This window comes from Magnetospirillum sp. SS-4 (assembly GCF_902729425.1).
In the GTDB taxonomy this organism is placed as follows: domain Bacteria; phylum Pseudomonadota; class Alphaproteobacteria; order Rhodospirillales; family Magnetospirillaceae; genus Phaeospirillum.
In genome coordinates this window covers 1-45,143 of sequence record NZ_CACVCH010000060.1, presented here as the reverse complement: position 1 = coordinate 45,143, position 45,143 = coordinate 1, and the positions used below count along the sequence as shown (strand labels likewise).

General features: G+C 65.2%; 43 protein-coding genes and 3 tRNA genes. 6 read left to right on the top strand and 40 right to left on the bottom strand.

Annotation, left to right across the window (positions count from 1 at the left end; all coding sequences use genetic code 11):
* Positions 1 to 304: 304 nt before the first annotated feature.
* The 13 genes from MTBSS4_RS10980 to MTBSS4_RS10920 all read right to left on the bottom strand — a co-directional run bounded on the left by MTBSS4_RS10980 (position 305) and on the right by MTBSS4_RS10920 (position 13,619).
* On the bottom strand, positions 305 to 595 hold the full coding sequence (locus tag MTBSS4_RS10980) for a hypothetical protein (RefSeq protein WP_173983444.1): 291 nt from the start codon (positions 593 to 595) through the stop codon (positions 305 to 307).
* Between the two features lie 80 nt (positions 596 to 675).
* Positions 676 to 751: transfer RNA gene (locus tag MTBSS4_RS10975), tRNA-Glu, on the bottom strand.
* Between the two features lie 98 nt (positions 752 to 849).
* The gene (locus MTBSS4_RS10970) at positions 850 to 1,614 is read right to left on the bottom strand and encodes an inositol monophosphatase (RefSeq protein ID WP_173983443.1); all 765 of its coding nucleotides are present in this window, start codon (positions 1,612 to 1,614) and stop codon (positions 850 to 852) included.
* Entirely contained in the window at positions 1,611 to 2,879 is a 1,269-nt protein-coding gene (gene hflX, locus MTBSS4_RS10965) for a GTPase HflX (protein WP_173983449.1), read from the bottom strand. Before hflX ends, MTBSS4_RS10970 begins: the two co-directional genes overlap by 4 nt.
* 48 nt (positions 2,880 to 2,927) lie before the next feature.
* Positions 2,928 to 3,182, bottom strand: a complete 255-nt coding sequence (hfq, locus tag MTBSS4_RS10960; protein ID WP_173983442.1) for an RNA chaperone Hfq — start codon at positions 3,180 to 3,182, stop codon at positions 2,928 to 2,930.
* 104 nt (positions 3,183 to 3,286) lie between these two features.
* A complete protein-coding gene (locus MTBSS4_RS10955) occupies positions 3,287 to 3,943 on the bottom strand; it encodes an HAD family hydrolase (RefSeq protein ID WP_173983441.1) in 657 nt (218 codons plus the stop codon).
* A 2-nt stretch (positions 3,944 to 3,945) separates the two neighbouring features.
* Positions 3,946 to 5,322 carry a Trk system potassium transporter TrkA gene (gene trkA / locus MTBSS4_RS10950; RefSeq protein ID WP_173983440.1) on the bottom strand — a complete coding sequence of 459 codons (1,377 nt, stop codon included), beginning with the start codon at positions 5,320 to 5,322 and terminating at the stop codon, positions 3,946 to 3,948.
* Positions 5,319 to 6,710 carry a sigma-54 dependent transcriptional regulator gene (locus tag MTBSS4_RS10945; RefSeq protein ID WP_173983439.1) on the bottom strand — a complete coding sequence of 464 codons (1,392 nt, stop codon included), beginning with the start codon at positions 6,708 to 6,710 and terminating at the stop codon, positions 5,319 to 5,321. Before MTBSS4_RS10945 ends, trkA begins: the two co-directional genes overlap by 4 nt.
* Entirely contained in the window at positions 6,700 to 8,892 is a 2,193-nt protein-coding gene (locus MTBSS4_RS10940; RefSeq protein WP_173983438.1) for a PAS domain-containing sensor histidine kinase, read from the bottom strand. The genes MTBSS4_RS10945 and MTBSS4_RS10940 overlap by 11 nt, the downstream gene beginning before the upstream one ends.
* 2 nt (positions 8,893 to 8,894) lie before the next feature.
* A complete protein-coding gene (gene ntrC / locus MTBSS4_RS10935) occupies positions 8,895 to 10,358 on the bottom strand; it encodes a nitrogen regulation protein NR(I) (RefSeq protein WP_254432495.1) in 1,464 nt (487 codons plus the stop codon).
* Positions 10,355 to 11,410 carry a nitrogen regulation protein NR(II) gene (locus tag MTBSS4_RS10930; RefSeq protein WP_173983447.1) on the bottom strand — a complete coding sequence of 352 codons (1,056 nt, stop codon included), beginning with the start codon at positions 11,408 to 11,410 and terminating at the stop codon, positions 10,355 to 10,357. The genes ntrC and MTBSS4_RS10930 overlap by 4 nt, the downstream gene beginning before the upstream one ends.
* 35 nt (positions 11,411 to 11,445) lie before the next feature.
* Complete coding sequence (dusB, locus tag MTBSS4_RS10925) at positions 11,446 to 12,453, bottom strand: tRNA dihydrouridine synthase DusB (protein WP_173983437.1); 1,008 nt, start codon at positions 12,451 to 12,453, stop codon at positions 11,446 to 11,448.
* Between the two features lie 365 nt (positions 12,454 to 12,818).
* Entirely contained in the window at positions 12,819 to 13,619 is an 801-nt protein-coding gene (locus MTBSS4_RS10920) for an inner membrane protein YpjD (protein ID WP_173983436.1), read from the bottom strand.
* Between the two features lie 109 nt (positions 13,620 to 13,728).
* On the opposite strand from MTBSS4_RS10920, the gene MTBSS4_RS10915 reads away from it, so the two are divergent.
* Together MTBSS4_RS10915 and sugE are read left to right on the top strand one after the other, a co-directional pair.
* Entirely contained in the window at positions 13,729 to 14,880 is a 1,152-nt protein-coding gene (locus MTBSS4_RS10915) for a bifunctional 2-C-methyl-D-erythritol 4-phosphate cytidylyltransferase/2-C-methyl-D-erythritol 2,4-cyclodiphosphate synthase (RefSeq protein WP_173983435.1), read from the top strand.
* Between the two features lie 24 nt (positions 14,881 to 14,904).
* A complete protein-coding gene (sugE, locus tag MTBSS4_RS10910; protein ID WP_173983434.1) occupies positions 14,905 to 15,222 on the top strand; it encodes a quaternary ammonium compound efflux SMR transporter SugE in 318 nt (105 codons plus the stop codon).
* Positions 15,223 to 15,232: 10 nt separating this feature from the next.
* Here the strand turns inward: sugE and cutA are convergent, their stop codons facing one another.
* Positions 15,233 to 15,550 carry a divalent-cation tolerance protein CutA gene (gene cutA / locus MTBSS4_RS10905; protein WP_173983433.1) on the bottom strand — a complete coding sequence of 106 codons (318 nt, stop codon included), beginning with the start codon at positions 15,548 to 15,550 and terminating at the stop codon, positions 15,233 to 15,235.
* 208 nt (positions 15,551 to 15,758) lie between these two features.
* On the bottom strand, positions 15,759 to 16,868 hold the full coding sequence (locus MTBSS4_RS10900; RefSeq protein WP_254432494.1) for a hypothetical protein: 1,110 nt from the start codon (positions 16,866 to 16,868) through the stop codon (positions 15,759 to 15,761).
* A gap of 149 nt (positions 16,869 to 17,017) precedes the next feature.
* Between MTBSS4_RS10900 and MTBSS4_RS10895 the strand changes: the two genes are divergently transcribed.
* Both MTBSS4_RS10895 and MTBSS4_RS10890 read left to right on the top strand, forming a co-directional pair.
* Positions 17,018 to 18,007 (top strand): dihydroorotate dehydrogenase-like protein, encoded by a 990-nt coding sequence (locus tag MTBSS4_RS10895; RefSeq protein ID WP_173983432.1) that lies wholly within the window; start codon positions 17,018 to 17,020, stop codon positions 18,005 to 18,007.
* Between the two features lie 25 nt (positions 18,008 to 18,032).
* Positions 18,033 to 20,021, top strand: coding sequence for a tetratricopeptide repeat protein (locus MTBSS4_RS10890; RefSeq protein WP_173983431.1), 1,989 nt, complete (start codon positions 18,033 to 18,035; stop codon positions 20,019 to 20,021).
* On the opposite strand, the gene MTBSS4_RS10885 is transcribed toward MTBSS4_RS10890, so the two are convergent.
* From MTBSS4_RS10885 to MTBSS4_RS10835, 11 genes are all read right to left on the bottom strand, one after another.
* Positions 20,010 to 22,628, bottom strand: a complete 2,619-nt coding sequence (locus MTBSS4_RS10885; RefSeq protein WP_173983430.1) for a hypothetical protein — start codon at positions 22,626 to 22,628, stop codon at positions 20,010 to 20,012. The genes MTBSS4_RS10890 and MTBSS4_RS10885 overlap by 12 nt on opposite strands.
* Positions 22,603 to 22,836: an AlpA family transcriptional regulator gene (locus MTBSS4_RS10880; RefSeq protein ID WP_254432493.1), complete on the bottom strand. Its 234-nt coding sequence runs from the start codon at positions 22,834 to 22,836 to the stop codon at positions 22,603 to 22,605. Before MTBSS4_RS10880 ends, MTBSS4_RS10885 begins: the two co-directional genes overlap by 26 nt.
* 350 nt (positions 22,837 to 23,186) lie before the next feature.
* Entirely contained in the window at positions 23,187 to 23,396 is a 210-nt protein-coding gene (locus tag MTBSS4_RS10875; protein ID WP_173983429.1) for an addiction module protein, read from the bottom strand.
* A 169-nt stretch (positions 23,397 to 23,565) separates the two neighbouring features.
* Positions 23,566 to 23,642, bottom strand: a tRNA-Pro gene (locus tag MTBSS4_RS10870).
* A 135-nt stretch (positions 23,643 to 23,777) separates the two neighbouring features.
* On the bottom strand, positions 23,778 to 24,314 hold the full coding sequence (locus MTBSS4_RS10865; protein WP_173983428.1) for a MerR family transcriptional regulator: 537 nt from the start codon (positions 24,312 to 24,314) through the stop codon (positions 23,778 to 23,780).
* Positions 24,311 to 24,613, bottom strand: coding sequence for an integration host factor subunit alpha (locus MTBSS4_RS10860; protein ID WP_173983427.1), 303 nt, complete (start codon positions 24,611 to 24,613; stop codon positions 24,311 to 24,313). Before MTBSS4_RS10860 ends, MTBSS4_RS10865 begins: the two co-directional genes overlap by 4 nt.
* 116 nt (positions 24,614 to 24,729) lie before the next feature.
* Positions 24,730 to 25,704: a beta-ketoacyl-ACP synthase III gene (locus MTBSS4_RS10855; RefSeq protein ID WP_173983426.1), complete on the bottom strand. Its 975-nt coding sequence runs from the start codon at positions 25,702 to 25,704 to the stop codon at positions 24,730 to 24,732.
* A gap of 4 nt (positions 25,705 to 25,708) precedes the next feature.
* Complete coding sequence (gene plsX, locus MTBSS4_RS10850; RefSeq protein ID WP_173983425.1) at positions 25,709 to 26,764, bottom strand: phosphate acyltransferase PlsX; 1,056 nt, start codon at positions 26,762 to 26,764, stop codon at positions 25,709 to 25,711.
* A gap of 34 nt (positions 26,765 to 26,798) precedes the next feature.
* Positions 26,799 to 26,981, bottom strand: coding sequence for a 50S ribosomal protein L32 (gene rpmF, locus MTBSS4_RS10845; RefSeq protein WP_173983424.1), 183 nt, complete (start codon positions 26,979 to 26,981; stop codon positions 26,799 to 26,801).
* 103 nt (positions 26,982 to 27,084) lie between these two features.
* A complete protein-coding gene (locus MTBSS4_RS10840) occupies positions 27,085 to 27,633 on the bottom strand; it encodes a DUF177 domain-containing protein (RefSeq protein WP_173983423.1) in 549 nt (182 codons plus the stop codon).
* The gene (locus MTBSS4_RS10835) at positions 27,630 to 28,199 is read right to left on the bottom strand and encodes a ubiquinol-cytochrome C chaperone family protein (RefSeq protein ID WP_173983422.1); all 570 of its coding nucleotides are present in this window, start codon (positions 28,197 to 28,199) and stop codon (positions 27,630 to 27,632) included. Before MTBSS4_RS10835 ends, MTBSS4_RS10840 begins: the two co-directional genes overlap by 4 nt.
* Before the next feature lie 128 nt (positions 28,200 to 28,327).
* Here MTBSS4_RS10835 and MTBSS4_RS10830 point away from each other — a divergent pair, with 128 nt between their 5' ends.
* Positions 28,328 to 28,783, top strand: a complete 456-nt coding sequence (locus tag MTBSS4_RS10830) for an outer membrane protein assembly factor BamE (protein WP_173983421.1) — start codon at positions 28,328 to 28,330, stop codon at positions 28,781 to 28,783.
* Between the two features lie 108 nt (positions 28,784 to 28,891).
* On the opposite strand, the gene MTBSS4_RS10825 is transcribed toward MTBSS4_RS10830, so the two are convergent.
* The 6 genes from MTBSS4_RS10825 to MTBSS4_RS10800 all read right to left on the bottom strand — a co-directional run bounded on the left by MTBSS4_RS10825 (position 28,892) and on the right by MTBSS4_RS10800 (position 35,643).
* The gene (locus MTBSS4_RS10825; RefSeq protein WP_173983420.1) at positions 28,892 to 29,164 is read right to left on the bottom strand and encodes an HU family DNA-binding protein; all 273 of its coding nucleotides are present in this window, start codon (positions 29,162 to 29,164) and stop codon (positions 28,892 to 28,894) included.
* Between the two features lie 200 nt (positions 29,165 to 29,364).
* Entirely contained in the window at positions 29,365 to 31,776 is a 2,412-nt protein-coding gene (lon, locus tag MTBSS4_RS10820; protein ID WP_173983419.1) for an endopeptidase La, read from the bottom strand.
* 123 nt (positions 31,777 to 31,899) lie between these two features.
* On the bottom strand, positions 31,900 to 33,165 hold the full coding sequence (gene clpX, locus MTBSS4_RS10815; protein WP_173983418.1) for an ATP-dependent Clp protease ATP-binding subunit ClpX: 1,266 nt from the start codon (positions 33,163 to 33,165) through the stop codon (positions 31,900 to 31,902).
* A gap of 151 nt (positions 33,166 to 33,316) precedes the next feature.
* Positions 33,317 to 33,961 (bottom strand): ATP-dependent Clp endopeptidase proteolytic subunit ClpP, encoded by a 645-nt coding sequence (gene clpP, locus MTBSS4_RS10810; RefSeq protein WP_173983417.1) that lies wholly within the window; start codon positions 33,959 to 33,961, stop codon positions 33,317 to 33,319.
* 108 nt (positions 33,962 to 34,069) lie between these two features.
* Positions 34,070 to 35,461 (bottom strand): trigger factor, encoded by a 1,392-nt coding sequence (gene tig / locus MTBSS4_RS10805; RefSeq protein WP_173983416.1) that lies wholly within the window; start codon positions 35,459 to 35,461, stop codon positions 34,070 to 34,072.
* Positions 35,462 to 35,558: 97 nt separating this feature from the next.
* A tRNA-Leu gene (locus MTBSS4_RS10800) sits at positions 35,559 to 35,643 on the bottom strand.
* A 222-nt stretch (positions 35,644 to 35,865) separates the two neighbouring features.
* Between MTBSS4_RS10800 and MTBSS4_RS10795 the strand changes: the two genes are divergently transcribed.
* Positions 35,866 to 37,197 (top strand): globin-coupled sensor protein, encoded by a 1,332-nt coding sequence (locus MTBSS4_RS10795; RefSeq protein WP_173983415.1) that lies wholly within the window; start codon positions 35,866 to 35,868, stop codon positions 37,195 to 37,197.
* A 92-nt stretch (positions 37,198 to 37,289) separates the two neighbouring features.
* Here MTBSS4_RS10795 and MTBSS4_RS10790 read toward each other — a convergent pair whose 3' ends face one another.
* The 8 genes from MTBSS4_RS10790 to MTBSS4_RS10755 form a co-directional block, all read right to left on the bottom strand.
* Positions 37,290 to 37,934 (bottom strand): NapC/NirT family cytochrome c, encoded by a 645-nt coding sequence (locus MTBSS4_RS10790; RefSeq protein WP_173983414.1) that lies wholly within the window; start codon positions 37,932 to 37,934, stop codon positions 37,290 to 37,292.
* A 21-nt stretch (positions 37,935 to 37,955) separates the two neighbouring features.
* Positions 37,956 to 38,411: a nitrate reductase cytochrome c-type subunit gene (locus MTBSS4_RS10785; protein ID WP_173983413.1), complete on the bottom strand. Its 456-nt coding sequence runs from the start codon at positions 38,409 to 38,411 to the stop codon at positions 37,956 to 37,958.
* 35 nt (positions 38,412 to 38,446) lie between these two features.
* Positions 38,447 to 39,397 carry a quinol dehydrogenase ferredoxin subunit NapH gene (napH, locus tag MTBSS4_RS10780; protein ID WP_173983412.1) on the bottom strand — a complete coding sequence of 317 codons (951 nt, stop codon included), beginning with the start codon at positions 39,395 to 39,397 and terminating at the stop codon, positions 38,447 to 38,449.
* Positions 39,394 to 40,191 carry a ferredoxin-type protein NapG gene (gene napG, locus MTBSS4_RS10775; protein WP_173983411.1) on the bottom strand — a complete coding sequence of 266 codons (798 nt, stop codon included), beginning with the start codon at positions 40,189 to 40,191 and terminating at the stop codon, positions 39,394 to 39,396. Before napG ends, napH begins: the two co-directional genes overlap by 4 nt.
* A 103-nt stretch (positions 40,192 to 40,294) precedes the next feature.
* On the bottom strand, positions 40,295 to 42,778 hold the full coding sequence (gene napA, locus MTBSS4_RS10770) for a nitrate reductase catalytic subunit NapA (protein WP_173983410.1): 2,484 nt from the start codon (positions 42,776 to 42,778) through the stop codon (positions 40,295 to 40,297).
* Positions 42,775 to 43,083 carry a chaperone NapD gene (locus MTBSS4_RS10765; protein WP_173983409.1) on the bottom strand — a complete coding sequence of 103 codons (309 nt, stop codon included), beginning with the start codon at positions 43,081 to 43,083 and terminating at the stop codon, positions 42,775 to 42,777. Before MTBSS4_RS10765 ends, napA begins: the two co-directional genes overlap by 4 nt.
* 10 nt (positions 43,084 to 43,093) lie before the next feature.
* Positions 43,094 to 43,600 carry a ferredoxin-type protein NapF gene (locus MTBSS4_RS10760; RefSeq protein WP_254432492.1) on the bottom strand — a complete coding sequence of 169 codons (507 nt, stop codon included), beginning with the start codon at positions 43,598 to 43,600 and terminating at the stop codon, positions 43,094 to 43,096.
* A gap of 309 nt (positions 43,601 to 43,909) precedes the next feature.
* Entirely contained in the window at positions 43,910 to 45,109 is a 1,200-nt protein-coding gene (locus MTBSS4_RS10755; RefSeq protein WP_254432491.1) for a S9 family peptidase, read from the bottom strand.
* Positions 45,110 to 45,143 lie beyond the last annotated feature (34 nt).

Here is a 45,143-nt window from a genome sequence, read left to right as displayed (position 1 = left end):
TGCGGCCCCCGCCCAGGCGGACATCAGAGGGGCCTTTTTGAGGGAGCCCCTGCCCGAGCGGCGAGCGGAAAACAGACCACCCCTGGGGGTGTGTCTATGGCTCCGACCCTTTGACCTTTTTCAGTGTAGCCCCTTCAGCCGCCCCGTCAGGGGCACGGGCCTGAGGGGGGGGTCAAGGGTGCGCGTAGCGCATCGCGAAGCGACTTGCCCTTGACACTGCCCCGACCCGTGCCCCTGACGGGGCGGCTGAAGGGGCGGAGGTGAAAAAGGTCCTGGAGACCGTGTTCGTTCGGGGGCCGCATCCTCACGGCCCCCACCCGCCGAACGCCTCGGCGGCTGCAAGGTCGTCGTCGGACGGCCCCACCCATGCCTCGTCGTCGCCGGTCGGGACGGATTCGATCGCCCCACCCTCGCCAGCCTCCCCAGCGGCCTCGGCGGCGCGCCGCTCACGCTCGGGCTCGGCGGCCACAGCCACGGCGGCCAGGAGCATGCCCTGGGCGCGCCACGACGGGATGAGGCGGCGGGGCACGAGGTCAAGAGGCACTCTGACGCGGACGTGATACCGTCCGCTTGGTTTGCGGGTGAGATAGGCCATGGCTCCGACGGGTCCACATGTGGGTCCACACGCGGATCAGATCCGTTCGGCGAGGCTTGATTTTCCTTGGAAAAAGTCGCTGGCGTCCCCACGGGGATTCGAACCCCGGTTACCGCCGTGAGAGGGCGGTGTCCTAGGCCTCTAGACGATGGGGACGTCGAGGCGCGAGGCAGGCTTTATGTCGGAATTCCGGGGGGCTTGCAAGCGCTTTTTCCCGAAAGCCCTGGTAATTCTTCGCCGGCTCCGGACAGGCCTCACCCCTGCTCGATCACCGCGCTGAGGCTGCGCCAGCTTGGCTCCGACGGGGCCAGCAGCAGCCCGGCTCGGCAGAACACCGGTTGGTAGGGCATATCCGTCATCAGGCGGCCAAAGCCGCCGGCCTCGGCGTGGATCAGCACGCCGGCGGCATGATCCCACGGCATCAGCTTCTTGAAGTGAGCGAAGTGGAGAACGCCGGTCACCAGATCGAGGTAATCGTGGGCGGCACTGCCCCGGCGGCCGACCTGGGCCACCAGCGACGACAGCCGGCCGGAGCGCTTGACCGAACCGCGCAGGCTGTCCAGCGGTCCATCGGGCAGCACCGACAGACGCCGATCCTCCATCCAGGCCCCCTGCCCCGCCTCGGCGGTCACCATCCGGTCGGTGATCGGGTCGTGAATCCAGCCGGCGCGGGTGACGCCGTCGATCACCAGGGCGATGATGACGGCGAAGCGCGGATTACCTTTGGCGAAATTGGCGGTTCCGTCGACAGGATCGATCACCCAGACCGTCCCCAGTCCCTCCAATCTGTCGAGGAGGTCCGGCGCGGCGTCCACCGCCTCCTCCCCCACCACCATGGAGCCGGGCAGAAGGTCCGTCAGACGGCGCGACAGCACCGCCTCGGCCGCCACGTCGGCCTCGGTCACCAATTGGCCCGGCTTCTTCTCGCGGACGTCGCCGGCGGCCAGATGGCCGAAGCGCGGCAGGATTTCCGCCTGGGCCGCCTCGCGGATGATTCCGGCGACACGGTCGGGATTCATGGCATCCCCCGTCCGCCGGCCTGACGTTGCTGGAACCGCCGGATATCGGCGGGGTCAAGCTTGACCCGCATGAAGGCGTGGGCCTGGTCGTCGCGCCGTGCCACCACCTCGCCATGACGGTACAGCCATGAGATCGAGGCACCGTCGTCCAGCGGCAGGGAAACATCGATAACCTGACGTTCCGCCCCGAGCCGGGAATCCAGATTTTCCAGCAGGTCTGACAGCCCCTCGCCGGTCAGCGCCGACAACGCCACCGCGTCGCTTCGCCGCCGGGCCTGATTGAGCACCTCGGCCTTGCGAGGCTCGTCCAGCAGGTCGATCTTGTTGAGCGCCTCGACCAGACCGCGGTCGACCACCTCGGCCAGCCCCAGTTCCCGCAGCACCGTTTCCACGTCGGCGGCCTGGGCCTCGCTGTCGGGATGCGAGACGTCGCGCACATGCACCACCACGTCGGCCTCCAACACCTCTTCCAGGGTGGCGCGGAAGGCGGCGACCAGTTCATGCGGCAGGTCGGAGACGAAGCCGACCGTATCGGACAAAATGATCCTGCGCCCCGACGGCAGCACCAGGGTGCGCATGGTGGGATCAAGGGTCGCGAACAGCATGTCCTTGGCCAGCACCTCGGCGCGGGTGACGGTGTTGAACAGGCTGGACTTGCCGGCATTGGTATAGCCCACCAGCGCCACGATGGGATAAGGCACCCGCCGGCGCGCCTTGCGGTGCAGGTCGCGGGTACGCTTGACGTCCTCCAGCTCCCGTTCCAGCTTGGTGATGCGCTCGCCGATCATGCGGCGGTCGGCCTCGATCTGGGTTTCACCGGGGCCGCCCAGGAAGCCGAAGCCGCCGCGCTGGCGTTCCAGATGGGTCCAGGACCGCACCAGCCGCGAACGCTGGTAGCTGAGCGCCGCCAGTTCCACCTGCAAACGGCCCTCGCGGGTGCGGGCACGGGCGCCGAAAATCTCCAGGATCAGACCGGTGCGGTCGATGACCTTGCAGGCCCACGCCTTTTCAAGGTTGCGCTGCTGAACCGGCGACAGATGACCGTCGACCACCACCAGGGCGATCTCGGCTTCGGCGACGGTCTCGGCCAGACGCTCCACCGCCCCCTTGCCCAGCAGGGTCGCCGGCCGCTTCTTGGCGACGCCGACCGCCTCGGCGGCGATGATGTCGAGATCGATGGCCTGGGCCAATCCGACCGCCTCGGCGAGACGGGCCTCGGGCAGGCGCATGGGTTCCCCCGCCTTGAAGGCGGGGTGAACGACCATGGCGCGCTGGCGCGGGGGTGCCGAGGGGCCGGTTTGTCCGTTTGCCACTTACTCTTCGCCGTTTTCCTTGACCGGCGGCTCGAACAGCGAGATCGGCGTGGACGGCATCACCGTCGAGATGGCGTGCTTGTACACAAGCTGGGTATGGCCATCCCGGCGCAGAAGCACCGAAAAATTGTCGAACCAGGTGACGATTCCCTGAAGCTTGACGCCGTTGACCAGGAAGATCGTGACCGGGGTCTTGTTCTTGCGGATGGTGTTAAGAAACACATCCTGCACATTCTGGGACTTTTCCGCGGACATGGGTGTGATCCGTTCTTATTTGCCCGATTATGGTTATTGGAGTGGGGTCTGGGACCCTCCCCGTCGAACCCATTTCGTTATCACCAATTCGCGGCGATGGGAACCTATAGTTCACGCAGCAGATTGGACAATTCGCGACACCCCGACAGGAATAATACGGGAGGATAGGGAAATTCACCTTCGTATGAGGGGTGCGGCCGGATGATGATCGGAACGCAACCGGAGTTGACGGCGCAATGGGAGTCGATGGGTGAATCGCCGACGAACCATACCTGCGGTCCGGCCTCCAGGCCGGTATCTCTCAGGGCGAGATGAACCGGCGCCGGGTCGGGCTTGTCGGCGGGCGCGTCGTCGGCGCCGACCAGGGCGGCGAAGCGGGGAGTCCAGCCCATGACCTCGGCCTCCCTGCGCAGGAACGAGCCGCGCTTGTTGCTGACCACCGCCAGCGTGATGCCGGCTTCGGCCAGGACATCCAGCAGGTCGTCGGCGCCAGGCAGCGGCCGAAGATGATCCATGTGGATGGCGGCGAAGCTGGCGGTGAACACGTCCCTGGCCTCGTGCCAGCGATCGCCGAACATGGCGGGAAAGGAATCGCGCATCGAGGCGGCGACGCGCTCCCTGGTTTCTTCCATGCTCCAGTCCGGCATGCCGAAATGGCGGAAGGTCATGTTGTAGGATTCACGAATGCAGTCCCAGGAATCCACCAGGGTGTTGTCCCAATCGAAGAGAACGGCGCGGGGACGCTGAAGACGTTCGCTCACGATCAAAAGAACTCCAGCCGGACCGAGAACATCTTTTCCACCTTCTTCACCGCCTCGGCGGTGGCGAACAGGATGACGCGGTCGCCCGACTGCACCACGGTGCTGCCACGCGGGCTGATCACCTGGCCATTATGGACGACGGCGCCCAGCAGGACGCCGGCCGGCAACTTGACCTCGCGCAGCGGCTTGCCCACCAGGTTGGAGGTCTCCAGGGCGTCGGCCTCGATCAGTTCGCCAAAGCCCTCGTGCAGCGAATGGACGGCATGGATGCGGCCGCGGCGGACGTGCTGGAGGATGTTGGACACCGTGATGGCGCGGGGCGAGATCACCACGTCGATGCCCAGCGGCCCCACCAGGGCGTTGTAGGTGGTCTTGTTGATCAGCGCCATGGTCCGGTCGCAGCCGTAGCGCTTGGCCAGCAGGCCGGCCAGGATGTTGGTCTCGTCGTCGTTGGTGACCGCCACCACCGCCTCGGCGGCGGCGACCGAGGCCTCTTCCAGGATATCGGGGTCGAGCACGTCGCCGTTCAGCACCACCGAACGGGTCAGGCTCTTGGCGACGAACTCGGCCCGCGCCCGGTCGGCCTCGATCACCTTGATGGAGGCGCCGGGATGCGACTCCTCCAATTGCTGGGCCAGGAACAGTCCGATATTGCCGCCACCGAAGATGACGATGCGACGCGCTTCCTTATCCTCGCGACCGAATGCCGCCAGGGCGCGTTCCACATGATTGGTATCGACGACGAAATAAACCTCGTCGCCTTCCTGCATCTGGTCCTCGCCGGTGGGAACCAGGGGCTTGCCGTCCCTGACGATGCCGATGATGACGATGGCGAGATCGGGAAACAGCACCGTCAACTGGCGCAGCGGCGTGTTGATCAGTGGGCATTGCTCGGCGCAGCGCACTCCGATCAGCCGCACCTTGTCGCCGGCCAGGGGGATGACGTCGATGACTCCGGGAACCTGAAGCCGGCGGGTGATGGCGCGGGCAACCTCGATCTCGGGGCTGATGATGACGTCGATGGGCAAATGCTCGCGCGAGAACAGATTGGCCCAGAGGGGATGAAGATAGCTCTGGCTGCGGACACGGGCGATCTTGGTGGGCACGTTGAACAAGGAATGCGCCACCTGACAGGCCACCATGTTGACCTCATCGGCGGCGGTGACGGCGATCAGCATGTCGGCATCGGCGGCGCCCGCCTGTTCCAGCACGGCGGGATGGGAGGCGAAGCCCTGCACCACCTGGACGTCCAGGGTGTCGCTGACCTTGCGGATCAACTCGGGACGCTGGTCGATGATGGTGACGTCGTTATGCTCGCCCGCCAGATAGTGGGCGATGTTGAAGCCGACCTGGCCGGCGCCGCAGACGATGACCTTCATTTCTTTTCGTCCGTGTTGACGCCGAGCAGCTTCAGCTTGCGATGAAGCGCCGAACGCTCCATGCCGACGAAGGCGGCGGTTCGGGAGATATTGCCGGCGAAACGGTTGACCTGGGCCAGCAGGTATTCGCGCTCGAACAGCTCGCGGGCCTCGCGCAGCGGCAGGGTCATGATCTCGCTGGACTTCTCCCAGCGCAGCACCGCCGGCGTGATGGCGCCGATCTCGCCGGGCAGCATGTCCGCGCGGATGGGGTCGCGGGAATCGCCGGGCGCCATGATCAGCAGCCAGTCGATGACGTTGCGCAGCTGGCGGACATTGCCGGGCCAGTCATAGGCCTGAAGCGCCGCCATGGCGTCCTCGGCGAAGCCGCGGGGCTGAACCCCGGCCACCGTCGCCGACAATTGCATGAACTGGCGCGACAACGCCGGAATGTCGTCCTTGCGGTCCCGCAACGAGGGGATGCGCACTGGAACCACGTTGAGGCGGTAGAACAGATCCTCGCGGAAGCGGCCCTGCGCCATCTCGGACTGGAGATCGCGATTGGTGGTGGCGATGACGCGGACATCGACCTCGACCCTTTTTCCGCCCCCCACCCGCTCGAACATCTGGTCCTGGAGCACCCGGACGATCTTGCCCTGCGTCTCCAGCGGCATGTCGGCCACCTCGTCCAGCAGCAAGGTTCCGCCATGGGCCTGCTCGAAGGTGCCGATCTTGCGCGGGGAATCGGGACCGTCCAGTCCGTGTTCGGTTCCGAACAGCTCGATCTCCATGCGGTCGGGATGCATGGCGGCGCAGTTCAGCACCACGAAGGCACCCTCGGCACGGCGGGAACGCGAATGAATCAGCCGGGCCACCACCTCCTTGCCCGATCCGGCCGGGCCGGTGATCAGGACCCGGGAATTGGTGGGGGCCACCCGCTCCAGCGACTGGCGCACCTGGGCGACCGCGGCGGAATTGCCCACCAGATCGACGCTGGCGCCCGAACGCTGCTTCAGATCCTCGATCTCGCGCCGCAGGCGGGCGGCCTCGATGGCGCGGTCGACAACCAGCAACAGCCGGTCGGCCTTGAACGGCTTTTCGATAAAGTCGTAGGCGCCGTGCTTGATGGCCTGAACCGCGGTTTCGATGTTGCCGTGGCCGGAAATCATCACCACCGGCACTTCCGGATGATCGCGCTTGACCGCCTCCAGCACGCCCAGACCGTCGAGGCGCGAGCCTTGCAGCCAGATGTCCTGGATAACCAGATTGGGGCGGCGGGAACGGATGCCGTCCAGCGCCTCGTCCGAATTGGAGGCCTGCCGGGTGGCGTGGCCCTCATCTTCAAGAATGCCGGCGATCAGGGCGCGAATATCGCCCTCGTCATCGACGATCAGGATGTCATGCGCCATGGGATACCGTCGGTTCGGCGGAGGCCTGGGGGAGTGGCTGTTCGGTGACGGGGAAGATCAGGGCCACCTTGGCGCCGCCTCCAGGCGCATCCTCAAGATACAGATCACCGCCATGGTCTTCCATGATCTTCTTGACGATGGCAAGGCCTAATCCGGTTCCCTTGGCCCGGGTCGTCACATAGGGCTCGGTCAGCCGTTCGCGGTTTTCCGTGGGCAGGCCGCGGCCGTTATCCACGATCTCGACCGCCAGCCGCTCGGGCTGAAGAACCAGACCAAGGGTGATGCGGCCCCGCGCCGCGCCGGGATCGTCGCGCCCCTGGATGGCCTCGACGGCGTTCTTCAGCAGATTGGTCAGCGCCTGGCCGATCAGGCGGCCATCGCAGACCACCGGCACCTTGTGATCGGGAATCACGCCGACGAAATCGACCTCGGGAGAACCGGTGCGTTGCAGGAACAGAGCCTGTCGGCAGATGTCGGCAAGATCGTCCGGCTTCATCTGCGGCGCCGGCATGCGGGCGAAGGACGAGAACTCGTCCACCATGCGGCCGATATCGCCCACCTGACGGACGATGGTCTCGATCAGCGTGACGTATGTCTCTGGATCGGACTGTATCTCCTTGAGATATTTACGCTTCAGGCGTTCCGCCGATAGCTGGATCGGGGTCAGCGGATTCTTGATCTCGTGGGCGATGCGCCGCGCCACGTCGGCCCATGCGGCCTTGCGCTGGGCCGAGACCAGTTCGGTGATGTCGTCGAAGGTGACGACGAAGCCGATGATCTCACCGTCCAGATGTTCGGCGGCGACCCGCACCAGCAGGATGCGGGACCGCCCGCCGGGAGTGGCGAGGCGAATCTCGTGCTGAACCAGACGGTCGGGGCGGCGAACCACCTCGTCCAGGGATTCCGCCAGTTCGGGCAGCACCTCGCGCAGGTCCCTGCCCGCCGCCTCCTCCAGTGGCCGGCCAACCAGTTCGCTGGCGGAACGGTTGGGCAGATGGATGCGGCCCTGGCGGTCCAGGCCGATGACGCCGGCCGACACGCCGGCCAGAACCGTCTCGGTGAAGCGACGACGCTCGTCCAGTTCGCGATTGGCCCCCATCAGATCGTCGCGCTGGGAGGACAACTGGTGGGTCATGCGGTTGAAGGCGCGGCTGAGCACGCCGACCTCGTCGGCGGCATCCTCGGCGACACGGGCGTCCAGGTCGCCGGACCGCACCCGTTCGGCGGCATCGATCAACCGGGCGATGGGAGTGGCCAGCCGGGTCGCCATGGACAGGCCGACCCAGACCGAGGTCAGAACCAGCAGGAGGGCGACCACGACGAACACCAGCGAGAAGGCGGTTTCAAGGCCCGAGCGCCGCCCTTCCAGCCGCTCGTACTGCGCCACCGCCTCGGAGGTCTGCTCCATATGGCCGACCACCTTGGGATCGACGAAGCGGCCGACGAACAGATAGGTATCGCCGAACAGGCCGGTCAGCATCACCAGTGCCCGCACCCGGTCGTCGCCGCTGCTGGTCAGTACCGCGACGTCGCCCGACCGCGCCTTGTCGAAGGCCCATTGCGGAATCTGGCTGATATTGGCCTCGGCCGCGAAGATCAGGCCGGAACGGGCGATAATGGTGCCGCGCCCGTCGAACACGATGGCCTCGGTCAGGCCGCGGACCGCCGCCTGGGTGCCGACGAATTGGACGAAGGCCTGCGGCGAGCGCAGCAGCATCGAGCCCTCGCGGTTGATGTCGTTGGCCATGGCGAGCGCGTCGCCGCCGATGATCTGCTTGTGCTCCTCAAGATAGGCGCGCGCCACCTCCAGCGAGGCCTGCAACGCGGTCCGCACCCGGTCGGAGAACCAGCTTTCGACGCCATAGCGGAAAAAGGCGGCAGACCCCACCGACATCAGCACCGATGGCGTCACCGCCACCAGGGCGAACAGGACGATGAAGCGCAGATGCAGGCGGGAACCGGACGACCCCCGCCGCCGCTCGCGCAGGACGTCGAGGACGCGCTGCCCCACCACGGCGCCCAGGGCCAGCAGGAGAATGCCATCCACCGACAGCAGCATCATGATGGTGCGAGGGTCCGGCCCCTGGCTGCCCGCCGTCATCATGGCCCAGACGGTGGAGAACACCGACACGACCGCAACGACGGTCAGGACATAGGCCAGGCGTCGCGACAGGTCGGCCATGGCTATTTGAGGCCGCGGCTGATCTGGATATCCAGATCCTTGATCTTCTTGCGCAAGGTGTTGCGGTTGAGCCCCAGAAGATGAGCCGCCTTGATCTGGTTGCCGCGGGTCGCCTCCATGGCCAGGGTGACCAGCGGCTTTTCCACCTCGCGCAGCACCCGGTCGTGAAGCCCGGCCGGCGGCAGGGAATCGCCGTGGTTTCCGAAATACTCGCGCAGATGGCGCTCGACCATGGCCGACAGCCCCTCGCCCTCAACCCCGCCCCCCAAGGACTCGGCGATGGGCGCACCTCCCGCCAGTTCGGTCTCGATCACGTCGATGCCGATCACCTCCTGCGAGTAGAGGGCGGCAAGGCGGCGGACCATGTTTTCCAGCTCGCGCACATTGCCGGGCCAGCGGTGCCGTTTCAGCCGTTCCATGGCCTGGGCGTCGATGCTCTTGGCCGGCAACCCTTCCGAACCGGCCTGGCTCAGGAAGTGCCGGACCAGTTCGGGGATGTCCTCGCTCCGCTCGCGCAGGGGCGGCAGACGGATCGGCACCACGTTGAGGCGGTAGAACAGGTCCTCGCGGAACAGTCCCTGGCGAATCAGCTGGGTCAGATCGCGATGGGTGGCGGCGACGATGCGGATATTGGCGCGGATGGGAACGCGGCCGCCGACGGTGGTGTATTCGCCCTCCTGAAGGACGCGCAGCAGCCGGGTCTGGGCCTCGGGCGGCATGTCGCCGATCTCGTCGAGAAACAAGGTTCCACCCTCGGCCTGCTCGAAACGGCCGCTTGAACGCTGGGTGGCGCCGGTGAAGGCGCCTTTCTCGTGGCCGAACAATTCGCTTTCGATCAGTTCGCGGGGGATGGCCGCCATGTTGATGGCGACGAAGGGGCCGTTGCGGCGCTTGCCGTAATCGTGCAGCGCGCGGGCCACCAGTTCCTTGCCAGTGCCGGACTCGCCGGTGATCATCACCGTCAGGTCGGTGCCCATCAGCCGCGCCAGGGTGCGATAGATATCCTGCATGGCGGCCGAGCGGCCGATCAGCGGCAGCTTTTCCTCGTCGTCGCCGGCTCCGGCCTCGGCCGCCGGGCCTCGCGGCGCCGACAGCGCCCGGCCGACCACGCTGACCAGTTCCTTGAGGTCGAACGGCTTCGGCAGGTATTCGAAGGCGCCGCGCTGGGTCGCCTTGACCGCCGTCAGCAGGGTATTCTGGGCGCTCATGACGATCACCCGCAAATCGGGGCGGATCTTCTTGATGCGCGGCAGCAGGTCGAGACCGCTTTCGTCGGGCATCACCACGTCGGTGATCACCAGGTCGCCGTCGCCATCCGACACCCAGCGCCACAAGGTGGCGGCGTTGCCGGTGGTCCGCACCTCGTAGCCGGCGCGGCCCAGGGCCTGGGTCAGCACGGTGCGGATGCCGCGGTCGTCGTCGGCCACCAGGATGGTGGCGGGATTCGTGCTCATGGTGATGGTCATCTGTCCCCATCCTGAACCATCGGCAGCATCACCCGGAAGATGGTGCGCCGGGGCACGCTGTCGAATTCGATGATACCGCCGTGATCGCCGACGATCTTGGCCACCAGGGCCAGCCCCAGCCCGGTTCCCGAAACCTTGGTGGTGACGAAGGCGTCGAACAGGTTCGGCCACAGGTCCTCGGGGATGCCGGGACCGTTGTCCTGGATGCTGACCACCAGCGGCAGATGGCGTTTGGTCTCGCTGCCGGGCAGGGCCAGCCGGATGCCGTGCTGATAGCCGGTGGACAGCACGATCTCGCCCCCGTCCTCGGGCGCCGCCTCGGCGGCGTTCTTGACCAGATTGAGAAAAACCTGGATCAGCTGGTCGCGATCGCCCAGCACGTCGGGCAGCGACGGGTCGTAGTTCTCGACCAGCCGCAGATGGCGGGCGAATCCGGCCTCGGCGATGCGGCGCACATGCTCCAGCACCCGGTGGATGTTGACCGGCTGGCGGACCACATTGGGATTGTCGGAGAAGATCTCCATGCGGTCCACCAGGGCCACGATGCGGTCGGCCTCGTCGCAGATCAGCCGGGTCAGGATGCAATCGTCCTCGCTGGCGTTCTGCTCCAGCAACTGGGCGGCGCCGCGAATGCCGGACAATGGATTCTTGACCTCGTGGGCCAGTATCGAGGCCATGGCGGTGACCGAGCGGGCGGCATGGCGGCTGGTCAGCTGGGCGCCGATCTTCAGCGCGATGGATTGTTCGTGCAGGCTGACCACCAGGCATCCCGGCATTTCGGTGATGGGCGACACCTGGACGGTGACGGTGCGGTGCCCGGTCCGCGGGGTGTCCAGGGTGATGCCGTGCTCGGAGATCGAGCTGCATTCGCCGCGGGTCTGATCCAGAAGCGCCAGCACCGGCGAATCCGCCGGCAGAAAGTCGGTGATGGGGTGATTGCACAGATAGGCCGAACCGCAGGCGAACATCTGCTCGGCGCCGCCATTGGCGTAGAGGATCAGGTTGGCCGCATCCAGCGCCAGCACCGCCGCCCCCAACGATCCCAGCACCATGCCGGGATCGACGGCGGGGAATTGCGATCCGGCCGTCACGCCGCCGCCCTGTCGAGCAGCGGCAGGTAGAAGTCGGCAAGCGCCCGGCGGACCGCCTCGGCATCGCCCAACTGGTTGATGCGGGCGCGGAATTCGGCGGAGCCCGGCAAGCCCTTGGAATACCATGCCAGATGCTTGCGGGCGTTGCGCACTCCCGCTTCGTTTCCGTAATGAAGCAACAACGCCTCGTAATGCTCGGTCAGGATGGCGTATTGCCCGGCCAGATCAGGGTCGGGCCGGCGCTCGCCGGTGGCGAGGCAATGGGCCACCTGCCCCGGCAGCCATGGCCGGCCATAGGTTCCCCGGCCGATCATCACCCCGTCGGCGCCGGACAGGTCCAGCATGCGCCGGGCGTTGTCGATGCTTTCCACGTCGCCATTGCCGATGACCGGAATGGACACGGCGCGCTTGACCTCGCCGATGAACGACCAGTCGGCCGAGCCGGTGTACATCTGGCTGCGGGTGCGGCCATGAACCGTGACCATGCGGATGCCGCATTGCTCGGCGATGCGGGCAAGGCTGGGGGCGTTGCGGCTGGTCTGGTCCCAGCCGGTGCGCATCTTCAGCGTCACCGGAATGTCCACCGCCTCGACCACGGCGGTCATGATGCGGGCGGCGAGGTTTTCGTTGCGCATCAGGGCCGAGCCGGCCTCGCCCTTCAGTGCCACCTTCTTGACCGGGCACCCCATGTTGATGTCGATGACGGCGGCGCCCAGATCCTGGTTCAGGCGAGCGGCCTCGGCCATCACCTTGGGCTCGCAACCGGCCAGCTGCACCGCCATCGGGAATTCCTCGGCGGTATGGGCCGCCATGCGCATGGTCTGGCGGTTCTGGCGAATCATGGCCTGGCTGGCGATCATTTCCGACACCACCATGCCGGCCCCCATGCGCTTGACCAGACGACGGGTGGGCATGTCGGTCACGCCGGCCATGGGAGCCAGGATCACGGCGTTGTCGAGCCGGACCGGCCCGATGTGAAGGCTTTGTCGCAGGGTATCGCTCATAGCTGCTTATTTATTATGCAGGGGCTGATCGACGCAACCGAATTCCTGATTAGAGCGTCGAGCCCCATATCTGAAACGGCCCTGTTTCTCATGGGGCGAGACAGACCGCGAGGCGCGCTTCGCGGCGCGATGCGGCGCATCGGGCAAGAAGCGGAACGCAGCGGATGCCCGCCCCATGGAAACCCGCCGTCGGCTTCGCCGACACTTCGGTAAAATGCATGCGGAGCATGCGTGGGACGGGCGGATTTGCCCCATTACCTTCGGCAACGGGCTTGACCGTAGCGCTGGCTACGCTCGGCGCCCCTTGCCTCGATTCTGAGCCAAATCCACTCCGTCAGGGTGCTTCAGATATGGGGCTCGCCGCTCTAAGGCAGCAGCACCTGGGTGACGAACTTGACGCCGGGATAGGCCAGCGTCAGCAAAAGCCACGACAGCAGCACGACGCGGGCGGCCATACGGCCACGCACGCCGCACACCCGGTGGCCGACCAGCAGCAGGCCGATCAGGCCGAAGGCCAGCAGCGCCAGCAGCGTCTTGTGCTGGAGGCGCAGCAGGATGCCGGTCTCGAAATACTGAGTGACCATGCCGGTCAGCAGGCCCAGCCCCAGCACCGCCTCGCCGGCCACCAGCAGCCAGCCGGCCAGATGCTCGCCATCGGCGACACTGGGCAGCAGGCGGGTCAGGCGGGTCGGATGCTTGCGCTTGAGCGAACGTTCCTGAAGGAAGGCGGCCAGCGACGCCACCGCCGCCAGGGTCAGCAGGGCGTAGGTCAGCACCGAAACGACGATGTGCAGATCGAGCCAGACCGGCGGCGCGCCGCCAACCATCGGAATCGGATTTTCCACCAGCCCGATCAGCGAGGCCAATCCGCCGAGGGTGGCCAGGAACGGCATCAGCAGCGGCGCCAGCCGCCATGCCTGGGCGGTCACGGCGGCCAGCAGGCCGAACAGGGCGGCGCAGGCGGCGATGCTGACCCACAAGGCGGCCGACAGGCTGGTCTGCCAGACGTTGCCCATCTGGGCGAGAACCAGCGTGGACGGAGCGGCCACGGCCAGGACGACAAAGGCCCAGAACAGGCCGTCCCGGCCGGCGCCGGGACGCAACGGCGCCAGCGCCGCCGGAATCGGGGCCACGAGGGCGATCAGGGTGAGAACGACCGACGACATGGCCCGACTATAGCATCCTTTGCCGCGCCGCAAAGAGGGGACGCAAAGGGGTTGAGGTATCTTCCCCGGCCGCTTAGGCTTGCGGCGCTCTTTCAGGCGGAGGACGACGATGGGAAAGACGGTGGTGTTGGTGGTGGCGGCCGGGCGCGGACGCCGGTTCGGCGGCGACCTGCCCAAGCAATACCACGATCTGGCCGGACGCATGGTGCTGCGCCACACCCTGGCCGCCTTCGCCACCAATCCGGAGATCGACGCGGTACGGGCGGTAATCCATCCCGACGACCGCCAGATCTACGACATCGCCGCCGCCGGCCTGCCCATCCTGGAGCCGGTGCCGGGCGGAGCCAGCCGTCAGGACAGCGTCCGCCTCGGCCTGGAAAGCCTGCGCGACCTCGCACCTTCCAAGGTGCTGATCCATGACGGGGCGCGCCCCTTCATCGATGCCGGCACCATCGGTCGCGTCATCGCCGCCCTCGACCGGCATCCCGCCGCCGTGGCGGTGGTGGCGGTCGCCGATACCCTGAAGCGCGGCCAAGACGGCTTCGTCGCCGATACCGTGGACCGCAGCCAGCTGTTTCGCGCCCAGACGCCCCAGGGCTTCCGCTACGCCGACATCCTGGCCGCCCACATGGCGGTGGCGGGAGAGGAACTCACCGACGACGCCGCCGTGGCGGAACGGGCCGGAATGAAGGTGGCGCTGGTCGATGGCGCCGAGGACAACGTCAAGATCACCACCGCCGCCGATCTGGAGCGGGCACGGCGGCTGTTCGAGGGACCGGGCGAGGTCCGGACCGCCAGCGGCTACGACGTCCATTGTTTCGAGGCCGGAGACGGCTGCTGGCTGTGCGGCGTCAAGGTGCCCCACGACCAGAAGCTGAAAGGGCATTCCGACGCCGACGTGGCGCTGCACGCCCTGACCGACGCCATCCTGGGCGCCATCGCCGCCGGCGATATCGGCCACCACTTCCCGCCGTCGAATGCCAGGTGGAAGGGCGCGGAATCCCACCGTTTCCTCGCCCACGCCGCCTCGCTGGTGGCCGCCAGAGGCGGCCGCATCGTCAACGTGGACGTCACCATCGTCTGCGAGCGCCCCAAGATCGGTCCCCATCGCGCCGCCATGGCGGCGCGGGTGGCGCAGATCCTGGGGATTTCCCAGGATCGGGTCAGCGTCAAGGCCACCACCACCGAGGGATTGGGCTTCACCGGCCGCAAGGAGGGCATCGCCGCCCAGGCCATGGCCTCGGTCTGGCTGCCGCGCTGAATTTACTCTAGGCGAGGTCGCCTCATGCCCTGGATCGTCATCGTCATCGCCGGCCTGTTTGAAGTCGGCTGGGCCGTTGGCCTCAAATACACGGAAGGCTTTTCCCGCCTGTGGCCTTCGCTGGGGACCATCGCGGCCATGGCCGTCAGCCTCGGACTGCTGGGCATCGCCATGAAGGATTTGCCGCTGGGCACGGCTTATGCGGTCTGGACCGGTGTGGGCGCCATTGGAACGGTGGTGGTTGGCATCATCCTGTTCGGAGATTCGGCGGCACCGGCACGGTTGCTCTGCGTGGGGCTTATCCTGGCCGGAATTGTCGGCCTGAAGCTGGTCGAAGGCTGATGCCGGGCGGTCACTCGGCGGTTTCGGCGTCGATCCAGGCCAGAAAGGCGGGATTGCCGGAGGAGACCGGCACCGCCACCACGCAGGGACAGGCATAGGAATGCAGGTCCTTCACCCTGGCGACCACCGCGTCCGCCAGATCGCTTCGGGTCTTGCAGATCATCACCGCCTCTGGTTCCTCCTGGACCTTGCCGTCCCACCAGTAAAGCGAGGTCACCCCATCCAGCACGTTGGCGCAAGCCACAAGGCGCGCCTCGACCAGGGCGCGGGCCAGCGCCAGGGCCTCGTCGCGGCCCGACGCGGTGACGTAGATCAGGCTGTGGCTCATGTCATCCCCTTGATAGATACAAGAAAAGCGGGGCTTGCGCCGTGACGGCCGGTGCAGCCCCGCCTAGTCTGGGTCAGCTCCCGCCGGAAGAGGAGAGAAAGCCGGGGGGCCTCTACGGTCGCGTACCACGGCACGGTCAACCGATGACACGGATATAATAATTCCATGAACGGATTTCGATACCCCGGCGTGACAAATCTGTGTTTTCTCAACTGCGCTCGCAGTGAACCGGCTTGAGCGCCAACATCCGCTCCAGCATGGACGCTGCCTCAAGATTACCGGAAACCTCGGCAACCCCTGGAACCGGCATCATAAACAACTTTTGCAGTTGGGATGCGAGATCGGGGCTGGGCACGCTTTCCACCGCCATGGCGCGGGTATGAGCCATCAGCCAATTGTCGAGATGAGGGCTTTCCGGCCAATCGGGACGGCGAACGAACAGGACGGGAATGCCTGCCAGCGCCGCCTCGACGAAGGTTCCGTAGCCTGGCTTGGTGATCACCACATCCACCGAGGCCAGGGTATCGGAAAATCCCAGTCCCCCATCCTGCCAGTGGCGAAAATCCTGGCGTTCGGCCGGGAAGGCCATCGAACTCAGCCACAACCACCCGGGAAGCCGCGGCCAGTCCTCCAGCGCCAGGGCATGGCCGATGCCGCCGAACGCCACCAATCCCAGACGGGTCCCCTCCCCCACTCCCAACGTGTTCCGCAACCGGGCGGCCTGGGGGGCGCCGCCGGCGCCCACCGGACCGACCTGGACGATGTTTTCCAGGCTGGGCATGTCCATGGCCGGGGTGACGCGCAAAAAGGCCTGGGCGGAATTGTAGGCCTCGGCCATCTGACCGGCGATGCGGCCGGCTTCCGGCCGGTGACCCAGGTAGTGGCGATAGATGTCGACCCATTGCAGCGAGCTTAGCGCCGCGACCGGAATACCGGCACGGGCGGCGGCGGCGATGGTCGCGTAGGGAACGTTGGCCAGCACCAGATCGGGGGCGGCGGCACGCAGGCGCATGGCCTCGCGCTCGACCACCCCGTCCCAGTCGGCGTGCAGCGTGGCATACCCCCGGGCCGAGGCCTCGAGATCGATATCGGTGGCCGAGCGCATGCGCAGGCCGAAATCGGGGATCTCCTCCACATGGGTGAAATCGCCGCCGTAGCGGGTTTCCAGGAAATCGCGGGGAATCGCGGTCTGGATGGTCAGGCGCAGGCCGGGACGGCGGCGGCGCAACTCGCGGACCACCGGAGCCGTCATGGCGGCATGGCCGTATCCGTGCGGGCTGAGGGCAAGCCAGAGGTGCTGCGAGAGAGAGGGGCTCATGATGTCGAGCGGTTCCAAAGTGGTGAGAGCGGCGACGATAAAGGGTAAATGCGGCCGTGTCGACTTGGGGCGGCTTGCCTGTTGGCGCGGCTCACGCTAGCCTTCGAGACAATCACCGGCATTCGACCGGAGCACGAGAGGAACGTCTCATGGATCTGTCCACCCGCTATCTCGGCCTCGACCTCAAGAACCCGCTGGTCGTCTCGGCTTCGCCGCTCAGCCTTGACCTGGGCAACGTCCGCAAGCTCGAAGACATGGGAACCGCCGCCATCGTGCTGCCCTCCATCTTCCAGGAGGATATCGAGAATGAGATCGACGAGATCGAACGTCTGGTGGCCGAGGGAAGCTCCGAGGCGTTCTCCTACTTCCCCGCCCGGATGACCGAGAATGTGGGGCCGAAGAACTATCTGGACCTGATCCGCAAGGCGCGCCAGGCGGTGGACATCCCCATCATCGCCAGCCTGAACGGCAGCAGCCTGTCCGGCTGGACCGGCTACGCCGTCCAGATGGAACAGGCCGGCGCCAGCGCCATCGAGCTGAACGTCTATTTCCTGCCGACCGACCTGATGCTGTCGGGCGCCGAGGTCGAGGCCCGCTATGTCGACATCCTCAAGGCGGTGAAGGCGGCGGTGAAGATTCCGGTGGCCATGAAGCTCAGCCCCTATTTCAGCTCGGTCGGCCACATGGTCAAGACCCTGGACGCGGCCGGCGCCGACGGCTTCGTGCTGTTCAACCGTTTCTACCAGCCCGACATCGACCTGGAGGAACTGACCCTGCTGCGTGACATCAAGCTCAGCAACAAGGGCGAGATCAGGCTGCCGCTGCTGTGGATCGCGGCGCTGTCGGGCAATATCCGGGGCTCCATTGCCGCCAGCTCCGGCGTGCAGACCGCCGCCGAGATCATCAAGTACCTGTTCGTCGGAGCCGATGTGGTGATGACCACCTCGGCCCTGCTGCGTCACGGCATCGGCTACATGCAGACCCTGCATGACGGCCTGGTGGCCGACCTCAAGACCCGCGAGGTCCAGACCATCTCCGAGATTCGCGGCCGCATGAGCCGTGGCGCCGTCACCGACGTGGCCGCCTTCGACCGCGTCAACTATATCCGCATCCTGCGGACCGGCGCCGTCACCTCGTGATCCACATGGTTCCGGCCCAGTTCCGATGACCGGAACCATGACCCTGGCGGCGGCGATGGACGCCGCCATCCTCCATCACAAGGCCGGCCGGCTGGCCGAGGCCGAGAGGCTGTATCGCACCATCCTCGCCGCCGCCGCCCAGCACCCCCAGGCCCATTTCAACATCGCGGCCCTGGCGGTCCAGGTGGGACAGGTCGAGGCATCCCTGCCCCATTTCAAGGCCGCCCTGGAGGGAGATCCGTCGCAAGGGCAATTCTGGCGGAGCTACGCGGATGCCCTGCTTCAGGCCGGCCAGGCCGAGACCGCCCGGAAGGTGCTGGAGCAGGGAATAAGCCATGGCCTCGCCGGTCCGGAGGTGGACGACCTGGTCGCCCGCGCCGATCCCATCGCCGCCGCCGTCGCCCATCATAAGGCCGGCCGGCTGAACGAGGCGGAGACCGGCTACCGGCGGATACTGGAAATCGCCCCGACCATGGCCCCGGCCCACAGCAACCTGGGGGCGGTCCTGTTCGAACTGGGGCGTATCGACGAGGCCGAGTCCTGCTATCTGCGGGCGCTGGAGATCAGGCCGGATTGCCCCGATACCCTGAACAACCTCGCGCTGATGCGCCGCAGGTTGGGACGGGTGGAGGGGGTGGAAGAGCTTTACCGTCGCGCCATCGCCCTCAATCCCGATTTTCCCGAGGCCCACAACAATCTGGGATCGCTGTTGATCGACCTCGCCCGGCTGGACGAGGCCATTGCCCATCTGGGCCGCGCCCTGGCGCTTCGACCCGATTTCATCCACGCCCACCGCAATCTGCTGGTGGCCATGCTGTATCATCCGTCGCTGGATCAAGATGCCATCTACGCGGCCCACCGGCAGTTCGGGGCCTTGCACGCCCAGGCCGGCCACCCCGCCCACCACAATGATCCCACCCCCGACAGGAAGCTGCGCATCGGTTATCTGTCGGCGGATTTCCGCGACCATCCGGTGGCGCGCAACCTGCTGCCGCTGATCCGCCGGCACGACCGCGCCGCCGTCGCGATTCATTGCTACGCCGAAGTGACCTGGGAGGATGAAACCACCGCCGCCTTCCGCGCCCAGGCCGATTGCTGGCGCTCGACGGTGGGACTGAGCGACCGCGAGGTGGCCGACATGGTCCGCGCCGACGGCATCGACATCCTGGTCTGCCTCGCCGGCCGGTTCGACCGCAACCGGCCGCTGGTCTGCGCCTTCAGGCCGGCGCCGGTTCAGATCAGCTATCACGACGTCGCCACCAGCGGCCTGGAGGCGATGGACTACATCGTCTCCGACCGCGTTCTCACCCCCCGTCACGGAACCGAGCGCTTCACCGAACGGCCGCTGTGCCTGCCTCATTTCTACATTGGCGAGATGCCGCCCGCCCCGCCGGCGATCCGACGGCGATCGGGGCCGGTGGTATTCGGCAGCCTCAACAACCCCGCCAAGATCACCGAACCGGTCCTGGACCTGTGGGCGAGGCTGCTGTCGCGGGTTCCGGACAGCCGCTTGTATCTGCGCTATTTCAGGCTCTACGAAGTGCCGTCGTTGCGCCGCCGGGTGGAACGGGCGCTGGAGCGCCACGGCCTCGATACCCGGCGATTGCTGTGGTCGGTGGCCGGCCAATCGGCGCCGGGCCATCTCGACCTCTACAACGAGATCGATATCGCCCTGGACCCGTTCCCGTTCTCGGGGTCGACCACCACCTTCGAGGCGCTGGCGATGGGAGTGCCGGTGGTGACCTTGCGCGGCGGCAGCATGGTCGCCAACTGGACGGCCAGCATGCTGACCGCGATGGAACTAACCGGGCTTATCGCCGGATCGCCGGAGGATTACCTGGATATCGCCGCCGGTCTGGCCGCCGACGCCAGCCGTCGCCATGCCCTGCGCGATGGCCTGCGCCAACGCCTCGCCGCCTCCAGCCTATGCGATGTCCAGGGCAAGACCCGCCAGATCGAGCGACTGTACCGCGCCGTCTGGCGCCGTTGGTGTGCAAGGCGATCAGCCGGCTGACCGCCACTTTTCCAGCACGAAGGCCTCGACCTCGGGAAAATATTGGTACTGGTGCACGATAGGGCTGAGATGAGCGTGCCGGGCCACCTTCACTCCTGCCTCATCCATCCCGATGGCGGCGGCATCGACCCCGCCCAGAGTGAACACCACCACGCCGTTCTCTACCCTGGATATCGGCAGCAGGTTGTGATGCAGAATAAAGTTATGGATGCCCTGGTCATGGCCGCGATATTGGGGAAAGCTCGCCAGACGCTTGAAATCGGCCAGTTCCAGCAGCTTGTCGCAATAGGCCAGAATGCCGGCGTGACTGCCCATGGTGGTTCCCGAACATGAAATGGGCTTGTCTTTCAAGGGAGCCAGCGCCCCCTCGCCGAACGTCTGGATAAGCCACTGCGAATTGCTGGGCGACGTCCCAATGCGCGAGCCGGCGTCCTCCATGAAAAAGAACAGATCGGCCGGATGATCGGCCAGGGGAAAAGGAAAGGCCTGGAACACCACGTCGGCCACATCGCTCAGCAGAACCTGGCGATACGGCCGCGCGCAATCGCGCAGCACCTCGGCATAGCGGACATAGCGGGTGGTCTGGATATGGACGGGGATATGGCGCCCTGCGTCGAAATGGATTGGCCGCACCCTCCAGGAATGAAGATAATCAATGGTTTCCTGGGTAATGTCGCGTGATACAAGCAGGCAGACATCACCATCGTAATGACGTCGCAATGATTCGACGAACACCCTGACCTTATCGATGCCGTAGCCGATGGCGGTTCCCATCACCAGGAATTCCCCGTGGCCGGAGACCGGCTCCAGCCCCTTGCGTACCGCGGCTTCCAGACGATCCTCCAGGGCCCGCAACGCCACCGTGCTATCGTACAGCACCTGATTGGCCGCCAGGATGCGCCGTCGCAAATCCGCCGCCGCCGCCCGGTCCCGGCCATAGCGCAGCGCCAAGTCCACGTATTGATCGAAATCGCGGGCGATAGGATCGAGGATGCCCATGGCCAGATAGAAGCCGCAGGTCACGCGGCCACGCATGAACCGTCCCGGCCAGGTGACGATGGGGGTGCCGATGGAGAACGCCTCCAGCGAGGTGTTGCCGCCACTGTAATGGATGGGATCGAGAATGACGTCCGACACCTGCATCAGCCGCAGCAGGTCGGCCACCCCCATCCGCCGCACCAGATGCAGCCGGGCCGACAGTCCCGGCCGTCGCCGGTCCAGGCGGGCCAGCAAGTCGCGGGTGATGCTCTCCGAGCGGTCGGCGATCAGTACGATGACCGCGTCGTCGTCCCTGTCGGCGATGCGCGCCAGCACATCGTCGAAATCGGGATGAAACTTGAACAACGATTGCGGAATAAAATAGCAATTGGCGGCCTCGTCCAGGCCGAAATCGGCCCTGGCCTTGCAAGAAGGCCCAATGGGAGGGCGGGCATAGCACGGAAACGGCCCCGGCAGGCGCACCAGCGTCTCGCTGTACTGGGCCTCGCCACCGGCCGGTTCCATGGAATCATAGCCGAGAAACAGGTCGATGCTGTCCAGCCCGGTGGTGTCGGGGTGGCCGATGCTTACCGCCTGCACCGGCGCCAGCCGGGACAAGGCCAGATAGTAGGTGGAGTTTATCATGCCGATATCGGCATACAGCAGAACATCCAGGGCCTCGGCCGCGATCAGGCCGCGCACCTCCAGCAGTTGACCCATGGAGGCGGGGGGAGCCACCCACACCACCTTGTCGGCGGCGGCGGCGATTTCATCCTGAATGGAATCGCCATGGACCTGACGGGTGAAGACGACCACCTGGAACCGGCTGCGATCCAGGTTGGCGATCAGACCGCGATTAAGCAGTCCGATCGTGTGGCCGTAAAGAAAACTGGAATAGATGCCAAGCCGCACCCGACGGCCGCTCAGCGGCTCCGGCCGCGCCACATGGGGGGCGCTCCAGTCCAGGGCCGGACAGGAACGCCGCAGGAAACGGCCGAACGCCTCGAACAGCGGCCGGTTGTCGGCGGCGTGATAGGCCAGATAGAAATTGGCATGGAACAGCTCGGCGAATGGGTCGTCGATACGAAGTTCACCGGCGGTTTCCGACGTCAGGACATTCAGGAAATCATCGCGGCTGGCGGCAATGGCCGCCCGCGACGGCGGGATGATGTCCAGAACGAGGCGGGAAGAGACGGCGAAAGCCGGGTTGGCCAAGTCTTCGGCCAGGGCGGCCAGTTCGGATCGTCCCTCGGCGGCATGATTGGCCAGAACCAGCATCCGGGCCAGACTGAAGCGATGACGGGGATTGTCCGGTCTCAGCGCGGCGGCCGTTCTCAGGTATGGAAGGCTGTCCTCGGTTCGCCCCATGGCGGAAAAGCAGGCGGCAACCGCGGCCTGGGCTGTGGCGTCGTCGGGTCGTGCCCCGGCAGCCCGCAAGGCGATGTCCATGGCGGCATCGGTCAGGCCCCGGGCGAGACACTGGCCGATCAGGACGATATCGTCGTCAAGCGGCCCCGGATAGTGGGCCAGATAATCCTCAAGGGCGGCGGCGGCCTCGGCGGACCGCTCCTGTTCCAGCATGGTCCGGATCTGGGCACGTAACTTACGACGCTGGTCGGTGTCGCCCATTCCACTCCCCCAGAATACACCAAGAGCCCAGCCGCTGCCGGCCATCCACCTCGGACAGCACCCACGCGCCCCACCCCGGCCCCAGGTTCACCCGCTTGGGGAATTTCCCGGCCGCTTCGAGCCGCCCGATGTGTCGAGGCGTGTACGGGATGCCGCAGACGCTCTTGAGCTCCGTCTTCGATACGAGCCGCTTATCAAACTGGATCATCGGATTTCTCCCTCTCGGGAGGCATCGCGATGCCCCGGTTAAAAAGCCGCACCGGTAGGCTCGAAAAGCTACCGGTACCCTTCGAAGGAGTCGAGCGCCATTGCTAAATCAAGCCCGCTCGTGCCAACGGCGCGGGTTTCGGCTGGCGTGAAAGCAAGCGATCACATGCACCGCCCGGCGAATTTCTTGCCGGATGCGTGGGAATTGGTGGGGGCACTCCGCGACCCTGGACACCAGGGCGTCAACATCGGAGTAGAAACGCGCCCCCAAACCGGGGCCGTGCGCTTCGTACCAGTCTGCTGCCTCGAAAAACTCGGTGCGAGCCGCAGGAGAGAAAATGACAGGAGACATTACCGGTATCGGCTGGCCGCTTCCGCCCGGATCGCCTCCCAGGGCACGGAGGCGGGCAAATCCGCGTCCGCAGTCGCAAGCCGCCGGTCGAACTCTTCCCCCTGCTCCTTGGTCAGCGGAATGTCCGCCGCATCCAGGCTTTCCCAAAGGGCTTCGATCAGTTCCAGGCGCTCACTGGGCGAAAGATGGGCAAACTCGATCCGGGGCATATTGGTGCCTTCCTCGTCTCACCGGAGGCCGATAATACCACAGGGACGAGTGGCGCTACGAATGCAATGCGAGTTTGGCCTGTTACCCCAGATGTTACCCCGGGCCAATAATGCGAAAGGGCCGCTCGAGGTGACCCTTTGCTATCTTCCTGAACTATCATGGAAAATTTGGTCGGAGCGACAGGATTCGAACCTGCGACCCCCAGTCCCCCAGACTGATGCGCTACCGGGCTGCGCTACGCTCCGACCGTGATGGGCGGGGCCCATCGGAATTCTGCTTTTCCGAACCTGAAACGGTCCGGAAGGGGATCAAACCGGCGGGGTGTGCCGGGAGAGGGGCGCACTATAAGTCAGGCCATCCGACCCTTGCAACCACCTTCTTCAGCAGGGCTGCAAAAGCTGGCGCAACTGTTCAAGTTCGGCCAGCAACTTCCGCAATTCATGCCGGATATCGCCGGATGGGACCACGGAAGCCACATGGACTTCCGCAGCCTCGACCGCCACGGAATTGGTCTCGTCCCCGGAAGGGAGGGGCGGATCAGGAGATTCCAGCGGGTCGGGATCGTGGATATCGAGCCCCAGTTCCGGTTCACAGGCGATACGGGCCGGACTGGCGCCGATGGGGGGCTGGGTCGCGGCGGCACCATCCTTCAGGAGTTTCTGCACCCCCTTGATGGTATACCCCTCGCTGTAGAGCAGATCGCGGATACGGCGCAACAAGACGATATCGTCGGGCCGGTAATAGCGTCGCCCCCCTCCCCGCTTCAGTGGCTTCACCTGGGGGAACTTGCCTTCCCAGAAACGCAGGACGTGCTGCGGCACGTCGAGATCGTCGGCGACCTCGCTGATGGTCCGGAAGGCCGCTTCGGACTTGCCGTTGCGGCGGACCAGGGAAAGCTCGCCGTCCTCGCCGGTCATTTGGAATGGCCGTCGTTGATCTGTTTCTTCAGCAATTGCGACGGACGGAACACCAGGACACGGCGCGGCAGGATGGGAACCTCCTCGCCGGTCTTGGGGTTGCGGCCGACGCGCTGCCCCTTGGAGCGAACCGAAAAGCTGCCGAATGAGGAAATCTTGACGGTCTGGCCGATGGCCAGCGCCCCGGAAATTTCGTCCAGAACCGCTTCCAGCAGATCGGCAGATTCGTTGCGGGACAGGCCGACTTCCTGGTAGACGGCCTCGCTCAGTTGCGCCCGCGTAATGGTTTTTGCAGTCATGACGCCCCACGACCAAGAATGGACCTACGACCGGATCGACCGTAGTCCTTTGCGCTAAATCCGTCAATATCAAAGGGATGCGGCACAGCCTTCCAGCGACCGCGCAAGTGGGCCGGCTATATGCGAATCAGGGCCGATCCCCAGGTGAAGCCCCCTCCCATGGCCTCCAGCAGCACCAGCTGGCCCGGCCTGATGCGGCCGTCGGAGACGGCCTCCGTCAGGGCCAGGGGGATCGAGGCCGCCGAGGTGTTGGCGTGCTTTTCCACCGTCATCACCATGCGTTCCATGGGAAAGCCCAGTTTCTTGGCGGTGCCCTCGATGATGCGGCGGTTGGCCTGATGCGGCACCACCCAGTCGATATCAGAGGCCTTCAGGTCGTTGGCGGCCAGCGCCTCGCCCACCACCGACGCCAGATTGATGACGGCATGGCGGAACACCTCGCGGCCTTCCATGCGCAGATGGCCGACGGTCTGGGTGCTGGACGGGCCGCCATCCACGTACAGCAGATCGTGGTGGGTGCCGTCGGAATGAAGGTGGGTCGACAGAATGCCGCGATCCTGGCTGCCGCCCTTGCCGCGATTGGCGCGCAGCACCACCGCGCCGGCGCCGTCGCCGAACAGGACGCAGGTGGTGCGATCGTTCCAGTCGAGAATGCGGGAAAACGTTTCGGCCCCGATCACCAGTGCTGTCTGGATCTGGCCGGTCTTGATGAAATTGTCGGCGATGGACAGGGCATAGACGAAGCCCGAGCACACCGCCTGCACATCGAAGGCGAAGCCGTGCTTCATGCCGATGCGGCGTTGCACCTTGGTGGCGGTGGCGGGAAAGGTATGGTCCGGGGTGGCGGTGGCCAGCACGATCAGGTCAACCGCCGAGCCGGAGATACCGGCGGATTCCAGGGCGCGGCTGGCGGCTGCGAAAGCCAGGTCGGAGGTCATCTCGCCATCGGCGGCCAGATAGCGCTGGCGGATGCCGCTGCGCTCGACGATCCAGTCGTCCGAGGTGTCGACCATCGCCGCCAGTTCGGCGTTGGAAACCAATCTTTCCGGCAGGTACGAGCCGCAGCCGATGACCTGGGAGCGAACGATCATCGAATCACCGTGTTCCGGCTGCCAGTTGGGAAACCGAAGGATCGGCCGGCTTCAGCCGGTCGAATTCCTTGCGGATGCGATCATTGTAGCCATGAGCCACCAGTTCCACCGCGACGCCTATGGCATTGGCGAAGCCGAAGGCGTCGGTTCCGCCGTGACTCTTCACCGCGATGCCGTTGAGGCCGAGAAACATGGCGCCGTTGTAGCGGCGGGGGTCGGTGCGCACCCGAACCTTGTTGATGGCGTGGCGCGCCAGCAGGTAACCGATCCGGGCCGGCAGCGAACTCTTGAACCCTTCCTTGAGAAGGGTGGAATAGAGCTTCACCGTTCCCTCGGCGGTCTTCAGCGCGATATTCCCGGTAAAGCCGTCTGTCACCACCACGTCGACGGTGCCGGCACAGATGTCGTTGCCCTCGACGAAGCCGGTAAACCGGATAGGCAGGTGGCTGTCGCGCAGCGCCGCCGCCGCCGCCTTGACGGCGTCGTTGCCCTTCATATCCTCGGACCCGACGTTGAGCAGGCCGATGCTGGGCTTTTCCAGCCCCAGCACGGCGCGGGCATAGACCTCGCCCATCACGGCGAATTCCACCAGATTGTTGGAATTGCAGTCGACGTTGGCGCCGAGGTCGAGCATCAGCGTCTCGCCCTTGACGGTCGGGAACAGCCCGGCGATGGCCGGCCGGTCGATCCCCGGCAGGGTGCGAAGCACGAATTTGGAGACCGCCATCAGGGCGCCGGTATTGCCGGCCGACACCACGCCGGCCGCCTCGCCCTTGTGGACGGCGTCGACCGCCAGCCACATGCTGGACTTGCGCCCCTGGCGCAGCACCTGACTGGGCTTGGCGTCGTTGGAGACCGCCTCCACCGTATGGTGGACCGAGCAGACTCCCCGTATCTCGGGAAAGCGCTGCAACAGCGCCTCGATGCGGGGTGCGTCGCCGAACAGCAGGTAGCGCACATGGGGAAGGCGCTCGTGAGCCATGCGCACCCCTTCCACGACCATGTCGGGGGCGGCGTCGCCCCCCATGGCATCGATGGAAATAGTGACGGCAACGCTCACCGGCAGGCGCTCCCCTCTTTACGCACCGGATCGATCAGGCTTCGGCCTGGGCAACCACTTCACGACCGTCATAGTGGCCGCACGAGCCACAGACGTGATGCGGGAGCTTCACTTCGCCGCAATTCGGGCACTCGACGCCGGTCACGTTGACCAGGGCATGATGGGCCCTGCGCATGTCGCGGCGGGACTTGGAGGTCTTCTTCTTCGGAACGGCCATTTCGTTTACTCACTTCGACCCAAGATGGGAAAGGGTGGTTTATTAGCCAAAAAGACAGCCCAGGGCAAGGGGATGCTTTCCCTCCCCCCTTTTTTTGCCGTCCTCACTCTTTTTTCCGCCGCAAGGCGGCCAGCGCCGCGAAAGGATTCGGCTTCCCGTCGGGGACGTCGTCCTGCTCCTTTGGCGGCTCGAACACCGCGCCGGGAGCCCTGGGGAACGGATCGAGCGCCAGGGCCAGATGCTCCACCACGACCTCCCCCAGGTCGATGCAGCCATCGACGATCGGGTCCGGCGGGTCCTCCGATTCCCATGATAGCTCTATTTCGTTCCCGGTATCCAGTTCCACATCCGGCGGACCGAAGGTCACCTCGAATTCATCCTCGACCACGGCTTCCAGCGGAGCCAGGGTCACCACGCAAGCCTGCACCACCTTTGCCGTCAACTGCCCGTTGACGCGGACCAGCCCGCCGCCCAGCAGCTCCAGGGAAAGGCTGGCGGACAGGGATTTCAGCTCGATCAGCCCCAACCGCCCGACCAGGGCGTGACGTTCGGCGGGCTCGGCGGCTATGGCCTGACGGCTGACGCGGGCCGGCAGTTGGCTGACCTGCACCGGCCGGGAAAATTCGGGTTGCTCCGGCGAGGCGACGATCATGGCCGCCCCCCGCCGATGGCTCCGAACGAGACCTTGCCATTCAGCAACTCGGCCGCATCCTGGCCGGCCAGCCCGTGATCCTGATCGCGGACATAGGCGGCCATGGCATCGATGTCCGAGGTGACGGGAGGCGTCTCCAACGTGCCGTACAGATTGCGCCGCAACGCCGCGGCGAGATCGTCGGGGGCGGCGGCGACAGCCAATCCATCCTCATAGGCGGCAACGCGGCCGTAGAAGGCCCTGGCCATCTGCTTGACCCGCTTGCCCACCCCCATGTCGCCCACGCCCAGCTCGCGCAGGTTCTGGTCCATGTCGTCGAACATCAGGTCGAACAGGGCCTGGGACACCTCCCGCGCCTCCTCGGCCAGTTCGCCCGCCACCGGCTTGAGACGCCGCATGACCAGAAAGGCATGGATGACGATCAGGTCGAAACGGCCGTCCAGCGTGTCGGGCACCCCTAGCCGGAGATAGAAATCCGGGCTCCGGGACTGATGAATGATGGCGGTATAAAGGTCATGGGCGACGCGCTCGCGGCGGCGACGGTCCCTCAGGCGGCGAAACGGCATGGGCTGATCCTGGCGGCCCGCCCGAAACAGGCGGAGACGGCGTTGACAAGACGAAGGAGCGAGGTGCAATGTTCCCCCCACATTGGCCATCTTGGCCGCCTGTCGTCAATGCTCCGGCTTCGGTGTGCATGAAAAAGCAGAATTCCATCCGCCACACCCTGTTGGCCGCCTCGGTGGCCGTGACCGTGATCGCCTGCTCGCCGGAGATCGAGCTGCGCGGCAACCTGCCGCCGCCCGAGCAGTTGCAGCAGGTTGCCATCGGCAAGACCACCCGCGAGGAGGTCCAGTCCCTGCTGGGCACTCCGTCCAGCATCGCGCCATTTGGCGACGAGACCTGGCACTACATTTCCAACGTGACCGAGCGCACGGCGTTCTTCGAACCCGAGGTGAAGGAACGCAAGGTCATCACGGTGGTGTTCGACCGCAACGGCATCGTGCGGGCGCTCGACACCAAGGGATTGACCGACGGCAAGGACGTGACCCCGGTCGACCGGGAGACCCCCACCGCCGGCAAGGAACTCACCATATTGCAACAGCTGATGGGTAATGTCGGGCGCTTTTCGAAGCCGAGCCAGGGCAATTAGCGTCGAGCCCTATATCCGCCCTGCCCCGTTCCAGGCTTTCACGATAACCAAAAAATACCGGCCGCTGGGACGCGGCCGGCATGCGGCGGGGCCGGTCAGGCGGCCAGCCTACTGGATGGAATCCTTCAGGCCCTTGCCGGCCTTGAACTTCGGCTGCTTCGACGCCGGAATGGTGATCTTGTCACCGGTACGGGGATTGCGGCCCTCGGAAGCGGCGCGGGCGGCGACGGCGAAGGTGCCGAAACCGACCAGACGGACCTCGCCGCCGCCCTGCAACTCGGTCGTGATCGCCTGGAAAACCCCATCGACCGCCTTGGCCGCATCTGATTTGGACAGACCGGTGGCGCTTGCCACGGCCGTCACGAGATCGTTCTTGTTCACTGATGGCCCCCTTCGTTTAACCGCGAGTGATAGCCGGTCATACCGCCTATCAAATAAGACGGGAGGCAGTCTAATTCACACTATCGGACAGCGTCAATCGTCAAAGCGCCATAATTGGCGGATTTGCTGGGTTGCGCATGCGAAGACGGCCGCCCCGAAGGGACGGCCGCCATCGGCAATCTAATACTTTCGCCCTGGCGTCAGTGAGTTACCACGCCGGTTGCCGTCACATCACCATCGGTTGCAACCTTGCCATCGACCGGCTCGACGGCCTCGTCCCACTCGATAGCAACGGGCATCCGGGACAAGGCGTGGGTCAGCGCCTCGTCGGCGGTGGAAACCGGAATGATGGTAAGCCCCTTCTTGACGTTGTCGGGGATCTCGGCCAGGTCCTTTTCATTTTCCTTGGGAATCAGCACCGTCTTGATGCCGCCACGCAACGCCGCCAGCAACTTTTCCTTGAGGCCGCCGATGGGCAGCACCCGGCCACGCAGGGTGATCTCGCCGGTCATGGCGACGTCGCGGCGTACCGGAATGCCGGTCAGCACCGACACGATGGTGGTGCACATGGCGATGCCGGCCGAGGGACCATCCTTGGGGGTGGCTCCCTCGGGAACATGGACGTGGATGTCGCGCTTCTCGAACACGGCGGGCTTGATGCCGAAGGTGACGGAGCGCGAGCGAACGTAGGAGCGCGCCGCCTGTACCGATTCCTGCATGACGTCGCCCAGCTTGCCGGTATGGCTGAAGGTGCCCTTGCCCGGCATGCTGACCGCCTCGATGGTGAGCAGCTCGCCGCCGACCTCGGTCCAGGCCAGACCGGTGACGACGCCGACCAGGTCGGTCTCCTCGACCTCGCCAAACCGGTAGCGGTGGATGCCGGCATACTTTTCCAGATTGCGCGGCGTCACCATCACCCTGGTCTTGCCCTTGGAGACGATCTCCTTGACCGCCTTGCGGGCCAGCGAAGCCAGTTCGCGCTCCATGTTGCGCACGCCCGCCTCGCGGGTGTAGTAGCGCACGATGTGGCGCATGGCCTCGTCGCTGATGGACCACTCGCCCTTCTTCAGCCCGGCGGCCTTGATCACCTTGGGCAACAGGTGGCGCTTGGCGATTTCCACCTTCTCGTCCTCGGTATAGCCGGACAGGCGGATGATCTCCATGCGATCCAGCAGCGGTTGCGGCATCCTCATGGTGTTGGCGGTGGTGACGAACATCACATCGGACAGATCGTAATCCACCTCCAGGTAATGGTCGTTGAAGGTGGCGTTCTGCTCGGGGTCCAGAACCTCCAGCAGGGCCGAGGCGGGATCGCCGCGCCAGTCGGCGCCCAGCTTGTCGATCTCGTCCAGCAGGAACAGCGGGTTTGAGGTCTTGGCCTTCTTCATGCCCTGGACGATCTTGCCGGGCATGGAACCGATATAGGTGCGGCGGTGGCCGCGCACCTCGGCCTCATCGCGCACTCCGCCCAGGCTCATGCGCACGAAATTGCGGCCGGTGGCCTTGGCGATGGACTTGCCAAGCGAGGTCTTGCCGACGCCGGGCGGCCCGACCAGGCATAGGATCGGTCCCTTGACCTTTTCGGTGCGGATCTGCACCGCCAGATATTCGAGGATGCGTTCCTTGACCTTCTCCAGGCCGTAATGGTCGGCATTGAGGACCTTCTCGGCCAGACCGACGTCCTTCTTGACCTTGGAGCGCTTCTTCCACGGAATCGACAGCAACCAGTCGAGATAGTTGCGCACCACGGTGGCCTCGGCCGACATGGGGCTCATGGATTTCAGCTTCTTCAGCTCGGCCAGGGCCTTTTCACGGGCCTCGACGGTCAGCTTGGTCTTGGCGATGCGCTCTTCCAGCTCGGCGCCCTCGTCCTTGCCGTCGTCGCCCTCGCCCAGTTCCTTCTGAATGGCCTTCAACTGCTCGTTCAGATAATATTCCCGCTGGGTCTTCTCCATCTGCCGCTTGACGCGGTTGCGGATCTTCTTTTCCACCTGGAGGACGCCGATCTCGCCCTCCATGCAGGAATAGACCCGCTCCAGCCGCTCGGAGATCACCTCGATCTCTAGCAGTTCCTGCTTCTCGGCGATCTTGAGCGCCAGATGCGACGCCACCGTATCGGCCAGCTTGGCGGAATCCTCGATCTGGTTGATGGAGACCAGCACCTCGGGGGGAATTTTCTTGTTCAGCTTGATGTACTGCTCGAACTGGCTAACCACCGAGCGCGACAGCGCCTCCAGTTCCTGAAGGTCGCCTTCCCGCTCGTCGATCACCTCGGCATAGGCCTGGAAGAACGAATCGTTGTCGGTGAAGCCGTTGATGCGGGCACGCTTGCCGCCTTCCACCAGCACCTTGACGGTGCCGTCAGGCAGTTTCAGCAATTGCAGCACGGTCGACACGGTGCCGACGGCATAGATGTCGTCGGTGGTGGGATCATCCTGGGCGGCGTTCTTCTGAGCCACCAGCAGAATCTGCTTGTCCTCCCGCATCACGTCTTCGAGAGCGCGGACCGACTTGTCGCGGCCGACGAACAGCGGAACGATCATATGGGGAAAGACGACGATGTCACGGAGCGGAAGGACAGGAAAAATATCGCCACGCGGGTGTTCGACCATGATGCCTCGCTCACGCCTGCGATCCGGCGTCGCGCCAAACCGCATCAGGAAAGTGTCATATAGCTGGGGGGGCTTTCTGCCGCCGTCAAGCCGGAAAGGAAGGCGGTTCCGCCGGAATCGCCCTTACGCGCTGGCGCCGGTGTCCTCGCGGCGCTCGGAATAGATGTAGAGCGGCTTGGCGCGCCCTTCCACCACTTCCTTGTTGATGACCACCTCGTCGACGGAATCGAGGCCGGGAAGGTCGAACATGGTGTCCAGCAGAATGGCCTCCATGATGGAACGCAGGCCGCGGGCGCCGGTCTTCCTGGCGATGGCCTTCTCGGCGATGGCGCGCAGTGCGTCTTCGCTGAAGGCCAGACGGACGTCCTCCATCTCGAACAGGCGCTGATACTGCTTCACCAGGGCGTTCTTGGGCTTGGACAGGATGTCGATCAGCGCCTCGACATCCAGATCCTCCAGCGTCGCCAGCACCGGCAGGCGGCCGACGAATTCCGGGATCAGGCCAAACTTCAGCAGATCCTCGGGTTCGACCTCGCGCAGGATGTCGCCGGTACGGCGCTCGTCCGGACCGCGCACATCGGCGCCGAAGCCGATGGAGGTGCCGCGCCCGCGCGAGCCGATGATCTTTTCCAGGCCGGCGAAGGCGCCGCCGCAGATGAACAGGATGTTGGTGGTGTCGACCTGGAGGAACTCCTGCTGCGGGTGCTTGCGGCCGCCCTGGGGCGGCACCGAGGCCACCGTGCCCTCCATGATCTTCAGCAGCGCCTGCTGCACGCCTTCGCCCGAGACGTCGCGGGTGATGGAGGGGTTGTCGGACTTGCGGCTGATCTTGTCGACCTCGTCGATGTAGACGATGCCGCGCTGGGCGCGTTCCACGTTGTACTCGGCCGACTGGAGCAGCTTGAGGATGATGTTTTCCACATCCTCGCCGACATAGCCGGCCTCGGTCAGGGTGGTGGCGTCGGCCATGGTGAACGGCACGTCGAGAATGCGCGCCAGGGTCTGGGCCAGCAGGGTCTTGCCGCAGCCGGTGGGGCCGATCAGCAGGATGTTGGACTTGGCCAGCTCGACTTCGTTGCTCTTGCCGCCATGCTGCAATCTTTTGTAGTGGTTGTGGACCGCGACCGACAGAACCTTCTTGGCGTGGCCCTGACCGATGACGTAGTCATCCAGGACGGTGCAGATGTCCTTGGGCGTGGGAACGCCATCGCGGGAGCGCACCAGATGGGTCTTATGCTCCTCGCGAATGATGTCCATGCACAGCTCGACGCATTCATCGCAGATGAACACGGTCGGCCCGGCGATGAGCTTCCTGACCTCGTGCTGGCTCTTTCCGCAGAACGAGCAGTACAGGGTATTCTTGGAATCGCCGCTGGTGGACTTGGTCATCGAAACTCCATCACATTAACGCCGCCGCATCCGCAACTGTCATGTTAGCCACAGCCGATGGCGGCAGACAATGGCAAATCCGCCATGCCCCCATACGCCAACAGCCGGGCCAGCCCCATGGAGGCGGCCCGGCGCCTGGAGTGGTGGCGGATCAGGCCGAGGTTGACTCGTCTTCCGGAACCGGACGCTTGCTGACCACTTCGTCGATCAGGCCGAACGCCTTGGCTTCGTCGGCGGTCATGAACTTGTCGCGCTCCATCACCTTCTCGATCACGTCGAGCGGCTGGCCGGTGTGATCCACATAGATGTTGTTGAGGCGAGCCCTGAGTGCAAGAATCTCGCGGGCCTGAATCTCGATGTCGGTGGCCTGCCCCTGGGCGCCACCCGAGGGCTGGTGCACCATGATGCGGGAATTGGGCAGGGCGAACCGCTTGCCCTTCTCACCGGCGGCCATCAGCAGCGAGCCCATGGAAGCCGCCTGCCCGATACACACCGTCGACACGTTGGGGCGGATGTATTGCATGGTATCGTAGATGGCCAGCCCCGAGGTCACCACCCCACCCGGCGAGTTGATGTAGAAAGCGATGTCCTTGCTCGGATTCTCGGATTCCAGGAACAGAAGCTGGGCGCAGATCAGACTGGCGACCTCGTCATAGACCTGGCCGGTCAGGAAGATGATGCGCTCCTTGAGCAGGCGGGAATAGATGTCGTAGGACCGCTCGCCCCGGTTGGTCTGCTCGACCACCATGGGAACCAGAGTGCTCATGGCAAGGTCGATGGGATCTCTTTCGCGCATGGTCCGTCCTTCTTTTGGTAAAACCGGCGGGGGCGGACGCCGGTCGTGAGGTGAAGCGCCCGCGACCCTCCATATGGGGAGCATCGCGGGCATTGCACTGGATCAGGCCTATTCAGCGGCCTTCTTCTTGGCGGCGGCTTTCTTCTTGGGCTTGGGAGCCGCCTCGGCGGCGGCCTCGGGAGCCGCCTCGTCGGGGTCCTGGCGCAAAGCCTCGGCCGAGACCTCCTTGTCGGTGATCTTGGCCAGTTCCAGGATGAAATCGACCACCTTCTCCTCGTAGAGAGGGGCACGCAGCGATTCCAGAGCCTCGGGATTCTTCTGGTAGTACTGGACCACCATGTGCTCCTGGCCGGGATAGTTCCGGGCCTCGGACATGATGCCGCGGTTGAGGTCGTCCTGGGTCACGGTGATGTTGTTGACCTGGCCGACCTCGGCCAGCAGCAGGCCCAGGCGGACGCGACGCTCGGCCAGGACGGTGTACTCGGCCTTCAGCTCGTCCTCGGTCTTGGCGGCGTCCGACGCATCCAGGCGGCCGGCCTCGCGGTCCTCGCTCACCTGCTTCCAGATATGGTCGAATTCCTGCTGGAACATGGTCGGCGGAACCGGGAAGTCGTGATTGGCGGCCAGGACGTCCAGCAGGCCACGCTTCAGATGCATGCGCGAGATGGAATCCAGCGACCGGCTCAACTCGTCGCGAACCGCCTGCTTCAGGGCGTCCAGATTCTCCATGCCGACGCTCTTGGCCAGATCGTCGTCGAGTGGAGCGGCCTTGGGGGCGCGGACTTCCTTGACCTTGACCTCGAAGGTGGCGGGCTTCCCGGCCAAATCCTCGTTGCCGTATCCCTCGGGGAAGGTGACCTCGACCAGGGCGTCCTCGCCGGCCGTCTTGCCGACCAGCTGGTCCTCGAAGCCGGGGATGAAGGTATTGGAGCCCAACTTCAGGGAATATCCCTCGGCGGTGCCGCCGGGGAAAGCCACGCCGCCGGTCTTGCCGACGAAGTCGATCACCACCACGTCGCCACTGGCGGCGGCGCGCTCGACCGGCTCGGAGGTCTCGTTGCGCTCGGCCAGACGGGCCAGGGTCTCGTCGATTTCGGCCTCGGGCACGATGGCCTTCTGGCGCTCCAGCGCGATGGACGAGAAGTCCATGGCCTTGATCTCGGGCAGGACCTCGATACCCACCGAGAATTCCAGGTCGGCGCCCTCGGCGAAATTGATGATCTCGACCTTGGGCTGCACCGCCGGACGCAGGCCGCTGTCGGTGATCGCCTTGCCGGTGCCGTCGTTGACGGCGCCTTCAAGAATCTCGCCCATGATGGCCTGACCGTACTTCTTGCGCACGATGGCCATGGGCACCTTGCCGGGGCGGAAACCAGGCATGCTGACCGTGCGGGCGATTTCCGCCAGCTTGTCCTGCATCCGCGTTTCCAGTTGTCCGGCGGGAACGACGACCTTGAATTCGCGCTTCAGGCCTTCGGCATTGATCTCGGTTACCTGCATCAGTCTATCGCCAATCGAATCGAGTGGGTTGCATCCTTAAGCCCCGCCGAGGCTGGCGGCCATCGTGGCCGGCGATCGTCGGCGAGCGGCGGGTGGCTGGTGCGGGCGAAGGGATTTGAACCCCCATGGCTTGCGCCGCTGGAACCTAAATCCAGTGTGTCTACCAGTTCCACCACGCCCGCATGGGCCGAACATGCCCACCGACCCGCATGCGCGTCCAGGCCGCCCCGTCGGGAGGGTTCTGTCTATAACATGTTCGTTTCCAGGGAAACAGGGAAATGCCGCCCGCCCGAGTCCCGGGCGACAATTTCGATCCGCCGGCCTTCCGTTCACGAAAACCATTGTAACCCGCACCGCCAACCCCCATCCTTCAGGAACAATACCTTTAGGATAAGGTGGCGATCATGGACATCGACCGTACCGGCAATATCGCATTTCTTCAAATCGATGACGAAACCCGCCGGACCTTGCGGGAATTCCGCGATGTCCTGACCCGCCACATCGACCCCATCCTCGACACCTTCTACCGGCATGTGTCCAACAATCCCGGCACCGCCAGGTTCTTCGCCTCGCCCGAGCGCATGGCGCACGCCCGCGCCATGCAGAAGCGCCATTGGATGGAAAGCGTGTTCCTCGGCCAATTCGACGACCGCTATTTCACCCAGGTGTCCGAAATCGGCAAGGTTCACCAACGCATCGGGCTGGAGCCCAAATGGTACACCGCCGGCTATTGCTTCGTGCTGAACATGGTGTTCGCCGTGGCGGTCGAGCAGCACCGCAAGGACCCGAGGAAGCTGACTCAGGTCCTGACCGCCATCAACAAGGCGGCCTTCCTCGACATGGATCTGGCGACCTCGGTCTATATCGAAACCAACACCGCCGCCATCATCGCCCGCGAACTGGGCGCCAAGGCCGACGTTTTCGAGCGCGAGGTCAAGGGGCTGGTCAACTCGGTGTCCACGGCCGCCGGCCGGATGGAGCACACCGCCAAGGAGATGACCGCGACCGCCGAAGAGACCTCGCGCCAGTCGACCACCGTGGCCGCGGCCGCCGAGGAAGCCACCGTCAACATCCAGACGGTCGCCGCCGCCGCCGAGGAACTGAGTTCCTCCATCACCGAGATCAGCCGCCAGGTTTCCCAATCGGCCAAAATCGCGTCGAACGCCCAGGACGAGGCCCAGCGCACCAACCAGATGGTGCAAAGCCTGGCCGAAGCCGCCTCGCGCATCGGTCAGGTGGTCAAGCTGATCAACGACATCGCCAGCCAGACCAACCTGCTGGCCTTGAACGCCACCATCGAGGCCGCCAGGGCCGGCGACGCCGGCAAGGGCTTCGCCGTGGTGGCCAACGAGGTCAAGAGCCTGGCCAACCAGACCGGCAAGGCCACGGAGGAGATCGCCTCGCAAATCACCGCGGTGCAAAACGCCACCCGCGACGCGGTCACCGCCATCGGCGGCATCGCCACCACCATCGGCCAGATCAACGAGATCGCCGGCTCCATCGCCTCGTCGGTCGAGGAACAGGGCGCAGCCACCCAGGAAATCGCCCGCAACGTCCAGCAGGCGGCCATGGGAACCTCGGAAGTCACCTCGACCATCACCCGGGTCAACACCGCCGCCTCGGAAACCGGAATCGCCGCCCGCCAGGTGCTGGACGCCGCCACCGAACTGTCGCGCAACTCGACCCAGCTGGAATCCCAGGTCAACCGCTTCGTCGGACAGATCCGGGCGGGCTGACGCCGCCACCCCTTTTCGCCTCCCGGATAAAAAAGGGCCTCCCGGGGAGTCTCGGGAGGCCCTGCGCCCATTGACCCAGGCCGCGGTCCCTTTTACGGCTTGGTTTCCCCTTCCATCGACTTGTTGAGTTCCCGTTCGGCCTTGAAGGCGCCGGCCGGCAACTGGTGCGCCACCCCCTTGTGGCAATCGATGCAGGTCTTGCCCTGTTGCTCCGCCTCGGCGTGGCGATTACGGGCCCGCGAGGTCTGGCGGGTCAGATCGAACGCCCCGAAATCGTGGCAGTTGCGGCACTCGCGGGAATCGGTGGCCTTCATGGCCGTCCACACATGGGTGGCCAGTTCGATGCGCTTGGCCTCGAACTTCTCGCGGGTGTCGATGGAGCCCAGGATCTTGTGCCAGATCTCGTTGGAGGCCTGGATCTTGCGGATCATCTTATAGACCCACGGCCTCGGCACATGGCAGTCGGGGCAGGTGGCCCGAACGCCCGAGCGGTTGGAATCGTGGATGGTGCCGCGGAACTCGCGATAGACGTTCTGCTCCATCTCGTGGCAGGACAGGCAGAAGGTCTCCGTGTTGGTGGCTTCCAGCGCCCAGTTGAAGCCGCCCCACAGGACGACGCCCAACACGATGCCCGATGCCAGCAATCCCCCCAGCGACCAGCGCGAGCTCGGCTTGCACAGCGCACCCCACCAGCCGCTCAGGAGACCCTTTTCCCCGGCCGAGTTATCATTGCTCATGGCCCGTTCCTTCCCTGTCCCCTAGCGGAGGTTCGTGTTGAGCGTGGCGGGCTGGAACTTGTTGTCGACCAGCGGCTTGGCGTCAACCTGCGGCACATGGCACTGCTTGCAGAAATAGCGGTTGCCGTTGACCGTGTCCTGGCGGATGCCGTTGCGGTCGATGTAGTGCATGTCCGAAATCTTCGGGGCCTTCTCCTGGTCGCTGAACGGCCATTCGTGGCAGCGCAGGCACTGGTTGACCTTGATGTCGGTCTCGTACTTGTCGATGGAGTGAGGCACCATCGGCGGCTGCTGACGATAGGCGCGATCATGCTTGGCGCCTTCCACCACCTTGAAGATGGCCGGCGGCGCGTCCGGCTGGTTGGCCTCGGTCGGCCGCAACGACTTGACGTCCGCGGCCCCGGCGGCCGCTCCCAAAACCCCGAAGCCCAGCGCCAGGGCCAGCGCGAGGGCGATTGCCTTGATCTTTGTCTTCACAGCGGTCACTCCCCTTCCAGAACTCTCTTAAACGATCAGGCGACCCTGGCCGGCGGGGCAGCCGAATCCACCCCGTCCCCCACCGAAACAGCGTCGGAGGGCGCGTTGTGGAACCGGGTGCCGAACCGGAACACGGTCTTTGAACACACATCGATGCAGCGACCGCAATTGGTGCAGTCGGCCGACATGATCACCGGACCCGCCCCCTTGGCCTCGCCGCGCAGCGCCGGCGCGATGACGTGGCGTTCGGGACAGACCGCGAAACAGTCCATGCAATTGTCGCAGGCGGCGCGGCGCCAGGCGCTGACGCGCACCACGCTGGCCCGGCCGATCAGGCCGTAGAAGGCACCGACCGGACAGAGATGGGTACACCAGCCACGCGCCGATATCCCAAGATCGAACAGGAACACCGCCGCCGTCACCAGCGCGGCCGAACCCAGCGTCAGGATGGAGCCGGTCACCAGCCCCCGGTGCAGCATGGTGACCGGATTGACCAGTTCCCAGGCGATGGTTCCGGTGGCGGCCGAGGTGGCCATGACGGCAGCCAGCAGCCACAGCCGGGTCGAACGCTTGAGCGCCACGCCGCGCTCCAGCCCCAGTTTCCCCCGCAGCCAGTAGGCGAGATCGGTGACGGCGTTGACCGGACAGGCCCAGGCGCAATAGGCCCGCCCCCCCACCAGCGCGTAGAAGACGACGACGATGGCGGCGCCGGCCAGGGCCGCTCCGGTCATGACATGGCCGGCGGCCAGCCCCTGGAGCAGCATCAGCGGATCGGTGAGCGGCAGAATGCCGAAGGTCAGGCTGGAGGCCAGATTGCCCTTGGCGATCCATATCCCCCACAGCGGTCCGGTCAGGAACACCACCACCACGGCGAATTGGCTCAGCCGGCGCGCCAGCAACCACTTGTGAGCGGCGAACCAGCCCTTTTCGGCCACCGCCGAGGCGCCGGGATCGATCAGACCGTGAGGCGCGGTCTTGGCCGTCATGGCTTGAACTCCTTGAAGCCGCCATCCGGCCGGCGCTCAAGCTTGTAGGTGCCGCCGGGGGTCATTTCGACCCCTTCCATGCCGCGCACCTGCACCTCGGGGCTGGGTTCGACCAGCGATTGCCCCGCCTTCTTCTTTTCTTCCCAGCCCAGCCGGTAGTGCTTTCCCAACTGGCCGGTGGCCAGGACATGAGGCAGCACCTTGATGGCGGCCTCGTCCAGCACGCAGGCGCGTTCGCACTTGCCGCAGCCGGTGCACTTGTCCGAATGCACGGTGGGAATGAAGAAAGCGTGCTTGGCGGTCCGGGTGTTGTGGCTGAGTTCCAGGGTGATGGCCTCGCCGATGCGCGGACACACCCGATAGCAGACGTCGCAGCGCAGCCCCAGGTAATTGAGGCAGGTTTCCTGCGAAACCAGGACGGCGACGCCCATCTTGGCGTTGTTGATATTGGTCAGCCCCTTGTCCAGCGCTCCCGTCGGACAGGCGGCGACGCAGGGGATGTGTTCGCACATCTCGCACGGAACCGCGCGGGCGTTGAAGAACGGCGTTCCCAAGGCGGGGCCGTCGCCCAGGTCGGACAGCTTCAAGGTATCGTAGGGGCAATCCCTGACGCACAGCCCGCAACGGACGCAGGCGGCGGTGAAATCATTTTCAGCGATGGCGCCCGGCGGTCTGAGCGCGACCGCCTCGGCCCGGCGATGGGCCGGAATGGCCAGCAGCGCCCCCAGCACCCCCACGGCGCAGGCACCCTTGACCGCTCCGGCGAGCATCGCGCGCCGGGCCGGGTCAGTCATGCCGTCACGAGTATCGTGGCGCCCCGCCATCATTCCTCTCCGATGGATGGATGGACGGGGCCGCCCGCTCGCCAGGGCGGACGGACGGCCCCTCCCCCCCCCTTTAGGCCTTGGTCACCTTGACGGCGCACTTCTTGTAGTCGGTCTCCTTGGAGATCGGACAAGTGGCGTCAAGAGTGAGTTTGTTGACCAGTTGGCTCTCATCGAAGAACGGCATGAAGACCAGCCCTTCCGGCGGCTTGTTGCGGCCGCGGGTGTCGATGCGGGTGGTCACCTCGCCGCGCCGGCTCGCCACCTTGACCACGTCGCCATTGCGCAGGTTGCGCTTGGCCGCGTCGTTGGGGTGCATGTAGAGCACGGCGTTGGGAGCCGATTTATGCAGTTCCGGCACGCGGCGGGTCATGGAGCCCGAATGCCAGTGTTCCAGGATACGGCCGGTGGACAGCCACAGATCGTAGTCCTTGTCCGGCGATTCGGCCGGAGCCGCGTAGGGCAGCGCGAAGATCCAGGCCTTGCCGTCGGGCTTGCCGTAGAACTTGACGCCTTCGCCGGCCTTCACGTAGGGGTCGTAGCCCTCGCGGAAACGCCACAGCGTCTCCTTGCCGTCAACCACCGGCCAGCGCAGGCCGCGGGCCTTGTGATAGGTCTCGAACGGCGCCAGATCGTGGGCATGGCCGCGGCCGAAGGCGGCGTATTCCTCGAACAGACCCTTCTGGACGTAGAAGCCGAACGCCTTGGACTCGTCGTTTTCGTAACCGGCCTGAAGTTCGCTCAGCGGATACTTGTCGACCTTGCCGTTCTTGAACAGGATGTCGAACAGGGTCTTGCCGCGATATTCCGGCTTCTTGGCAAGCAATTCCTCCGGCCAGACTTCCTCGACCTTGAAGCGCTTGGAGAACTCCATCAGCTGCCAGACGTCCGAGCGGGCTTCGCCCGGAGCCTTGACCTGCTGACGCCAGAACTGGGTCCGGCGTTCGGCGTTGCCGTAGGCGCCTTCCTTCTCCATCCACATGGCGGTGGGCAGGATCAGGTCGGCCGACAGCGCGGTCACGGTCGGATAGGGATCGGACACCACGATGAAGTTGGCGGGGTTGCGATAGCCCGGATACCCCTCCTCATTCATGTTGGGGGCGGTCTGCATGTTGTTGGTGCACATCACCCAATAGGCGTTCAGCTTGCCGTCCTTTAGCATGCGGTGCTGAACCACGGCGTGATAGCCGATCTTGCCGTTCAGCGTGCCCTCGGGAAGCAGCCACTCCTTCTCGGTCATGGCGCGATGCTTTTCGTTCATCACCACCATGTCGGCGGGCAGGCGATGGGCGAAGGTGCCGACCTCGCGGGCGGTGCCGCAGGCCGAGGGCTGGCCGGTCAGCGAGAACGGGCTGTTGCCCGGCTCGGAAATCTTGCCCATCAGCAGGTGCACGTTGTAGATCATGTTATTGACCCACGTGCCGCGCGTGTGCTGGTTGAATCCCATGGTCCAGAACGACACGACCTTGATCTTGGGATCGGCGTAGATCTTGGCCAGGGCCTCCAGCTTGTCCACCGGCACGCCCGACAGCGCCGACGTCTTCTCGGCGGTGTACTCGGCCACGAAGGCCTTGAACTCGTCGAAGGTCATCGGGACCGACTTGTCCGGCGTCGCGGCGTTGGCCTGGTCCTTCTCCAGGGCGTGGGTCGGACGCAGGCCGTAGCCGATATCCGTCACGCCCTTCTTGAAGGTGCAGTGCTTCTCGATGAAGTCCTTGTTGTAGGCCCCCTTCGAGATGATGTAGTTGCAGATGTAGTTGAGGATCGCCAGATCGCCTTGCGGAGTGAAGATGATCGGCAGATCAGCCAGCTCGTACGAACGGTGCTCGAAGGTGGACAGCACGGCGACCTTGCAGCCCTCGTGCGTCAGGCGGCGGTCGGTCAGGCGCGACCACAGGATCGGGTGCATCTCCGCCATGTTCGAGCCCCACAGCACGAAGGCGTCGGTCTGCTCGATATCGTCATAGCAGCCCATCGGCTCGTCGATGCCGAAGGTGCGCATGAAGCCGGCGACGGCCGAGGCCATGCAGTGGCGCGCGTTGGGGTCGATGTTGTTGGAGCGGAAGCCGGCCTTGTACAGCTTGACGGCCGCATAGCCTTCCCAGATGGTCCACTGGCCGGAGGCGAACATGCCGACGCGGGTGGCCCCATCCGGCTTCTTCAGCTGCTCCTTCCACTTTTCGGCCATGATGTCGAAGGCCTGGTCCCAGGTGATGGGAGTGAACTGGCCATCCTTGGCGAACTTGCCGTCCTTCATGCGGAGCAGCGGCTTGGTCAGCCGGTCCTCGCCGTACATGATCTTGGACAGGAAGTAGCCCTTGATGCAGTTCAGGCCGCGATTGACCGGCGAGTCGGGATCGCCCTGGGTGGCGACGACGCGGCCATCCTGAACGCCCACCAGCACGGCGCAGCCGGTTCCGCAGAATCGACACACACCCTTGTCCCAGCGGATATTGGCCTTGGCCGGTTGTGCGACGGCCGGCACAGCGATGCCGGCGGCGGCAGCAGTGGCCGCGACGGCATTCGCCTTGATGAAGTCGCGCCTGGTGAGGCTCATGAAACGGTCTCCCCTTCCAGATCAGAATCGAAATGATGATAAGCCAGGGTGACGCTGAGGACGCCCTGGATGTCGTTGAAACTGGTAATCCTGGCTCCCGCCCAGACGCCATCGGCGTCCTCGACGGTCACCACCATCCTGCCATCCTCGGTCATCACATGGACCTCCACCCCGGGCAGGCCGGTGAGGATGGCATGAATCTCATGCCGGAATTCCGGCTTGACGTGAATCAACACGCCGCAGATGTTTTCCACCTGCTCCCTCGGCTTGACGTGCTCGGCTTCTACGAATGTCGAAAGTCGCATGGTGTTCCTTTCACGCTCTCGACCACGGGGCCATCCTGATGGCCCCGACGGGACAGGCGGAAACGCAGACACCGCAGCCGGTGCAGGTTTCAGCCGAAATTTCCGGCAGGACGCGCCCGCCCACCATCGGCCGGAACCGGATGGCGCGGGGGTCGCACGGGTCGCCGCACAGCCGGCAGGAGACCCCTTGAATGGAAATGCAGGCGCCGCCCAGTTCGGCCAGCAGCGGCAGCGCGCGCGCGCCCTCGGCCAGGGCGGCACGGTCGATGGCGGCGGAACGCCCTTCCCTGGGCTGGCAGGCAACGTCGCAGGCGCCACAGAAGGTGCAGCCGCCCCGATCCAGAACAAGAACGGGACGCCCGGCGGCATCGCCGGCAAGAATGGCTTCGGGACAGGCCTTGATGCAGTCGCCGCAGGAATCGCAGGCGGCGTCGAAGGCCGAGGAACTCCAGGGCGGACGATGCCCGGCGGGTGCGGCCTTGGCCGTACGCCTTCCAAACAGAGCCCGCCGGGACATAGGACCTGACATCGGTCACCCTCTCCTCGGCCGCCAAATGTTTCCCCCATTGGCGACCGCGGGAAAGGTGTCACCGGGGCCACCCCACTTCTTTGACTTTGATCAAAAGAAATGGATTTTATGAGGTTTTATGACATTAGCCCTACGACAAAAAGGCCTTAGTCCGTATCTTGGAAAGGCGCCCCGGAACGCCCAAAGCAAATCAACGCATTGAAATGCAATGATTTTATCATCAGGCAACCACCAGCATCTCATGCCTGGGGGGAATTCTCCGATGATAAGCCGATAACGGCATTCATGCGGCGCGGGTCACTGCGCCTTCTCGTCGTTGATCATTACGGTGCGGCAGCGCTTGCCGGCATGCTTGGCGCAGAGTTCCACCGCCTGCCCGACGGCCTCGTCCAGACTGCGTTGCCCGGAGCGCCAACCGAAGGCCCCCGACGGCGACATGACGAAGGCCTTGTGGGAGGGCGCCTCCAGATATCTGGCGAAGGCGGCGCGGCCGCTTTCGGAAAGTCCCTTGGGGTAGGCGATCCGGGACACGTCGCGGGGCGGCAGTGGCCGCTCGAACTGGGTCAGCCGCTGACCCGCCAGGAACTCCTCCACATACCGCGTCCAGATCGGGATGCCCTTGTCCGAAAACAGCATGTGGCCGTCCTCGCCGAATGGGGGCGCGGCGATGAACCGGGCGTTTCCTCCCGCCTCGGTGAAGGCTTCATGAAACCGTCTGGCCAGTTGCGGCGCGAAATATCGGTCGTTGTCGGTGTAAACCCACAGCATGGGAACGCGCGAGGTCCGGCCGAAGACGGCGAAGGCCTCGACCAGGCGTTCGGGCCGGCAGACGTGATCCGGCTTGGTGGAACCACGTCCGCCGGCGAAATTGATGGCCGCCACCACGCCGGGCGGCGGCGAAGCCGTCAGGGCGACGGTGGCCAGCCCTCCGGCCGACTGGCCGACGACCAGGATTTTCGATGCATCCACGTACGGCATTTCCGCCATCCGGGCGATGACCTGACGAACATCCTCGGCCGAGGCCCGGGCCGAGGCCAGATAGTCGGGGTCGTCGCAACGTCCCGAGCTTTCGACGTATTCCCCCTCTGACTGGCCGTATCCCCGGCGCATGGGTACCACCACCACCCAGCCCCGGCGGGCGAATTCGCGGGCATTGAGCACATGGCGGCGAGGATGCATGCCGGGACGGTCGTCGGCCTGGCGCGGCGCCCCGTGGTTGAGGACAACCAGGGGATGGGCCAAGCCATCGTCAGGACGCACCACCAGCGCTTCCAGATCGAGGACGGCCCGGGCGCGCCGTCCCTCGAAGGTCGCCGTCAGGGTGATGTCCTCCTCGACCAGACCGGTGGCGAAGGCCGGGCCGGCAAGGGTGATGAAAGCGAGGATAATGGCGACAAAGCGGCCCATGGCGTCCCCCCGGTCACGGCGCGACGCGCCGGCAAGATCGTCGAGTATCCAACCACCGCCGCCCTGCTGGCAACGGCGATCAGGACACATGGCTCACCATCCCTCAGTTTCTCCACACATGCCC

Excerpts from the sequence above, each read along its gene's own strand:
- MTBSS4_RS10855 (WP_173983426.1), bottom strand. The coding sequence starts at position 25,704 with ATGATCGTTCGCTCCCAGGTCATCGGCTGCGGCTCGTACCTGCCGGAA.
- MTBSS4_RS10920 (WP_173983436.1), bottom strand. The coding sequence starts at position 13,619 with ATGTCGTCGGTCGTTCTCACCCTGATCGCCCTCGTGGCCCCGATTCCG.
- napG (WP_173983411.1), bottom strand. The coding sequence starts at position 40,191 with ATGACTGACCCGGCCCGGCGCGCGATGCTCGCCGGAGCGGTCAAGGGT.
- MTBSS4_RS10840 (WP_173983423.1), bottom strand. The coding sequence starts at position 27,633 with ATGATCGTCGCCTCGCCGGAGCAACCCGAATTTTCCCGGCCGGTGCAG.
- ntrC (WP_254432495.1), bottom strand. The coding sequence starts at position 10,358 with ATGACCATCACCATGAGCACGAATCCCGCCACCATCCTGGTGGCCGAC.
- MTBSS4_RS10930 (WP_173983447.1), bottom strand. The coding sequence starts at position 11,410 with ATGGTGCTGGGATCGTTGGGGGCGGCGGTGCTGGCGCTGGATGCGGCC.
- MTBSS4_RS10895 (WP_173983432.1), top strand. The coding sequence starts at position 17,018 with ATGGATCTGTCCACCCGCTATCTCGGCCTCGACCTCAAGAACCCGCTG.
- MTBSS4_RS10970 (WP_173983443.1), bottom strand. The coding sequence starts at position 1,614 with ATGAATCCCGACCGTGTCGCCGGAATCATCCGCGAGGCGGCCCAGGCG.
- clpP (WP_173983417.1), bottom strand. The coding sequence starts at position 33,961 with ATGCGCGAAAGAGATCCCATCGACCTTGCCATGAGCACTCTGGTTCCC.
- MTBSS4_RS10830 (WP_173983421.1), top strand. The coding sequence starts at position 28,328 with ATGAAAAAGCAGAATTCCATCCGCCACACCCTGTTGGCCGCCTCGGTG.
- MTBSS4_RS10945 (WP_173983439.1), bottom strand. The coding sequence starts at position 6,710 with ATGGCGCATGACATCCTGATCGTCGATGACGAGGGCGATATTCGCGCC.
- rpmF (WP_173983424.1), bottom strand. The coding sequence starts at position 26,981 with ATGGCCGTTCCGAAGAAGAAGACCTCCAAGTCCCGCCGCGACATGCGC.
- MTBSS4_RS10900 (WP_254432494.1), bottom strand. The coding sequence starts at position 16,868 with ATGAGCCCCTCTCTCTCGCAGCACCTCTGGCTTGCCCTCAGCCCGCAC.
- napH (WP_173983412.1), bottom strand. The coding sequence starts at position 39,397 with ATGACGGCCAAGACCGCGCCTCACGGTCTGATCGATCCCGGCGCCTCG.
- clpX (WP_173983418.1), bottom strand. The coding sequence starts at position 33,165 with ATGACCAAGTCCACCAGCGGCGATTCCAAGAATACCCTGTACTGCTCG.
- MTBSS4_RS10875 (WP_173983429.1), bottom strand. The coding sequence starts at position 23,396 with ATGCCCCGGATCGAGTTTGCCCATCTTTCGCCCAGTGAGCGCCTGGAA.
- MTBSS4_RS10765 (WP_173983409.1), bottom strand. The coding sequence starts at position 43,083 with ATGCGACTTTCGACATTCGTAGAAGCCGAGCACGTCAAGCCGAGGGAG.
- lon (WP_173983419.1), bottom strand. The coding sequence starts at position 31,776 with ATGGTCGAACACCCGCGTGGCGATATTTTTCCTGTCCTTCCGCTCCGT.
- MTBSS4_RS10760 (WP_254432492.1), bottom strand. The coding sequence starts at position 43,600 with ATGTCCCGGCGGGCTCTGTTTGGAAGGCGTACGGCCAAGGCCGCACCC.
- MTBSS4_RS10890 (WP_173983431.1), top strand. The coding sequence starts at position 18,033 with ATGACCGGAACCATGACCCTGGCGGCGGCGATGGACGCCGCCATCCTC.
- cutA (WP_173983433.1), bottom strand. The coding sequence starts at position 15,550 with ATGAGCCACAGCCTGATCTACGTCACCGCGTCGGGCCGCGACGAGGCC.
- MTBSS4_RS10915 (WP_173983435.1), top strand. The coding sequence starts at position 13,729 with ATGGGAAAGACGGTGGTGTTGGTGGTGGCGGCCGGGCGCGGACGCCGG.
- MTBSS4_RS10865 (WP_173983428.1), bottom strand. The coding sequence starts at position 24,314 with ATGACCGGCGAGGACGGCGAGCTTTCCCTGGTCCGCCGCAACGGCAAG.
- sugE (WP_173983434.1), top strand. The coding sequence starts at position 14,905 with ATGCCCTGGATCGTCATCGTCATCGCCGGCCTGTTTGAAGTCGGCTGG.
- MTBSS4_RS10860 (WP_173983427.1), bottom strand. The coding sequence starts at position 24,613 with ATGACTGCAAAAACCATTACGCGGGCGCAACTGAGCGAGGCCGTCTAC.
- MTBSS4_RS10880 (WP_254432493.1), bottom strand. The coding sequence starts at position 22,836 with ATGATCCAGTTTGATAAGCGGCTCGTATCGAAGACGGAGCTCAAGAGC.
- MTBSS4_RS10755 (WP_254432491.1), bottom strand. The coding sequence starts at position 45,109 with ATGTGTCCTGATCGCCGTTGCCAGCAGGGCGGCGGTGGTTGGATACTC.
- dusB (WP_173983437.1), bottom strand. The coding sequence starts at position 12,453 with ATGAGCGATACCCTGCGACAAAGCCTTCACATCGGGCCGGTCCGGCTC.
- MTBSS4_RS10885 (WP_173983430.1), bottom strand. The coding sequence starts at position 22,628 with ATGGGCGACACCGACCAGCGTCGTAAGTTACGTGCCCAGATCCGGACC.
- MTBSS4_RS10790 (WP_173983414.1), bottom strand. The coding sequence starts at position 37,934 with ATGAGCAATGATAACTCGGCCGGGGAAAAGGGTCTCCTGAGCGGCTGG.
- tig (WP_173983416.1), bottom strand. The coding sequence starts at position 35,461 with ATGCAGGTAACCGAGATCAATGCCGAAGGCCTGAAGCGCGAATTCAAG.
- hfq (WP_173983442.1), bottom strand. The coding sequence starts at position 3,182 with ATGTCCGCGGAAAAGTCCCAGAATGTGCAGGATGTGTTTCTTAACACC.
- MTBSS4_RS10940 (WP_173983438.1), bottom strand. The coding sequence starts at position 8,892 with ATGGCCGACCTGTCGCGACGCCTGGCCTATGTCCTGACCGTCGTTGCG.
- MTBSS4_RS10980 (WP_173983444.1), bottom strand. The coding sequence starts at position 595 with ATGGCCTATCTCACCCGCAAACCAAGCGGACGGTATCACGTCCGCGTC.
- hflX (WP_173983449.1), bottom strand. The coding sequence starts at position 2,879 with ATGGTCGTTCACCCCGCCTTCAAGGCGGGGGAACCCATGCGCCTGCCC.
- MTBSS4_RS10795 (WP_173983415.1), top strand. The coding sequence starts at position 35,866 with ATGGACATCGACCGTACCGGCAATATCGCATTTCTTCAAATCGATGAC.
- MTBSS4_RS10835 (WP_173983422.1), bottom strand. The coding sequence starts at position 28,199 with ATGCCGTTTCGCCGCCTGAGGGACCGTCGCCGCCGCGAGCGCGTCGCC.
- napA (WP_173983410.1), bottom strand. The coding sequence starts at position 42,778 with ATGAGCCTCACCAGGCGCGACTTCATCAAGGCGAATGCCGTCGCGGCC.
- trkA (WP_173983440.1), bottom strand. The coding sequence starts at position 5,322 with ATGAAGGTCATCGTCTGCGGCGCCGGCCAGGTCGGCTTCAACATCGCC.